This window comes from Cyanobium sp. BA5m-21, assembly GCF_024346235.1.
Lineage (GTDB): Bacteria > Cyanobacteriota > Cyanobacteriia > PCC-6307 > Cyanobiaceae > Cyanobium_A > Cyanobium_A usitatum.
The window spans coordinates 1-53526 of the sequence record NZ_JAGQCO010000009.1; the positions used below are offsets into that span (position 1 = coordinate 1).

Genomic DNA, 53526 nt, shown 5'->3' on the forward strand with positions numbered 1-53526 from the left:
AGCCAGCTAAGGGGCTGCCGAACTCCTTCATCAACCCGCCCAGCTCCTCCTGCTGCTTCTGGGGGTTGTTGGCGTATTTGGCCTTGATCTCGGCCTGCCGCTTCTGCATGGCGGGCTGGGCGATCCGCATGCGGCGGGCGTTGCGGATCGAGCCGGCGCTGAGCGGGAACAGGGCCAGCCGGATCACCACGGTGAGGGCGATGATTGCCAGGCCATAGCTGGGCACCAATCCGTAGAAGAAATCGAGGATTGGGAGCAGCAGGTTGTCGGAGATGTAGCCGATCACGGCAGAGGGGCTCTCGGGGTAGGGGGGCGCGTGGGCTCAGTGTGACTGATGGTCTAGGCGGCCATGCCCTTGGGTGTGGACCTTTTGGCTTGGCGGCGCTCCTCGATGTAGGCCTCGAGGTCCCGGAACCCAGGCACTGCGCGCATCTCGAGCTTGGAGCCGTCGTTGAGCACCAGCACCATGTCGCCCCAGAGGCCGAAGCCGCGGGGCACACTGCGCACCTCCCTGATTTGGCTGTACACAACCTGGGTGCGGTCGCGCCCCAGCCAGCCACCATTTACCTCGATGCGGCGACTGGTGATCCGGAAACGCAGCCAAAAAGCCCGCACGATCGCTCCAATGGCGAAAGGAATGCCGATGAGGGTGAGCCCGAGCACCAAATTGAAGATCAGGTCTCCCTTGGCGGGTCCACCTTCGTAGAAAACGCTTTCCTCAATGGAGGTGGCGGGGGCAGTGCTCATCGCGTCAGGCCTGCTTGGTGAAGAAGTTGACTGCATTCTCCCAGTAAGGACTGGGGGCATTGCTCAGCGCTACCGGGTTTGAGGCTGAGTAGCAGCCAGAGGCAGCGCTGGCCATCGCCGATTTGCTGGGCAAGTAGGTGCTCGTGCAGGAGCCGGCGCAGGCGATTGCGGCGCACGGATCGTTTGTGCACCTTGCTGCTGATCACAATTCCGCAGCGCCAAGTGCTGGACGGACTTGCTTGCTGCTTGGTAGGTAGGAGTTGGGGCAGGGCGTCCAAAACGCGGAGCAACAAAAAAGGGCCGTGCGTTTTGCGGCCCTTCTGATACAAACGGTCAAACACCCGTTGCCCCTTAAGCCGGTGGCACTGGGGCAGGGCCAAGGCTCTTAAACGGCGAGGCGGGCCCGGCCGCGGCGGCGGCGGGTGCGGATCACGCGGCGGCCTGTGTGGCTGCGCATGCGCACACGAAAACCAGATACGCGCTTGCGCTTACGACTCGTTCCTTCCAGGGTGCGCTTGGTCATGGCTGGCTCTTCGCTGCGCTTATTGCGTCGGTAATGGGCGTAAGGGCCAACCTATCAGGCGGGGTTGGCGCCGCTGGGGCTCAGTGTCTATGCCACTCAGTTGTTAGGCGGATCGATCTGAATCAGCCAGCTGCCCAGGTAGCCGGCCATTGGCACGTCGCCGGGGGCTTGGGCCAGGGCATTGAACTGATACATGCCGATGTTGAAGGGATTGAAGATGTTCATGTACACCCCGATGGTGCCGGTGTCTGGCACGGGGGTATCTGGGAAAATCTCTATGGCACCGCCATCGGCAGATACTTCGATCGTGGCTGGGATGGTCTCCTGGCACTTGGTGCGAGACATCATGCCGCCCTCACTCATCTTGCAGAGCTTGACTCGCTTGGGATCAATCTTGGTGTCAAAATAACTTGGGACGCTGATACTTAGTTTTAGAATTGCCGTCTTGCGATCTTTTGGTCTGAGTATCAAGTAGTACTCCGAGCGCTTGAGGCGCTGGGTTTCGGTCATAAAGAAGTAGAGCTTGCGGTAGTCCTTGGTGTTGTCCCAGCGGAACTCCATCAAGCTGGGCGTGCCCTGGGCCAGGCTCGGCTGGAGACTGGTGCTAAGCGCAACTGCTCCAGTGACGAGTGCGGCGCTGGCGGCCAGGGCCGGGAGGGCGAGTTGGTGGCGAAGGCGAGGGAAACCCATCAGGGCTGCACCAATAAGTGATTTGATTCTCAGCAGGGAGCTGCTGCCCCGGTGCCCGGGGTGGCCGGCCCCAAAGGTGGCGGCGGGCCTATGGCTGAGCCCGATCTGGTCGCAGGCCAGCTGCCTCGCGCAGGTAGGGGTGCATCGGGGTCTGCTGCGGTTGTAGCCAGGCATGGGCCAGCAGTCGGATGCAGCGAGGCAGATCGCCCGCTACTTCCATTTGCTGGCAATCGAGCAAAGCCACCTGGTCCCAGCCTGGCTGGCGCCTGGCGATGGCCGCCGGAAAACAGGCATCCAGATCCCGGGTTACGGAAAAGGTCACCGACACCAGCTGCTCTCCCTGGAGTCCATTGCGCTCCATCAGGGCATCCACAAGCTCCTTGACACAGGCCTGAATCGCCGCGGTGCTGTTCGCCTCGGCGGTGGTTGCCCCGCGTAGGGCCCGCAGCTCAAAACCAGCATTCATGGCCTGTAGAGCCACAGGGGTTGACCGTTCCAGGCCAGTTCCAAGCTGAAGCTCTCGATCAGCTGGCGCAGTTGGCTGCGGCCTGGCAGTACACCGCCAAAGCGTTTAGGCGGGCTGCCAAAGGTTGTTGGGCGGGTTTTCTCAGGGTCGAGGCCAGCCAGCTCAGCGGCCAGTCGTCTGGCCGTCTCCTCATCACCGAGCACATCTACTAAACCCAGCTCCAGGGCTTGGGCGCCGCTGAACACCCGGCCATCGGCGAAGCCGCGCACCGTTTCTTGGTTAAGCCCCCTTCCCGTTGCTACAGCCTCCACAAACTGGTGGTAGCTCGAATCAATCAGGCTCTGCAGCAGCTTGCGTTCACCTTCGCTGAGAGCGCGATCCGGCGAAAGAATGTCTTTGTAGAGGCCGCTCTTGACGGTTTCAAAGCTCACGCCCACCCGCTCCAGCAGTTTGGAGAGGTTGTTGCCCCGCAGAATCACGCCGATCGAGCCGGTGATCGTGCCTGGGTTGGACACAATTTTTTCGGCGGCAACTCCGATGTAGACCCCGCCTGAGGCGGAAATGTTGCCGAAGCTGGCCACCACCTTGCAGCCCTTTTCTCGCAGGCGCATTAGGGCGCTGTAGATCTCCTGGCTGTCGCCCACGGTGCCGCCGGGGCTATCGATGCGCAGCAGAAGAGCAGGGCACTCCCGTTGCTCCACCTGGCGCAGGGCCTTGAGCACCCGGCTGCGGGTGGGGCCGGCGATTGGTCCTTCGATGGCAATGCGCGCCAGGGTGCGACGGGTCTTGCGGCGCCAGGGCCAGGGCATTTGGGATAGGTGAAGTGGTTGGATCTTAAAAACAAAGCCTTCGCCGGCCAGGAAGCCCATGCCCCAGGCCCTGCGATGGCCCTTGATGTTGCTCCCTTTTGCGCTGTGGGGCACGGCGATGGCGGCGATGCGGCCCCTGCTGGAATCCGGCAGTCCCCTGCAGGTGGCAAGCCTGCGGCTGCTGCCAGCGGGGGTTCTGGTGCTGCTGGCCGCCCTGTTGCTGGGCCGCTCCCTGCGGGTCGCTGCCGTTGATTGGCCCTGGTTGCTGGCCTTTGCCCTGGTGGACGGCAGCCTCTTCCAGGGGCTACTGGCCCGGGGCCTGGGCCAGACCGGAGCGGGCCTGGGTTCGGTACTTATTGATTCCCAGCCCCTGCTGGTGGCCCTGCTGGCCCGCAGTCTGTTTGGGGAGGCGATCAATCCGGTGGGCTGGGTGGGCCTGCTGCTGGGGTTGCTCGGCATCCTTTGCCTGGGTTTGCCGGCACCGGTGCTGCGCCACTGGTGGCTCGATGGTCCCGTCGCCCTTGGCGAACAGGCCTGGAGCCATGGGGAGCTGTGGATGCTGGCGGCGGCGGCGGCGATGGCCATCGGCACGGTGCTTAGTCGCTACGCCAGCCGCCAGAGCGATCCGGTGGCAATTACCGGCTGGCACCTTCTGCTTGGTGGCCTGCCGCTGCTGGGCGGGGTCGCCTGGGAGGGGGCCTTACTGCCCAGCTGGAGCCTGGGAGAATGGGGATTGATGGCCTACGCCACCGTGCTCGGCAGCGCCCTGGCCTACGGCCTCTTCTTCTGGTTTGCCAACAGTGGTGACCTCACGGGTTTCACCGCTCTCACCTTCTTAACTCCCGTCTTCGCCCTGCTCTGCGGGGTTTTGCTGCTTGATGAGCAGTTGCAGCCGCTGCAGTGGCTCGGGGCCCTGCTGGCCTTGGTGTCGGTGCTGTTGATCAACCGGCGCAAGCAGCTCTGGCGCGGTACCTCCCTGCTGGAGCAGCCGTGATGCGGATCCTGGTGGTGAGTACTCCGGTGGGAGCCCTGGGCAGTGGCCGCGGCGGTGGGGTGGAGCTCACGGCCTGTGCCCTGGTAGCGGGGTTGTTGGCGCGGGGCCACCGGGTGACGGTGCTGGCGGCCGAGGAGTCGGTGTTGCCCACCTCCTGCCTCGCCGCCGAACTTTGGACCTGTAGCGGCAGCTCCCAGACCAGCGCCCAGCACCAGCAGCGCAGTGCTGCGATCACGATGCCGGCCGATGGCCTGCTGCAGGCCTTCTGGCGGCGGGCGCTGTTGGAGGGGCCTGGGGCCGGCTTTGAGGCGGTGATCAACCTGGCCTACGACTGGCTGCCTCTCTGGTTGACCCCCCTAGCGCCCCTGCCCCTGTTTCACCTGGTGAGCATGGGTTCGGTGAGTGAGGCCATGGATTTGGCGATTGCCGAGCTGGCGGCTTGGGATCAGCGGCGCCTCGCTTTTCATACCCGCGTGCAGGCGGAGGATTTTCGTTTGCCCCAGGCGCCGGTGGTGCTGGGCAATGGCTTTGACCTAGACGCCTACGGCTTCTGCGCCGAGCCTGAGCCGCTGCTCGGCTGGGCCGGCAGGGTGGCGCCGGAGAAGGGGCTGGAGGACGCGGCGGCGGCGGCGGCCCAGCTGGGGTTACCCCTAGCGGTGTGGGGTTTGGTGGAAGACCAGGTCTATGCGGCAGCTGTGGAGGCGTCGGTGCCGGCTGGCACCCTGCAGTGGCGGGGTTTCTTGCCCACCAATCAGCTGCAGCAGCAGCTCGGCCATTGCCAGGCCCTGCTGAATACCCCCAAGTGGAATGAGGCCTACGGCAACGTGGTGGTGGAGGCGCTGGCCTGCGGTGTGCCGGTGGTGGCCTATCGCCGCGGCGGCCCCGGCGAGCTGGTGCAGCACGGTCTCACTGGACTGCTGGTGGAGCCTGATGACGTGACGGCCCTGGCGGCGGCGGTGGCACAGGTGGGTGCGATCGAGCGACGCGCCTGCCGGGCCTGGGTGGAGGCCAACGCCACGCGGGCGGTGCTGGCGGAGCGGGTGGAGGCGTGGTTGCTGGCGGGGCTGAGCTGACTGAGATGGGGCATTCACGGCCATGCGGCAGGTGAACCGTTTGTGATCAGCTAGCCGCCGCCGAGATCGTCGATCTGTTTGATGGCGGTTGGTAGGAACTGCCAGGTCCGGCTTGCCACCAGCGGGCGCACGTCGCTTCAGTACGTTGAATGCTTCGGCAAAACGCCCTCTGCCACAGCGCTTAACGCCAGATCTGCTAAGCGCTGAGCCGCCACCGGCCACGCTGACCCGCCATCGCCTCGTCTTGCTCGGCACCCTGGCGATCGGCTTGCTGCTGTTCGTGTGGCAGCTCGGCAGCACGGGGCTAGTGGATGAAACACCGCCGCTGTTCGCCGCCTCCGCGCGGGCGATGGCTGAAACGGGCGACTGGCTGATTCCCCGGGTCAACGGCCTGCCCCGCTACGACAAGCCGCCGCTTGTTTATTGGCTGATGGGGGCCCTCTATGCCCTGCCGGGGCAGCAGGCCTGGAACCCCCTGGGCACCTGGGCGGCGCGGCTGCCCTCGGCCCTGGCCAGCGTGGCGCTGATGCTGGGCCTGGCCCACACGCTGCTGCGCTGGCCCCAGCGCTCCCGGGCCCCAGGGGCCACGGCGCTGGCGGCCGCCCTGGCCTATGGCCTTTCGCCCCTGGCGTTGGTGTGGGGCCGCATCGCCGTGAGTGATGCTCTACTGGCTGGGTGTCTGGGGTTCAGCCTGCTGCTGAGCTGGCGCTGCTACGCCGCAGGCGGGCGCCGCTGGTGGCAGGCCTGGCTGGTGCTGGGGCTGGCGGTGCTGGCCAAGGGGCCGGTGGCGGTGCTTTTGCTGGGGCTCACCCTCCTTTTATTTGGCTGGCTGCAGGCGGATCTGGGCGGGCTGTGGGCGCGGCTGCGGCCCCTGCCTGGACTGGCACTCACCGCCCTGGTGGCGCTGCCCTGGTATGGACTGGCGCTGCTGGTAGAGGGGGAGCCGTTCTGGAAGAGCTTTTTTGGTTATCACAATCTGCAGCGATTCACCGCGGTGGTGAACAACCACCAGGCTCCCTGGTGGTTCTTCGTGCCCGTGCTGGTGATCGCCAGCTTGCCGGTCACGCCCTTGTTGCTGCTGGGGCTGGCCCAGGGCCTGGGGCGCCTGCGCTGGCGCTGGCTGCCGGCGGAGCCGCTGGCGCCCGAGCTCTCCCTGCAGCGCTTCGCCGCCTGCTGGCTGCTGGCTGTGTTTCTGTTTTTCACTGCGGCCGCCACCAAGCTGCCCAGCTACTGGCTGCCGGCCACACCGGCGGCGGGCCTGCTGGTGGCCCTGGCTGCTCAGCGGGGCCGGCGCTGGGCCTGGTGGCTGAGCCTGCTGCTCACGGCGGTCGTGGCCGGGGGCTTCGCGGCAGGACCCCTTTGGCTGCCGCTGATTGAGGCCCCCGAGATGCCCAGCCTGGTGGCTGAGCTGTTGGCGGCGCCCTGGGTGCCCCTGGCCGCGGCCTTCTGGGCCCTAGCCCTGCTGCTGGGGGCCTGGGCAGGCTGGCGCAAGGACGCTCTGTCGGGCCTGCTGGCCCTGCAGCTGCCGCTTGCTGCATTTGTGCCGGCCGTGTTGCTGCCGCTGGTGGAGTTGGGGGATCGGCTGCGGGCCGCCCCAGTGAGGGAGCTCGCGGCTGAGGCCCGCTCAGCCCGGAGGCCCAGCGAGCCGCTGGCGATGCTCGGCATGCTCAAACCCTCGCTGCATTACTACAGCCGCCGGGTGGTGATCTTCGAGGGTGATGAGCCCCAGCACCTGTTGAACCTGGCCGATCGCCTCCGGCATGAGAGCCGCCCAGGCCAACCCGCCAGCACGTCGGCGCAGCAGCCAAGTGTGTTGGTGGTGATTGATTCCGGCACCGCCGCCCAGCCCCACTGGCAGGGACTTAAACCCCAGCTATTAAGTCGCCGCGGTATCTATGCCCTCTGGCGTCTGGAGCGCAGTCGCCTGGAGCAGCGGGCGGCTCAGCTGCAGCGGCAGGGGGTGGCCGCCGACTGGCGGCTGCAGCGCCCCGAGCGCTACTGAGGCTGCGCGCCTTCTAAAGACTGGGTCAGCTGCTTTTGCCGGCAGAAACTGCAATGGCCCCAGCGGGCCATCTCACCGGCGGGGGCCGGGCTGGTGCAGCGGGGACAGCTAGCCATCCCGTGGACGTCCACCCGGCTGGGATGGACGCTCCACACCTCTTCCTCCTGCTGGCGGCCGGGGGCTACGGCGGCGCTGGGGTGGTGCTGCTCCAGGCGTATGTCGCGCACGGTGAAGCCGTTGGCGCGTAGGGCCCCCAGCAGTTGGTGGCGGTTGTATTGGAGCGCCTGCAGCCAAGGGCCAGGGGCGGCGCCCACGGTGAGCAGGCCGCTGTGCAGCCGCAGGGGCCGGCAGTGGGGTGCCAGCTGGGCGCCGGCGATGCGGGGCCAGGCCTGCCATAGGGCTGCCAGGTGTCCGCCCTGCTGCCAGCGTTGCTCCAATTCCCTCAGGCAGCTGGCCAGGGCGCTGGCGGGCTGCCGGGGTGGCGGCATCAGCAGGCTCAGATTGCCGAGTTGGCGGGTTTGCTGTCGGGGGGCCTTGGCCATGGCTTGACCCTATCGGCGGTGCGGCAATCCCGCTGGTGAATCAAGCCAAACCCTGGCTAACCTCAAGCCTTGCCCCTGCAGCCTCCGATGGGCTTCTTTGACCGCCTCAGCCGCCTGATCCGCGCCAACGCCAATGCGGCGGTAGGCGCGATGGAGGACCCTTCCAAGATTTTGGATCAATCGGTGGCCGACATGCAGTCGGACCTGATCAAGCTTCGCCAGGCGGTGGCTACTGCTATCGCTAGCCAAAAGCGCATCCAGAACCAGGCCGAGCAGGCCGATTCCCAGGCTAAAACGTGGTACGAGCGCGCTGAACTGGCCCTCAAGAAGGGTGAGGAAGACCTGGCCCGCGAAGCCCTAGGGCGCCGCAAAACCTGCCAGGACACCGCCACTGCCCTCAACAACCAGCTGCAGAGCCAGGCGGGTCAGGTGGACCAGCTCAAAAAGAGCTTGGTGTCACTTGAGAGCAGGATCGCTGAGGCCAAAACTAAAAAGGACATGCTCAAGGCCCGGGCCCAGGCGGCCCAGGCCCAGGAGCAGCTGCAGAGCGCCGTGGGCAGCCTCGGCACCAACAGCTCCATGGCTGCCTTTGAGCGCATGGAGGAAAAGGTGCAGACCCTGGAGGCTCGCAGCCAAGCCGCCGCTGAGCTGGCTGGAGCAGATCTGGAGAGTCAGTTTGCGGCGCTTGAAGGGGCCCCCGAGGTTGACGATGAATTGGCGGCTTTGAAAAATCGCCTCGCAGGTGGGACACCGGTATCCCTGCCCCTGGGAAGCTCAGCTGCTCCCCAGCTCGAGCCGGTAAAGGTGAGCGAGGTAGACCCGGAGCTCGAGGAGCTCAAGCGTTCGATCGACAAACTTTGAGCGGCTTGGCAGTTCGTCTCCGGCCGGCTGCCCCGCTTCATACAATCGCCGTACGCATACGTTTTTAAGGGCTGTTGTTGTGTCTGTCGCTCATCTCACCGATGCCAATTTCCAAGCTGAGGTGACCGATTGTTCAACGCCCGTGCTGGTGGATGTGTGGGCCGAATGGTGCGGTCCCTGCCGGCTGATGGCTCCAATGATGGAGTGGATGGCTGCTGAATATGCGGGTCGCCTGGTGGTGGGCAAGCTCGAGGCAGACGCCAACCCAGAGATTCGCGATGGCTTGCAGATCCAGGGACTGCCCGCCCTGATCTTGTTCCGAGACGGCAAGGAACTGGCACGCCACGAGGGTGCCATGGCAAAACCGCAGCTACAGGCTTTTGTGGATGCCCATATCTGACCGCCTGTCGCGTCTTGGCAGCGGCGTTTTCGCCCGCAATGACCAGCGCAAATCGGCCTACGCATCTCGTGCCGCTATCCGGGGCCTATCCCCACTCCTCGATCTCTCACTCGGCTCCACCGATCTGCAACCCCCCGAGGCAGCCATCGAGGCGATCGCTGCCCAGCTTGGTCAGCCCGCCAGCGCCTCCTACTGCCTTCACGCAGCGACCCTGCCCTTTCGCTCGGCAGTGGCCGATTGGGCCCAGCGTCGCTTTGGGGTGAAGGTGGATCCGGAGACGGAGGTGCTTTTGCTGGTGGGTTCCCAGGAGGGCACGGCCCACCTGCCCCTGGCGGTGCTTAACCCGGGTGATCGGGCCCTGCTGCTCGACCCCTGCTACCCCTCCCACCTGGGTGGCTTACACCTGGCTTCCGCTGAGCCGGTGTTGTTGCCGCTAGATCCCGAGGCGGGCTGGCGACCGGATTTTGATGCCCTCAGCCCAGAGCAGTGGGACGACTTGAAGTTGATGGTGCTCGGCTACCCCCACAACCCCACTGCAACTACGGGTCAGCAGGTCTGGCTGGATGAAGCGGCGGAAAGGGCCTTTCGCCATGGGCTGGTGCTGGCCCACGACAACCCTTACGTGGATCTGGCCCTCGATGGCGAGGCGCCGGCCCTGTTGCGAGCACCCCATTGGCGCGACTGCGGGATTGAGTTTTTCTCCTTTTCCAAGGGCTGGTGTTTGGGGGGCTACCGGCTGGCTTTCGCCATCGGTGCCGAGTGGTTGATCAGCGCCTTGCGCCAGCTCAAGGGGGTGGTGGATTTCAATCAGTCCCTTGCCTTGCAGGCCGGGGCAATTGCGGCCCTTGAGCAGGCTCCGCATTGGCCTGGTCAGTTGCGGCAGGAATATCGGCAGCGACGCGATCGCATGGCTGACGCCCTTGAGGCGGTGGGCTGGCCGGTGCGGCGGCCCTCAATGGCGCTCTATTTGTGGTTGGAGTTGCCGCCCCAGGCGCGCCAGCGCAGCTGGGGCAGCGAGGATTTTTGTGCAGCCTTGCTCGAGGCCACCGGTGTGGCCCTGACGCCTGGCAATGGCTTTGGCCCCGGAGGCGAGGGCTGGCTGCGCCTTGCCCTGGTGCATCCGGTGGCTGACCTCGAGGCTGGTGCGGCCCGCATCGGTGCCTGGCTGGCCACCCTTTGAGCTGGCAGTTGCGCCGCCTGCCGGTGTGTGCCAGCACCGAGATCGAACTTGATCGCTGGCTGGAGCGACGCCAGGCCGCAGGCATGTCGTTGCAGCGGCTGGCGGTAACAGCTCGGCGCCAGCGTTTTGGCCACGGTCAGCAGGGGCGGCCCTGGTTGTCGCCGGCGGGCGGGATCTGGCTAAGTGCGGCCATTCCTTGGGCTGGGGCTTTGCCTGGAACGGCCTCCCTGGGCCTTGCGGTAGCGGTGGGGCTGGCCCAGCAGCTCGAGGCCCTGGGGCTTGCGGTGCAACTCAAGTGGCCCAACGATCTACTCGTGGGGGATCGCAAAATTGCGGGGTTGCTGCCCCGGATGCGCTTGCGGGGCCAGCGGATCCGCGCGGCCCAGGTTGGGGTTGGTCTTAATGGTTGCAACCGGGTGCCGCCTGGAGCCCTGTCGGTGGCAGAGGCCCTCGGCTGCCGCCAGGGCCACCCCCTGGCGCGGCCAGAGCGCTTGTTGCCCAGGGTGCTTGCCGGCCTGGAATGGGCTGCGGCCCATGCCCAGCAGCCTTGCCAGGTGCGCGCTGCCGCCGAGGCCCGGCTGTGGCGCCCTGGGGCGGGCTGGTTGCACGACGGTGAGCTTTGGCAGGTGCTGGGTCTGCATGCCGATGGCCGCCTGCGCCTCGGCCGGCAGGGGCGGGAGCTGGCCCTCCAGCGCCACTTCTGAGGCCGTTCCTCGGCAAGGGCGCGGTTAGGCAGGATTTTTACAATGGCGCCTATGCGCGATCGCCAGCCACCGGGGCAAGCCCCCCTAAATCCTGCTGCCCCAAGCCCCCTGCGCCGGGGCCGGGCCCTGGTGGGGATGCTGCCCTTTATGGCATCCCCCCTGCTGGGAGTGGGCCTGGCCTGGGGGCAAGACCAGCTCAGTCCTGGCCTTGCCCCTTCGCCTGCTGCCGCTGGAGCCAACCCCCAGCGGGCAATCGAGATGCCGCCAGCGCCACCGCCCGTGCCCCTGGCCCAGCCGCTGCGTCCCGATCCGGCTGCCCTGCCGAGCCGGCCGCCGGCCCGTTTTGATGCCTCCCTCGATGAGCTGGTGCGTGATGGGGTGGTTAGTCCGGTGGAGCGGGCCCGGATTCGTTCGGGCTCCGGCACGACCCCCTTCAACGTTCCTGCCCACCAGCAGGCCTGTCGCAGCGGCGCCCTTTCCCAGCAGGAGTGCAGCAGGGGCTTGGTGGTGCGCTGGCGCGGCCGTACCAACAACGGCGTAAGTGGCGGAGTAGCGGGCGCTGAATCTTTTGGCCGCTATGACGGCGAAGGTCGCTTGCTGCCGCCGCTCACGGTGCCGGTTTCGGCCCTGCTGGCCGGCGCTGGCGGTAGCTTTCGCCTTGCCGATGTCTTTGGGGTTACGCCCCGCCCGGCTCCGATCGGTGGCAACGGCAACCGCAAGCTGCTGTTTCCTCTTATTGGTTCGGCGGTCACCACCAGCAACTTCGGCTACCGGCTGCACCCGATCCTGGGCAGCTGGCTGATGCACGCGGGCCGCGATTTGGCGGCTCCAGAAGGCACGCCAGTGGTTTCAGCCCTGGGCGGCTTGGTGGTGAGCAGTGGCCTGGCGGGTGGCTATGGCCTGGCGGTTGAGGTCGAACACGACCGGCCGCGGCGCCGCACTCTCTACGGCCATCTCAGCGAGCTCTACGTCAAGGAGGGTGATCGGGTGCGCCAGGGCGAGGTAATCGGCCGGGTCGGCAGCACGGGCTTGAGCAGCGGACCCCATCTGCACTTCGAGTTGCGGCTGCCCGGCGACGGCGGCTGGGTGGCGGTTGATCCTGGTGATCTAGACCCGGGCAAGGGGGCCGCCGGCAGCGATGCCATCGCCCTGTTGATGGGGCAGCTATTGGAGAGATTGGAGCGGCCACGCACCCTTAGCTGAGGATCCGGCCGTCGCGGAAGTGCACGATTTTCTCGGCCCGGGCAGCCACGTCGTCTTCGTGGGTAACCATCACCACGGTCATGCCGCCGCGATGCAGGGCATCGAAGATGTCGAGTACTTCGGCGGTGGTTTGGGAATCCAGGGCCCCGGTCGGCTCGTCGGCCAGCAGCAGGGCGGGCTGGTTGATGATCGCCCTGGCTATGGCTACCCGCTGCTGCTGGCCGCCCGAGAGCTGATTGGGCTTGTTATTTAGCCGCTGACCCAGCCCCACCCGCTCGAGGGCCGCTTGGGCCCGTTGGCGCCGCTCAGCCGCAGGCACCCCCGCGTAAACCATCGGCAGGATCACATTGTCGAGGGCGCTCAACTGGGGCAGCAGATGGAACTGCTGAAACACAAAGCCCAGGTCTCGGTTGCGCAAATCAGCGAGCTGGTCATCGCTGAGGTCTTCCACCGGGGTGTTGTTGAGCCGGTAGCTGCCGCTGGAGGGGCGGTCGAGGCAGCCGAGAATATTCATGGCCGTGCTTTTGCCGGAGCCGGACGCTCCCATTACTGCTAAGTAATCCCCTCTATTGACGGTGAGATCCACACCATCGAGGGCCTTAACGGCCATCTCGCCGCTGCCATAAACCTTGTCTACGCCCTCAAGTTGGGCAACGGGATCCCCCATCAAATCGCGGCCCTGTTCTTAACAAATGACCCGTGTTCAACCAATGGCCTGAACGAGCATCGGCGTGCCGGTAACAGCCTGGCTGGCCCAGGTGAACAGAGGGTTGGAGAGAATGCCACCCACGGCGGTGACAATCACGCAGCCCACTAGGGCGGTGCGCAGGGCGGGCAGGCCAGCCACAGACCAATTGATCGCCGGGTAGGCCTTCACCACATCTGAAGCTTCCTGGGGCTCTTTTACCACCATCATCTTGATCACTGAGATGTAGTAGTAGATCGATACCACCGAGGTGACCAGACCCACCACCACCAGCAGGTATTGGTGATCGGCCCAGCCGGCAAAAAATAAATAAATCTTGCCGAAGAAGCCAAGCATCGGCGGTATGCCACCTAGGGAAAGCAGGCAGAGACTTAAGCCCAGGGTGATCAGCGGATCCTTCTGATAAAGGCCGGCGTAATCGGCGATGCGGTCGGAGCCGGTGCGCAACGAGAACAGGATGATGCAGGCGAAGGCGCCCAGATTCATGAACAGGTAGGCCGCCATATAGAGCACCATCGCGGCGAAGCCGTCTTCGGTGCCGCACACCAGGCCGATCATCACAAAGCCGGCCTGGCCGATGGAGCTGTAGGCCAGCATCCGTTTCATCGAGGTTTGGGCCAGGGCCACCACGTTGCCCAGCACCATGCTGAGCACCGCAAGCACGGTGAAAAGCAGCTTCCACTGGGCATCAAAGCTCTCGAAGCAGCCCACCAGGATGCGCAGGGCCAGGGCAAAGCCGGCGGCCTTGGAACCCACCGAAAGGAAGGCCACCACCGGCGTTGGCGAGCCCTCGTAGACGTCGGGGGTCCATTGGTGGAAGGGCACCGCTGCGATCTTGAAGGCCACCGTGGCCAGCACGAAAACCAGGGCCAAGGCTGTAACGGGCGAGGCGCTGGTGCGCAGGGCCAGGGCTACGGCATCAAGGCCGGTGGCACCGCCGGTGAGGCCGTAAAGCAGGGAGGCGCCGTAGAGGAATACAGCCGCGGCGGCCGAACCCACCAGCAAATATTTCAGTGCTGCCTCGGAGCTGCGGGCATCCCTCTTCATGTAGCCAGCCAGCAAATAGCTAGACACAGAGAGGGTTTCCAGCGACACGAAAATTGTCACTAGATCGGTGGCGCCACATAGGAACATGGCGCCGAGGGTGGCAGCCAGCAGGATGCCGGCGAATTCACCCACCGGCGTGCCGCTCTGCTCTACGTAGCGCCAGCTGAGCAGCAGTGAAATCAAGGTGGAGGCCGCCACCACGGATCGGAAGGCAATCGCCAGGTTGTCCGCCAGGAAGGAGCCCACGAAGGCGGGCTGCAGGTCGGGGGTGTTCCACTGCAGGGCAAGCAGCACTAGGGCGCTGCCCAGGCCTGCATAACAAATCGGTGGAACCCAGCGGCTGGCCGCCTTTTCGCCAGCGAGATCCACCAGCAGGCAGGTGAGCAGTGCGATCAGCACCGCCGCCTCCGGGGCGATGGCGCCAGCGTTGAGCTGGAGATTTAATCCTCCCGTTCCGGCACCACTGCCGATCGCATCGGCCACGGAGGAGAGGGCGCCCAGCAGGAACATCAGCGAGGGGACCGCGAGGTGGGAGCTGTGATGGGGTGACTGTAGCTGCGCCTGGCTGTCAACTTGGGCTCGATGCGATAAAGAGGTAGCGGTTCACCGCGTGCCTGTGGGTCACACCCTGGTCATTGTTGAAAGTCCGACGAAGGCCCGCACGATCCGGGGTTTTCTTCCCAAGGATTTCAAGGTGGAAGCCTCGATGGGGCATGTCCGCGACTTGCCCAATAACGCCAGCGAGATACCTGCGGCGCATAAGGGTGAGAAGTGGGCAAATCTGGGAGTGAACACCGCCGCCAACTTCGAGCCTCTGTACGTGGTGCCGAAGGACAAGAAGAAGGTGGTGAAGGAGCTGAAGGATGCTCTTAAGGGTGCGGACCAGCTGCTGCTGGCGACTGACGAAGACCGTGAGGGTGAATCGATCAGCTGGCACCTGCTGCAGCTGCTGAGCCCGAAGGTGCCTGTGAAGCGGATGGTGTTTCACGAGATCACGAAAGAGGCGATCAGCCGTGCTCTAGAGGAGACCCGCGAGCTGGATATGGAGCTGGTGCATGCGCAGGAAACGCGTCGGATCCTCGATCGGTTGGTGGGTTACACCCTTTCGCCACTGCTGTGGAAAAAGGTGGCGTGGGGTTTGAGCGCCGGCCGGGTTCAGTCGGTGGCAGTGCGCTTGCTTGTGCAGCGCGAGCGTGCGCGGCGTGCTTTCCGCAGCGGCAGCTACTGGGACCTCAAGGCCCGTCTGGAGCAGGGAGAAGGTGTATTTGAGGCCAAGCTCAGCCATTTGCGAGGGGAGCGTATTGCGGGAGGCTCCGACTTCGATGAGAGCACCGGCGGCCTGAAGGACGGCAGCAAGGTGAGGCTGCTGAGCGAGGGGGAGGCGCGGCAGCTCGAGGTGCAGGTGCAGGCGAATTCCTGGCAGGTGGGCTCGGTAGAGGAGAAGGCCACGGTGCGAAAGCCAGTGCCGCCATTCACCACCAGCACCTTGCAGCAGGAGTCCAACCGCAAGCTGCGGCTCTCGGCCCGGGAAACCATGCGCACGGCCCAGGGCCTCTACGAGCGCGGTTTCATCACTTATATGCGCACCGACTCGGTGCACCTCAGCGAGCAGGCGATCAACGCGGCGCGTAGCTGCGTCAGCGAGAAGTACGGGAAGGACTACCTCAGCCCCAGCCCGCGCCAGTTTTCCACCAAGGCTCGCAACGCGCAGGAGGCGCACGAGGCGATTCGCCCAGCGGGAGAGGCGTTCCGCACGCCAAACGCCACTGGACTTGATGGCAAGGATCTGGCCCTCTATGAGCTGATCTGGAAGCGCACGGTGGCCAGCCAGATGGCTGATGCCCGCCTGACGATGCTCGCGGTGGAACTGGAGGCCGATGGCGGCGGCCTGGGCCCAGCCCAGTTTCGGGCGTCGGGTAAGCGCATCGACTTCGCTGGTTTCTTTCGCGCCTACGTGGAGGGCAGCGACGATCCCGACGCGGCGCTTGAAGGACAGGAGCTGTTGCTGCCGGCCCTGAAGGTGGGCGACAGCCCGGCCTGCAAGTCGGTGGAGGCGCTCGGCCACCAAACCCAGCCCCCCGCTCGCTATAGCGAGGCGGCCCTGGTGAAGATGCTTGAGAAGGAGGGCATCGGCCGGCCTTCCACCTATGCCTCGATCATCGGCACGATCGTGGATCGCGGTTACGCGACGCTCGCGAACAACTCCCTCACGCCGAGTTTCACGGCTTTTGCCGTGACGGCCCTGCTGGAGGAGCACTTCCCGGATCTGGTGGACACCAGTTTCACGGCCCGGATGGAGAACACCCTCGATGAGATATCCCACGGTCAGGTGCAGTGGCTGCCTTACCTGGAGAGCTTTTTTAAGGGAGAAAAGGGCCTAGAAACCCAGGTGCAGCAGCGGGAGGGCGATATCGACCCCGGTGTGTCCCGGACCGTTGAGCTGGAGGGCCTGCCGTGCGTGGTGCGCATCGGCCGTTTTGGTGCCTACCTGGAAACGAAGCGCGTCGCTGAAGACGGCAGCGAGGAGCTGCTCAAGGCCACGCTGCCTCAGGAGATCACCCCTGCCGATCTCGATGCGGAAAAGGCGGAGTTGATCCTGAGGCAAAAGGCGGATGGTCCTGAGTCTCTTGGTGATGACCCAGAAAGCGGAGAGCAGGTGTACTTGCTGTTTGGCCAGTACGGGCCGTATGTGCAGCGGGGCCAGGTGAGTGACGAGAACCCGAAACCGAAGCGAGCATCTCTGCCCAAGGGCGCCAAGCCCGAGGAGCTGAGCCTGGAGGATGCCATCGCGCTGTTGCGTCTACCGCGCCAACTTGGCGACCACCCGGAGGGTGGTCGGGTGGAGGCGGGTCTTGGTCGCTTTGGCCCCTATGTGGTGCATCACAAGGGGAAGGGTGAGAAGGACTACCGATCTCTTAAGGCAGAGGACGACGTACTGGTGGTTGGCCTTGAGCGAGCGGTGGAGCTGTTCGCCATGCCCAAGAAGGGGCGCGGGGGCCGCACGGCCCTCAAGGAGATCGGAGTCCCGGAGGGAGCGGAGGAGGCGATCCAACTGTTTGACGGTCCCTACGGGCTGTATGTAAAGCAGGGCAAGGTGAATGCTTCTTTGCCGGAGGGCACGACAGCCGACACGATCACGCTGGAGCAGGCGGTTGAGCTGCTGGCCGCAAAGGCCTCTAGTGGCAAAGCTGGGGGGAGGAAGCCTGGAGCGAAAAAGCCAGCAGCGAAAAAACCGGCAGCCAAGGCTCCTGCGGCAAAGAAAGCTCCCGCCACTACCAAGACCGGCCGCTTGCGGGCCAGTGCGGTGCGTGTGATCAGGGCGGCGGACAGCTGATGGCAGGCGCCGGCCGCACCTTTGGGTCGCTGCTTTGCGCTCTAGCGCTGGCTGGCTGCAGTGGCACCCGCTTCGGCGACCAGCTGGCCCGCAGCTTCTCAGCGCCCCCGGCCCAGCCCGCTCAGCCGGTCTCTCCTGCCCCTAATCCAGCGACCGCCACTCCCGCCTCAAAAGCTGCTGCCCCACCTACTGCTGCCGCCACTGCTGCCTCCCCCAAAAAGCCTGAGCCCAAGCCCGTGGAAGCCAAGGCGGCAGCCGTCAATCGCAGTAAGCCAGCCCCCTATCGCATCACGATCCAGCTGCCCTCCGCCGATCCCGCTGCCCCGGCTGAAGCGGTCACAGAAGCCTTGCGGGCGGCGGGGGTCAGTTTTGAGGTGGAGATGATTGAGCGGGTCGGAGCTGCTGCCACGCCGGCGGCTGCCCCCACGGTCACACCGGCGCCGGCACCGCGCTGATGTCGTCCCGGCGCCAACTCAACCGCGGCCAGGCCCGCCAGTTGATGGATACGGCCTATCTCGCCGCCGCCACCGCCCTGCTGTGGGTGGCGCTCTACTACCTGCCGGTAGGCAGCCCCCTATTTCGGCTGGCCCTGCCCCTGCCCCTGGCCCTGTTGCAGTTGCGTCATGGCTGGCGCTGTGCCGTGGAGGGACTGGTTGTGACCGCCCTATTGCTGGTCGCCCTGATGGGTCCGATCCGGGGGCCGTTGGTGGTTTTCCCCTATGGCTTGCTGGCGCTGTGGCTGGGCTGGTGCTGGCGGGCCAGGGCCGGTTGGCGTTCCAGTTGGTGGCTGAGCTGGGGCGTTGGCAGCCTGATCAGTGCAGCTGGCTTCCTGGTGAGGGTGGCGGTGCTCTCGGTTTTGGTGGGCGAGAACCTTTGGGTGCTGATCACCACTGCGGCTGCTGGTTTATTGGAGAAGTTGGCTGGCTGGCTTGGCTTGGCGGCATCGATCGAGCTGGCCCAGGTGCAGCTGGCTGCGCTGGCGTTGGTGTGGGTGCAGAACGTGATCGTGGTGCTGGCCCTGCATGCGGTGGCCTACTGGATCTTTCCGCGCCTGCATTCCCCTATCCCAGAGCCCCCAGATTCCCTTCGGGCCCTAGTGGCCCTCGACCCCCTCTGATGCCACCCTCTAAGCGGCCTGATGGCCCTTGATTCCTGGACCCAGGCTCTGGAGCAGGGCTGGCGCCACAGCCGCACTCTGCTGCTGCTCGCCGCCACCGATACGGCTGCGGTACCTGGGATTTCCGCTGCTGGGGCCTCGCCTCAGGCCCGGCTGGGTACGGCGGCCGCCGATGCCGAATTGCTGCTGTTGGGACCCGGTGGTACCCGCTGCCATGCCCTGCCGCCCCTGCCGGCGGGGGTCAGCCCGGCCCTGATCAGCCATGTGGTGTTGAGTCAGCTGGGGCTGCTGGAGCGCACCCGGGTGCTCGATCTGGGCTGTGCGATCGCGGCGGCGGTGCCGCACCTGCGCCTGCCGGGGCTGGAGAGTGCCGGCCCGGCCCGCTGCCTCAGCACGGGCCAGGCCCTTGTCCCAGCCAGGGTGGAGGCCCTGGTGCAGCGCGGCAGCGCCTGGGGCAGGCGCTGGGATCCGGCCGAGCCGTTGCTGCTGGCCGAATGTGTGCCCGGAGGCACCACCACGGCCATGGCGGTGCTCGAGGGCCTGGGGGTGGCAGCGGCGGGTTTAGTGAGCGGCAGCTTGCGCCAACCGGTCCACGGGCTGAAGGCGGACCTCGTGGCTCAGGGTTTGGCTGCAGCGAGTTTTGAGGCGGCAGATCTGACGGGAGTTGCGCACCCCCTAGCATTTGCGGATCCTCTAAACGTATTGGCGGCGTTGGGGGATCCAATGCAGGCCTTCGCTGCTGGGCTGGTGGGGGCGGCGGCGGCCCGCGGTACGCCGGTGCTGCTGGCCGGTGGCAGCCAGATGGCGGCGGTGCTGGCCCTGGCCCTAGCCCTGGCTGAGCCAGGCCAGCGGCCAGCCCTGGCGGAGCGCTTGGTGGTGGCCACCACCGCCTGGGTGGCCGAGGAAGCTGGCAGCAACCTGGCCCTGCTGCTGGAGCGCATAGGTGCCCGCTGGCAGGTGCGGCCGAGGCTGGAGGTGGCGGCCCTGCGCTTCCATGGCTGCAGCAGCTCCGCCCTACGCGACTACGAGCGCGGCTACGTCAAGGAGGGGGTGGGGGCCGGCGGCCTGGCCCTGCTCTGGCAGCTGGCGGGCCGGCAGCCAGGGGCCCTGGCTGAGGCCTGCGACGCAGCCTGCCGGCTGGAGCTCGGTGCCTAGGGTCGCTGCCATGGCATTTACTCCCGCTGTGCTCTCCCGTCGCCGGCTGCTGCAGCTAGGGGTGGGAGCTGGCGCTGGCCTGCTGGCCGCCTGCCGCTCCGCCCCTGGCCCCGAGCTGCTGCTGGCAGAAGCAGACCTGCCAGCCGCCTGGCTGAAGCAACTGCCCGCCCCCTGGCGGACACGCCAAGTGGCTGATGCCGCTGCTGTGCAAAAAGTCGTGCGTGAGCTGGGCCAAAGGCCGGCCCCCGGTTTGGTGACCCCTGGCTTGGTTGCTCTCAGTGACGGCTGGGCCAGTGGCCTGAGCCGGCAGCAACTTCAGTCCTTTGAGGCGCCGCGGCTCTGGGCTCGCCTGGCCGCCTTCAGTGCCCCGGTGGCCCGTCTTTATGGTCCGGTGGGTGAGGCGCAGCTGGCCTTCCCCTGGGCCTACAGCCCCTGGGTGATCGCCCTGCGCAGCCGCCCCGACCTGGCCGCCCGTCGCCAGGAGGGCTGGCAGTTGCTGCTTGATCCCAGCCTGCGCGGCCGGTTGGTGTTGCCCTCCAGCCCTCGCATCAGCCTGGAGATCATGGGCGGCGATTTTGAGCGGCTGGAGCGGTTGCGGGCCCAAGCCCTCGCCTACGACGACCGTGACGGCCTCAATCTGCTGCTCAGCGGTGATGCTGAGGCGGCGGTGCTGCCCCTGCAGCGCCTGATTCCCCTGCTGCGCCGCGACCAGCGCCTGGCGGTGATCTGGCCCGACAGCGGCGCGCCCCTCAGCTGGCAACTGCTGCTGCGACCTGCCGGTGCTGCACAGTCAGCGCCACCACCGCTGGAGTGGCTCGGTGCAGTGCTGGAGCAGCCCCAGCTGGAGCAACTGCTGGCCCGGGGCTTGGTGCCGCCCCTGCCCCAGGCCGATCTGGCGCCGGTGGCGCGGCGCTTTCCCGAGTCGATAGCAGCCCTGCTGCTGCCGGGAGATGGCCTGCTGCAGCGCTGCTGGAGCCTGCCACCCCTTTCCGTGCCCCAGCAGCTGGCCCAGCAGAACCTCTGGGATGCGGCCGCTCCCAGGCCCTAGCCCCAAAGGCGGCGGCGGGGGGAGGCGCTCAGGCGCCGGTGGGTGTCGGCTAGCAGCTCGGGGATGGGTAGCTCGTGGGGGCAGCGCGGCAGGCAGGCCCCGCAGGCGCGGCAGGCCTCGGCGTTGAGCTCCTCCCACCAGTGGCCGGCACGGCCGATCAGGTTGTAGCGCTCCTGGGCAAAGGCCTCCATGCCGTGGCCCACGGCCAGGTTGCGCAGGCGCAGGAGTTCGGGGATCGGCACGCCGTTGGGGCAGGGCAAGCAGGCGCGGCACTGGCCGCAGCGCTCCGCCCCCAGGCGCTCGCGGCCGGCGACGTCCAGGCGCTGCAGGGCTGAGCGTTGCGCGGCACTCAGCCAGGGCGAGGGCCCGCCGATGGCAGCGGCCCAGGCCAGGTCTTCCGGCTGCTCAGCCCCCAGGCTCAAGGTGGAGATCCCCTGATCGAGCAGGAAGCGATAGGCCAGCTCCAGGGGGTGAAACGGGGCGCAGTCGGCGAGCAGCTCCGCTGGTGGGTCGTAGAGGCGACCGCCCTTGTCGGCCGGGGAGATGGCAAGCACGCCGATTCCCTGGGCCAGGGCGGCGCGGGCGATGGGCAGGAGGGTCTGGTCAAACAGGTGCACATGCAGGCTGCAGAACGTGAAGCTCCCCGAGCTCAGGGCGGCTTCGATCAGCTCGGGCGTGCCGTGGCTGCTGAAGCCCACCTGACCCACCAGTCCTTCATCTTTGGCCCAGGTCAGCAGGTCGGCGCCGGGCCCCTTAAGCGCCCACTCCAGGTGCTCGGGGCGGTTGAGGCCATGCACGGCCAGGTTGGTGAGCTGGGCCACGCCAAGGCGCGCCAGGATTGAGCGCAGTTGCCCCTGGCCGGTGGCCAGGTCGGGGCCGGGTAGCAGTTTGCTGGTGATGAGCCAGCCGTCTGAGGGGCCCAGGTTGTCCCGTTGCAGGGCCGCTAGAGCCTGGCCCAGGAAGGTTTCGGCGGGCCCGTAGGCAGGGGCTGTTTCCAGGTGGTTGATGCCGGCGGCCAGGGCTGCCCTAAGCACCGCTTCCATCTGGGCGGGGCTGCCCAGGGCCCGCATCGTGCCCAAGCTGAAGGCCGACACCGCCGGCCCGGAGCCGTAGGGGCGCCGCAGCCGGTTTTCAGGCTGTTGGTTCATCCCCAGGTTGGTCGGCTTTGGGGTGGGCCTGTTTGAGGTGGCGCACCAGGTCGGCAGGGCTGGTGCTGTCCAGGAAGCGGCGGAAATTGTCCTGCTCCTGGGCGTCGGCCTCCGCATCCACCGGGATGGAGGCATCAGCCACGACCTCTTCAAGCATCCAGATGCTGCTGCCGGTGCGCAGGGCGAGGGCGATGGCATCGCTAGGCCTGGCGTCTATCTCGATGCTTGAGGCAGCTGTTTGGTCGCCAGGCGCCCCAGCTTCCCCATCGCTAGCGGGGCTGAGTTTCAGCACGGCGCGGAAGGTGCTGTCTTCGATCGTGTGAATTACAACCCGGTCGAGCTGCAAACCCCCAGCGTCGATCAGGTCGGCCATCAGGTCGTGGCTGAGGGGTCGGGTCGGTGGTTCTTCGCTGAGTCCCGCCAAAATGTTTTGGGCTTGGGCCTGGTCGATCCAGATCGGCACCTGGCGCCGGCCCGATGGATCGCGTAGCAAAACGATCGGGCTGCGACTGGCCGCATCGAGGGCAATTCCGGCAACGCGCATTTCAACCATGGCTCAGCGCTGCCTTTTAGCCGATTATGGCGAGGATTATCGCCCTGGGCTGGAAAGCAGATGTTTACCGGGCTGGTGCAGGCCACAGGCGTGATCCGCCGCTCTCCCCACGGGGTTCAACTGCAGTGGGCTGCTGCCCCTGGGGCTACTTGGACCCCTGCCAGCCTGGCCCTGGGCGACAGCGTGGCGGTGGATGGGGTTTGTCTCACCGTGGCTGGGCGGCTGGCCGATGGCTTTCGCGCCGATGTCAGCGAGGAAACCTTGGGCCGCACCACCTTGGCCGCCAAGGCAGACCGGGGCGGCAGGGTGAATCTCGAGCCGGCCCTGCGCCTGGCCGACCGGCTTGGCGGCCACCTGGTGAGCGGCCATGTGGATGGGCTGGGGGTGGTGCGTGCCATTGCCCGCCAGGCCGCCTCCTGGCGCCTGGAGCTGGCCTGGCAGAACCCCGCCTACGGCCGCTATGTCTGCGAAAAGGCCAGCGTGGCGGTGGATGGCATCAGCCTGACAGTGGCCGGCTGCGACCCCGATGGTGTTGGTTTCTGGATTGCCGTGATTCCCCACACCTGGGCCAGCACCACCCTGGCGCAGCTGGCGGTGGGGGATGGGGTCAACCTGGAGGCCGACCTACTGGCCAAATACACCGAGCGTTTGCTGGCTGCCACCGGCCCCAGCGGCGTGGCCGAGCCGATCAATGCCCCCTGGCTGGCTGATCACGGCTGGATCTGACGTCTGCGCTTGGCGTGACTACCGTCCAGGTGATGTTGCTGCCATAGCGATGGGCTCAGGTCTGTTTTCGGCCAAAGGCGAGGGATTGAAGGCCTTCACCCTGTTTGAAGGGGTGTTGATGCTGGTACTTGGGGTGCTGGCCCTGATCTTCCCGGTGCTGGCTTCCGCCTGGATCACGGTGATCGTGGCGGTGGGCTTTCTGGTGGGCGGCATCGTGGGTTGGGTAAGCAACCTGGCCCGCTCCCGCCAGTTGGGACGCTGGTATTGCTTTTCGCGGCTGGTGATTTCCACCCTCTTCATCGTGGTGGGGGCCTGGATGATTCAGCAGTTCCGCGGCGGTCCGCTCGAGGACGGCCTGGTGGTGGCCAGTCTGGCCTTTGCCATCGGCATCGTTTTCATCCTCGAAGGCGTGGTTTCGACGCTTGTGGCCCTCGGTCACACACGGGTGAGTGGCTGGGGTTGGGGCTTGCTTAACGGCATCGTCACCCTGATCCTCGGCGTGCTGATCGTGACCATGCAGGCCTGGGGGCTGCTCTGGGTGATTGGGGTGCTGGTGGGAATCAGCTTCCTGTTCAGCGGTATCGACCTGCTCGCCTTCAGCGCCAGCTTCCACGGCGACGACTGAGCAGGAGCGCCAGGGGAGAGGGGCCTAGGGATTTTCTGGTTCGAGCGGTAGCAGGCTGATCGAGCCGTTGTCTGGGTTGATCTCGATCCGAAATTCCTGGCCCGGCTCCAAACCCAGCCTGCGGGTGTAGGCGTGGCCGATCAGCAGGTTGCCGTTGCCATGCACCCGGGTGCGGAAATCAGCTTGCCGTCCCTTGCCTTGGCCGCTGCTGGCGGTTCGGCTAACGCTGTTTGGTACCGGGTAGCCCTTGGCAGCCACCAAAGCTCGATAAAAACTTTTTTTCAGCACCCGTCCGCTCGGACCCACGTAGCCGCAGCCCCGGGCGATTTCGTCCTCTGGGCGGTTGCTCAGGGCGCGGGCCCGATCAAGAAGGGCCTTGCCTTCCAGCATGTCCGCGGGGCTGTCGCCGTTCCTGGCCGCCATGTAAAAGGCCTGCGCTGGGCAGATATATCAACTAATTGTGCCCGGTACGCAAGGAAATCGCCATCCGTGCCAGCGGTTGACGACTTGGCGCCTCAGAGCAGATACAGGATTCCGTAGAGCACAACCCAGATGCCATCAACGAAATGCCAGTAGAGCTCAGCTGCTTCAAGGCCGAAATGGTCGCTGGCGCTGATGCGTCCTCCCTGGCGAGTTTGCAGAGCAACGATGGCGATACAGATCACACCAAGAGTCACGTGTAGGCCGTGAAAGCCAGTGAGGGCGTAGAAGGTGCTGGCAAAAAGGTTGTCGGTGAGGCTGAAGGGCAGGTTGAAATACTCGACCATCTGACCCGCCAGGAAAATCGCGCCCAGGCCGCCAGTGATTGCCAGCCAGAGGCGGCTGGCCCCCAGCTGTCCGGCCCTGCATTCCTTGCCGGCGCGGTGAAAGGTGAAGCTGCTGATGATCAAAACCACCGTGTTGATGGTGGGTAGCAGCAATTCGAGCTCATAGATCCCCCCTTCCGGCAGCGGATTCACGGCCCGGAAAGTGAGATAGGCGGCAAAAAAACCGGCGAAGGTCATGCCATCTGCCACTAAGAAGGTGGCTAGGCCAAATAGGCGGAAATCTCCGTGGCCCTCACCAGCTGGGCTGTGGCCAGCCTCAATGGCGACTGAATCCTGTAGGGGTGTGGTGCTGGTCACGCTTTTGTCTCCGGGTGCTGGCCGTAGCCGTAGGGCTCGGTAACTAGTGGTGCCTCGCCGTGCCAGTTTTCAACCGGTGGCGGCGAACTGGTGAGCCACTCAGATGTAAGGGCATTCCAAGGGTTGTCACCAGCCTCTTTGCCGTTTATCGCCGTAACCACCACGTTGATAAGCAGTGGCAGGGTGCTGATGGCCATCAACAGGGCGCCCACGCTGCTCACCTGGTTAAGGGTGGTGAAGGCGGGGTCGTATTCGGCAACCCGACGAGGCATGCCATTTAAGCCGAGCCAGTGCTGGGGGGCGAAGCAGAGATTGAAACCAACAAAAGTGAGCAGGAAGTGGAGCCTCCCCAAGTCCTCGTTAAGCAGGCGACCGGTAAATTTCGGATACCAGTGATACAAAGATCCGAAAATAACAAATACCGTGCCCCCGTAAACAATGTAGTGGAAGTGGCCCACCACGAAGTAGGTGTCATGAACGTGAATATCAAAAGGCACCTGGGCCAGGGCTACGCCAGTGATGCCGCCGAATACAAAATTAACGATGAAGGCGCATGAAAACAACATCGCCGAATTGAGGGCAATCTTGCCTCCCCATAAAGTTGCCAACCAGTTGAAGAATTTGATCCCGGTTGGGACGGCGATAAAGGAGGTGGCAATCGTGAAAAACAGGCGCATCCAGGGCGGTGTGCCGCTGGTGAACATGTGGTGAGCCCAAACAATTAGGCCAAGGAAAACGATCGCCATGATCGAATACACCATCGTGGTGTAACCAAACAGAGGTTTGCGGGCGTGGATAGGCAGTATTTCGCTGACGAGCCCGAAGGCTGGCAGCACCATGATATATACAGCCGGGTGGGAATAGAACCAAAAAAGGTGTTGATAAACCACTACGTTTCCACCCATCGTTGGGTTGAAAAATCCGGTGTGGGCAATGATGTCGAAACTGAGCAGAATTAGGGTGCCTGCCAGTACTGGCGTCGACAGCACAACTAAAACACTGGTGCCCAGCATCGCCCAGCAATACATGGGCAGCATCATCAGCTTCAGTCCAGGACGCCGCAGCTTCAGAATGGTGGCAATGAAGTTGATGCCGCCAAAAATCGAGCTGCCACCAAGCAGAAGCACGCTCAATATCCATACCACTTGGCCTGCTGCTGGGGTGGTGAGGCTTAGGGGTGGATAGGCGGTCCAGCCGGATTGGGCAGCCGCTCCGGCAATAAAATAACTACTGATAAGCAGAATACCCGCAGGTGGAATCAGCCAGAAGGCCACAGCGTTGAGACGGGGGAAAGCCATGTCTCTGGCGCCCACATAAAAGGGAATCAGATAATTGCCGAAGGCGCCATTCACTACTGGCACGATCCAAAGAAAGATCATCACCGTGCCATGCAGGGTGAGCACCTCGTTGTAGGTCTCACGGCTGACGAAATCGGAGATTGGACTGATCAGTTCCGTGCGAATAACCCCAGCTAGGGCGCCGCCGATCAAATAGAAGATGAAGCCACAAACCAAATATTGCAGCCCAATCACCTTGTGATCGAGGCTGAAACTGAAGTAGCGCAGCCAGCCTTGGGGTTGCAGGTTGCCGTCGAAATCGCTTGGGTTGGCGAGAGTCATGGCGGGTCGTCAGGTGGTGGTGCGGTTGGGAGTGTTCTGCTGCAACCAGTTGTCGTAGGCATCGGGCTCGTGCACTACCACGTTGGAGCGCATGCCTCCGTGGTATGGCCCGCAGAGCTCGGCGCAGATGATCGGATAGGTGCCAGCCCGAGTGGCGGTAAAGGAGAGCACGGTTGGCTGGCCTGGAATTACGTCCTGCTTGAGACGGAACTGGGGCACCCAGAAGGCATGGATTACGTCACGGGCTTCCATGCGCAACTCAACTTGTTGACCGGTGGGCACATGCAGTTCGCCGCTGGTTATATCTGAGCCTGGATAGTGAAAAATGAAGGCAAATTGCATAGCGGTTACCTCAACAGGTAAAACCGGACCAGAAGGCGCTGCGTCCATGCCGGCTACGCCGATACCACCCCAAACCCGGCCAGCCGTATCCCCTTCATTAACACTGACCTGCTGCATTGCCCCGTGATCCATGGCCATGTGATCGTTGAGCGTCGCCATACCGCCCATCCGCTCATAAATGTCGTAGCTGTATAGACCGACAAACAAAACAACCACTGCGGGGATTGCTGTCCAAACAATCTCAAGGGGCAGATTTCCCTCTATTGCCAGCCCATCACTGACATCGCCGCTGCGGCGCCTAAATCGAAACAAGCTGTAAACCAGCAGGATCACGATGCCGAGAAACAGCACGGTACCAATGCTGAATAAAACCTTAAATAGATCGTCGTAGGTGGATGCATTGCTGCTGGCGCCAAGCGGCAGCATGTTGACGTTGTAGCCAACCCAAAGCCCTGTCAGCACAAGGGCTGTGGTGGCCGTGAGCACAGCTAGGGCGGTGCGAATTGGCACGGTGCTGTTTGAGCTTCCAGCCAGCCTATGGCCGCTGGCTGCGATGTGCGGGTCGATCTTTGCCTTGGTTGGCAAATCAACGCCTCAGCCTCTGGCAAGCAGGGCTGATGTTTTCACTTCGTGATCTGGGCAATTAAGAGTCCCTCGTTTTGATCAACTTGGTTAGCTTCTTTGGACTCCGGGATGGTCGTTTCCGTGACGACAGATCTCCAATCACCCCTAAACCCAAGCATTCGCAGCAGGCCGGACCCTGTTTTGACCCAGAGGCTTGCCTTACTTGCTTCCCATCTAGTGGTGGCCTTGGTGGCCTTGGTTGGCATCGGCGGTGCCACCAGGGTTATGGAGGCGGGTCTGGCCTGTCCTGACTGGCCCCTTTGCTACGGCCGCCTCCTGCCAGGTCGTCAGATGAATCTCCAGGTGTTTTTGGAGTGGTTTCACCGCCTTGATGCCTTCGTAGTGGGAGTGGCCCTGCTGGTTCTTACGGCAGCGAGTTTTTTCTGGCGGCGACGCCTGCCCGCTTGGTTGCCCTGGCTGGCTGCTGGAACGCTATTTCTGGTGTTGGTTCAAGGGGGCCTGGGGGCTCTCACCGTCACCCAGCTACTGGCAGCGCCTTTAGTTACTGCCCATCTCGCCACGGCCTTGCTGCTGGTTGCGCTCACAAGTGGCCTTTACCAGCGCCTGGCAATGGCGGATAGGGCCTCGATCAGTCCTCCGCTTTGGTGGCAGCTGCTGGCGAGCTTGGCTCTGGTGCTGGTGTTCGCCCAGTGCCTGCTGGGTGGAACCATGGCCAGCCAATGGGCGGCAGATCGGTGTTTTAGTGCCGGCAATGGCTGCCGCTGGCTGCTTGCTCACCGCCAGCTCGCCATGCCAGCAGCTCTCGCCGTGCTGGCCCTAGCTGCAGCAACCCTGCTGTTGCCCCCAGGTCAGGGTCAACTGCCCGGCCTCGCCCAGGGAGCGGCCGTTTTGGTGCTGGCCCAGGTGAGCCTGGGCATTTGGACCTTGAAGCTCCAGCTGCAGGCGCCGCTGGTGACGATCGGCCACCAACTGCTGGCAGCGCTGCTGGTCGCTCTGCTTGCAGCGGTGCTCGCCCGTTCCCTTGGCAACTCAGGCCAGACCTTGCCCATGTCTCAAACGTCTTCCGAGGTGGCTCATGGTTAGTGCAACGATCACAGCTCCAATCGCCGTTGCCCCGGCGATCCGCCCCTCGGTGAAATTGCCGGCCTGGCTTGAAGTTGCCAAGCCCCGGCTCATACCGCTGCTGCTCGCCACCACCCTCGGTGGCATGGCACTCAGCAGTGGCGATGCACCCGCCGCCAGCACGATCATCTGCACCCTGGTGGGGGGCAGCCTGGCTTCGGCTGCGGCCGGAGTGCTCAATTGCCTTTGGGAACAGGATCTCGATGGGCGCATGCAGCGCACTAGTCGCCGGGCCCTGCCCTCTGGTCGTCTGGCCCAGCGCCAGGCCTTTGCCCTAGCCATTGGCCTCACCATCCTGTCGGTGGCAGTTCTGGTTATGGGCGTTAATCCCCTGGCTGCCAGCCTTTCCCTGTTGGGGCTCTGCAGCTATGTGCTGCTTTACACGGCCCTGCTCAAGCCGCGCACCAGTCAGAACATCGTGGTCGGCGGGGTGGCCGGGGCTATTCCGCCCTTGGTGGGAGCTGCCGCTGCCACCGGCTCCCTTGGCTGGGCTTCCTGGTGGTTGTTTTCCCTGGTGATGTTGTGGACGCCAGCCCACTTCTGGGCCCTTTCCCTGCTGCTCAAGGACGATTACCGCTCCGTGGGCATCCCGATGCTTCCGGTGGTCAAGGGCGTGGCGGTTACGACTCGGGCCATCAGCCATTACGCCTGGGCCACTGTTGGCTTGAGCCTGCTTGGGATCGTGGCGCTGCCAACGGGTGGCTTGCTTTATGGCTTGATGGTGCTGCCCTTCAACGCCCGCCTGCTGCAGCTGAGCTCCCAGTTACGCAGCCAGCCTGACGAACCCCAACGGGCCAAGGCCATGTTCCGCTGGTCGATTTTCTATTTATTCGGCATCTGTGCGTTGCTTTTGTTGGCCCGCCTACCGCAGGCAGCCCTGCTGGGCCCCCAACTGTTCAACGTCCCCTTTGCTGCCTTGCCTACATTGGTCGGCTGATTGGAGCGGCTTGAGTCGGTGATCGAACTGCAGCAGCTCTGCAAACGCTACGGGGGCAAAAAGGCGGCAACTGCCGTCATTGCCCTCGACAACCTTTCCCTGCAAGTACCGGCCGGCAGCCTCTATGGCCTGCTTGGTCCTAACGGTGCTGGTAAGACGACCGCCTTGCGCATCCTTTGCACCCTGCTGGCCCCTGACAGCGGCAGCGTTCGGGTAGGCGGCGTTGATGCCCTGGCCGAGCCCCGGGCGGTGCGTCGCTTGTTGGGCTACGTGGCCCAGGAGGTAGCAATCGACAAGATCCTCACCGGCCGCGAACTGCTGCAGCTGCAGGGTGATCTTTATCACCTGACCCCAGCTGCCCGGAACCGGCGCATGGACGAGCTGATCGAGCTGCTCGGCATGGCCGACTGGATTGATCGGCGTTGCGGTAGCTACTCGGGCGGAATGCGGCGCCGGCTCGATCTGGCCGCTGGCCTGCTGCACAGCCCCAAGGTGCTGGTGCTCGATGAGCCCACCGTCGGCCTTGATATCGAGAGTCGCGCTGCGATCTGGTCCGTCTTGCGTCAGCTTCGCGATGGCGGCACAACTGTGCTGCTTAGCAGCCACTACTTAGAGGAGGTTGATGCCCTGGCTGACCATCTGGCGATCATCGAGGCTGGCAAGGTCATCGCCGAGGGCGCTCCTGCTGTGCTCAAGGCCGCCTTGGGTGGTGATCGAGTGACCTTAAGGGTGCGTGAATTCAGTGATGCCGACGAAGCTGAGCGGGTGCGCAGCCTGCTGCACGATTGCGCCGGGGTACGCCAGGTGGTGGTGAACCGGGCCCAGGGCTACTCCCTGAATCTGGTGATTGAGCACGATGGCGTTGTTGAGCAGCTGCGCCGCCAATTGGCGGCAGCCGACCTGCCGGTTTTCGCCCTCGCCCAGAGCCGCCCCAGCCTCGATGATGTCTATCTCCAGGCCACCGGCCGCACCCTGATGGACGCGGAGCTGGCGGTGGCCGGCAGCCGTGATCCCAAGGCTGAACGCAAAGCGAGCATGTGATGACCACAACCCTTCCAGGCCCCCAACCCGAGGCATCCGCCTTGGCCGAGATCAGTCAAGAAACCCTGGCCCTCACCCGTCGTTTGTTCGTACAGCTGCAGCGTCGGCCTTCCACCTTGGTGGCGGGGGTGCTGCAGCCCCTGATCTGGCTGGTGTTGTTTGGCGCCCTGTTTGCCAAGGCTCCGGCGGGCCTGCTGCCTGGCGGCATCAGCTATGGGCGCTTCCTTGGCGCAGGTGTGATCGTGTTCACGGCCTTCAGTGCGGCCCTGAACGCCGGCCTGCCATTGATGTTTGACCGCGAATTTGGCTTCCTCAACCGGCTGCTGGTGGCGCCGCTGCGCTCGCGCAGCTCGATCGTGTTCGCCTCGGTGCTCTACATCACCACCCTGAGCTTGGTGCAGAGCCTGGCGATCATGGGCACTGCCGCATTGCTGGGTTACGGCTGGCCTGGTGGTGCTGGGCTGCTGCTGGTATTGGTCACCTTGCTGTTGTTGGTTTTTGCAGTCACGGCCCTGAGCTTGGGGCTCGCTTTTGCGCTGCCAGGCCACATCGAGCTGATTGCGGTGATCTTTGTGGCCAACCTGCCACTGCTGTTTGCCAGCACCGCTTTGGCTCCGTTGTCGTTCATGCCTGCCTGGCTGGGCTGGCTAGCGGCCCTTAATCCCCTTACCTTCGCGATAGAACCGATTCGTGCCGCCTATGCGGGACAGGTCTCTCTCACCGCAGTGGTGCTGGAGGCCCCCTACGGCCAGCTCAGCAGCGCCACCTGCCTAGGGGTGCTCGCCATACTGGCCGCCGGGTTGTTCCTGCTGATTCGGCCGCTTTTGGATCGCAAGCTCACCTAGCAGGTCCTTTCGTGACGCAGCCCTCCAGATTCCCCCCGTCCGACCGTCCCGACTTAGGGGACCGTTTGCTGGCGGCGGTTGCAGAACGGGATCAGGCCATGGCCCAGCGTCTGGTTCAGCAGTGGGCGCACCGCAGGGGGCTGGCGGCCCTCGAAGCCCTGATCTCCGGACCACTGTGCGTGGGCCAAGGAGTAGGGGCGGCTGAGTGGCTGCGCTCCCAGGCTGGCCTGGAGACCAACCCTGAGCCCAGCGTGCAACGAGTTGAGCAACCAGTTGAGCAACGGCCTGTGCTGGCCCTTGTGCAGGATGCCCTAGCTCCGGCAGCGCACAATGCCGCTCCTGCGCCCTTTGCCCATGCTTCCCTGCGGGCCTGGCTGCCAGATGCTGAAGAGCTCGATGACTTTCACCTTCCCCTGGCCAGCTGAGTGAAACCCTCCGGTTTGATTGTGTCGGTGCAGGCCCCCGAGGGATCTCCGATGCGCGATCCCGATGTCATCGCCGCCATGGCAGATGCCAGCTTGCGCAATGGCGCCTCTGGGGTGCGTCTGGAAAGCCCAGAGCACATCGGCGCTGTTCGTCGGCGCTGCCCAACGGCCCTGATCGTGGGCCTATGGAAGCGCAGCTACCCAGACAGCTCGGTGTACATCACCCCGGGGTGGGAGGAGATTCGTGCTGTTTGGGCTGCTGGTGCCGATGTGGTGGCGATTGATGCCACCGAGCGCTATCGCCCCGGGGGTGAAAATTTGGAGGGTCTGATCGCCCGCGCCCAGCGGGAGCTTGGTGCTGTGCTGATGGCCGATGTGGACAGCGTTGCCAATGGTCTGCGTGCCGCCGAGCTGGGTTGCAGCTGGGTCGGCACGACCCTTTATGGCTACACGGAGTCAACCTCAGGCCAGAAGCCACCAGCCTGGGATCTATTGCCCCTGCTGCGGCAGCAATTACCCAACGAGGTGAGTCTGATCTGCGAAGGCGGCATATCAAGCCCCCAGCAGGCCCGCCAAGCCCTCGACCTCGGCGCTGATGCCGTGGTTGTGGGCACGGCAATCACCGGGGTCGATTTGCAGGTTGCTGCCTATGTACGGGATGTGCTGGCCGGCTGAGCAGCCTGGGATCACATCATCCCGGGCATGCCCATTCCACCCATACCACCCATTCCGCCCATACCTCCCATACCTCCCATGTCGCCGCCGGGGGCTGCTTCGGGTTCGGGCTTATCGGCGATCACAACCTCGGTGGTGATCAGCATGGAGGCGATCGAGACCGCGTCTTGAAGGGCTAGGCGCACCACCTTGGCCGCATCGAGAATGCCAGCGGCCAGGAGGTCTTCGTAGACGCCGCTTAGGGCGTTGTAGCCCTTGCCCAGCCGCAGGATCTCAGCTGCCACCACTGCGCCATCGGCGCCCGAGTTGTGGGCGATCTGGCGCACGGGCTCGGCTAAGGCCCGCTTGACGATCTCGACGCCGGTGCGCTCATCGCCCTGGCAGCTAGCCGCCAGGCTGCTGAGCCCTTCGGCCAGCTCCAACAGGGTGCAGCCGCCACCAGCAATGATTCCCTCCTCCACCGCAGCGCGGGTGGCGTTGAGGGCGTCTTCGATGCGCAGCTTGCGGTTCTTGAGCTCGGTTTCGGTGGGAGCACCCACCTTGATCACGGCCACCCCTCCGGCCAGTTTGGCGATCCGCTCCTGGAGCTTTTCGCGGTCATAATCGGAGTCGGTGTTGTCGAGCTCTCGCTTGATTGAGGCCACCCGATCAGCAACGACTGCCTGGTGCTCACCGCTGGCCACGATCGTGGTGCTGTCCTTGGTGATGGTGATGCGGCGGGCCTGACCGAGCTCGGCTAGGCCGGTCTTGTCCAGGGTCATGGCCTGGTCTTCGCTAACGACCGTGGCGCCGGTGAGTACGGCGATGTCGCCAAGCATGGCCTTGCGGCGGTCCCCGAAGCCAGGGGCCCGCACTGCTGCAACCTGCAATACGCCGCGGTTTTTGTTAACCACCAGGGTGGCGAGAGCTTCGCCCTCCACCTCTTCCGCCAGGATCAGCAGGGGCCTGCCGCCCTTGGAAACCGCCTCCAGCACGGGCACCAGGTCGGTGATGGTGCTGATTTTGCGGTCGGTGATCAGGATCAGGGCATTTTCAAAGACGCATTCGCGCCTCTCCTGGTCGGTGACGAAGTAGGGGGAGCTGTAGCCACGGTCGAAGGCCATGCCCTCGGTGATCTCCAGTTCGGTGGCCAAGGAGGTGGACTCCTCAACGGTGATGACGCCGTCAGCGCTCACCTTGTCCATGGCCTCGGCGATCATCCGGCCGATCTCTTCGTCGTTGCCGGAGCTCACCTCGGCTACCTGGCGAATCGCTTCACCGGCGACGGGTTGGGCCCTCTCGGCGATGCCCGCCACGATCTGGGCTGTGGCCTTTTCCATGCCGCGGCGTAACACGACCGGGCTGGCGCCGGCAGCTACGTTTCTGAGGCCTTCGCGGACCAGTGCCTGGGCCAGCAGGGTGGCAGTGGTGGTGCCGTCGCCGGCGGAGTCCTTGGTCTTGCTGGCCACCTGCTGCATCAGCTTGGCGCCAACGTTTTCGAAGGGATCTTCGAGTTCGATCTCCCGGGCGATGGTGACGCCGTCATTAACGATCTCGGGCGCGCCGAATTTCTTTTCGAGCACCACGTTGCGGCCGCGGGGTCCGATGGTGACCTTCACCGCGTTGGCCAGGGCATTGACACCACGCTCAAGGGCACTACGGGAGGCATCTGAAAAGCTGATCAGCTTGGCCATGAAAACGCTGGAGACTCAGTGGAGTCAGGGTCCCACAGCGGACCACCGCCGGGCCAACGGAGCGGGGTGGGGAAAGCCGAATCTCCTGTTCAGGGAAGACGGCAGGCTCTCGCTGCAGGAGGTACCTTCGAACCATGGAAGAACTGCTGCAGCAGACCCTCGAAAGCGCCGTCACTGAATCGGCCCTCGACCCAAGCACCACCGCCGATGGCATGGTGTTCCTCCTGATCGCCGCCCTCGGCCTGTTGATGGCCTTGGTTTACGTGCCGATCCGCCTGTTCCTCACCCTCACCGCCCGCAGTCGCCGCCTGCGCCTGCTGCAGCGGATTCGCCGGCTGCGCGAGGAGTTGGCTCAGCCGCTCACAAGCTCTTAACGCATCACCATGCCGCCATCCACCTGCAGCACCTGGCCGGTGATGTAGGCGGCAGCCGGGTCGGCGGCCAGAAAGCGCACTGCACCTGCCACCTCGGCGGCGCTGCCCATCCTCCCCAGGGGAATCGCCGCGAGGATCGGCTCCTTGTCGAGTTCGGCGGTCATGTCGCTCTCGATGAAGCCCGGGGCAACGGCATTGACGGTCACACCCCGGGCTGCAAATTCAGCCGCATTGCTGCGGGTGAGGCCGATCACCCCGGCCTTGGCGGCGCTGTAGTTGGCCTGGCCTGGATTGCCCATCAGGGCCACCACTGAGGTGATGTTGATGATGCGGCCGCCTCGGGCCTTGAGCATGGCCCGGCTCACAGCGCGGGTGCAAAGAAACACGCCGGTGAGATTGAGGTTGATCACGCTCTGCCAGTCGGCGGTTTTCATCCGCATCAGCAGGCCGTCGCGGGTGATGCCGGCGTTGTTAACCAACACGTCGAGCCGGCCGCCCCTAGCGAGCACCGCTTTGACCATGGCGTCGACCTGCTCTTCATCGGCTACATCAGCCCGATGGCTCCAGGCTTCGCCCCCGGCAGCAGTGATCTCAGCCACGACCGCTTCGGCTGCATCCGGGGAGCTGGCGTAATTCACCACTACTTGGGCGCCGGCCGCTGCCAGCTCAAGGGCTATGGCGCGACCGATACCCCGGCTGGCACCTGTAACCAGCGCCACTTGGCCGGCCAGGGGGGCTGGGCTGGACATCACGGCACTCGACATCGCGGCACTGGGGTTTGTGGCGCTGATCGTATGGCCTGACTATCCCCCGAACCCCAATTATCCCAGTCCCAGGGCGGCGAGCACCTCGGCGTGGCCAAGTTGGCTGAGGTTGGCGGCGCTGCCGAGCCCCTGCACCCCAGCACGGCTGGGCAGACTGCCGGGATCCCGGCCCAAGGCCACCAGCGGCAGGCCGAGCAGCAGGGCCAATTCGATGGCTACGGGGTCGCTGGCTAGCACCACATCGGCACTGGCGATCTGGGCGGCGCGCTTACGCATATCTCCAGTCCCAGTGCCAGCTAGTGCTGGCACGGTCCGCAGGTTGGGCAGCTTGCTGCGGATCTGGGCGGGTAGGTCTTGCCATTGCTGGGCTGGCCAGTCGCCGCCAGCAGCGGAGGGGGCCAGCAGCAGGGCCGGTCCATCGCCACTGGGTAGGGCCGCGCTGGCGGCCTCCAGATCGGCCGGGGCGATCGGCAACCGGAAAGAATCAGCCTCGAGCCGCACCCCGATGGGCCGCAGTAAGGCTTCAAAGGCCTGGTTGGCCCAGCCGCCCTCGATGGGGGTGATCCGCTCGGTGGCGGAAAAGCCACTGCTGGCCACCCGGGTGGGGATGTGGCTCATCGACAGCATCAGATCCATCTGGCGGCTGGGCGCCAGGTTGAGGCTCACCTGAAAATCAGGCTCCCGCACCGAGCCCATCAAGTTGGCCCAATCGGCAAGGGTTGCCTGCTCGTAGGTGAAGGGCATGGCCCGTTCCACGGCTGGATGCAGGGACCAAAGGGGAACCGCCGCCAACGGACAGACCACCTGAACGTCGGCATGGAGTTGGTCGGCGACGGCAGCAACGGCTGCAAAACTCTGCAGCTGCTGGCTGCTGCCGCCCGGAATCAGAAACAGGGCGCGCATCGCAAACGACACAGGTTCGGCGGCCTGATTGTATGGATCAGATTCGGATTGACCCGTCTCGCGGGAGTCGCTTGTGCATTTGCTGATCGCCGCAGCCGGCAGTGGACGCCGCATGGGGGCCACCGGCAACAAGCTGCTGTTGCCAGTGGCGGGGCGGTCGGTGCTGGCCTGGACCCTCGATGCGGCCCTCGCCTGCCCCGCCATTAGCTGGATCGGCATCGTGGGCCAGCCCGTTGATGCAGCCGCGATAGCGGCGATCGTGGCTGAAGCTCAGCCTGACCTGCCGGTGCAGTGGATTGAGGGTGGTGACACCCGTCAGGAGTCGGTGAGCCGGGGGCTGGCGGCCCTGCCGGCAGCTGCTGGTGGTGTGCTGATCCACGACGGGGCTCGCTGTCTTGTCGAGCCAGAACTGCTGGCCCGCTGTGCCGCTGCGGTGCAGCAAGGCGCAGCGGTGATCGCCGCCACCCCCGTAACCGACACGATCAAGCAGGTGGATGGAGCTGGCACCATCACGGCCACCCCAGATCGCAGCTGGTTGTGGGCAGCCCAAACTCCCCAGGGTTTTCCTGTTCAGCAGCTGCGGGCTGCCCATGCAACCGCCACGGAGCAGGGCTGGAGCGTCACCGACGATGCGGCCCTGTTTGAGCGGCTGGGTTTGGCGGTGCAGGTGTTGGAGGCGCCTGCCTCCAACATCAAGCTCACCACCCCCTTCGATCTCACCGTGGCAGCGGCGGTGCTTGCTTCGCGCTGCTGATCCGCAGCTGGCCGCTGCTGCCATCGAGCTCGGCCCAGGCACCTAGGGGTAGGGCCGCATTGCCGGCCACATGACCAACGGGCAGGTTGCTCACCACGGGGATGCCTAGATCGCTTGTGCGCTCGCGTAGCACCTGCTCGAGGCTGAAACGATCTGCTTCGGCTGGGTTTTCATCGCAGTCTGTGAACTGCCCCAGGCCGATGCCGGCCAGCTGCTGCAGCCCACCGCAAAGCCGCCAGTGGGTGAGCATGCGCTCGATTCGGTATGGCGCTTCGCTTACGTCTTCGAGCACCAAAATGGCGCCGCGCAGATCCGGCAGATACGGCGTACCCAGCAGGTGGGTGGCCACGGTGAGGTTGGCGGCTAGCAGGGGGCCTGCGGCGCTGCCGCCACACCAGCCCTCACCCTGGAGGTCGCCCAGGGGTTCGCCAAACAACAGGCACCGCAGCCGCTCCTGGCTCCAGGCGGGTTCGGCGGGCAGGGTGGTGAGCAGCGGCCCGTGGATGGCACCTCCCTGCCCCTGGGCTAGTTGGGCCCAGAGCAGGGAGGTGACGTCGGAGAAACCAAGCAGCCAGCGAGCTGGCTGGGCCAGGGGTGCTTCCAATAACCGGGCCGCTCCCCAGCCGCCCCGCACACAGGCCAGCAGTTCGGCGCCCCGCCTGGCGGCCGCTTCCAGGTCGCCGCGTCGCTGTTGGTCTCGGCCGGCCAGATAGCCCCACTGGCGCCCGTGCAGGGGCGTGCGCTCCACCTCCAGCCCCCAGCCCTCGAGCAGGGCAATGCCCGCCTCCAGGCGCGCCAAGGCGTCTTCGCCCAGCAGGGCTGAGCTTGCCGCCACCAGCTGCACCCGATCCCCTGGCCGCAGCGGTGAGGGCTGACGTATGACCTGGCTCATGGCAGCTGCCCCAGCACCAGGGCAAGCAGCAGCAGCCCTCCCAGCTGCACCTGGCGGCTGAAGTGGCGGCCGTAGGCGGACCTTGGCAGGTTGGGGCGGCGCAGCAGGGCGGCTTCGCGCTGCATGCCGGCTGCTGCCAGCAGACCCAATGGCCAGCTGATCCAGCCGCATCCCTGCAGGCCGGCGGCTAGCCCCAGGGCCAGGGCGGCGAGGCCGTAGCTGATCGCCACCGCCAGGGGGGCCCGGCTGCCCAGGCTGAGGGCACTGCTGCGCACGCCGATGGCCCGGTCGTCATCCCGGTCGGCCATGGCGTAAACCGTGTCGAAGCCGAAGGTCCAAAGCAAGGTGGCCAGCCATACCAGGGCCAGGGGCCAGCCGCCGGCCAGGGAGCCGGTGGCAGCGGACCAGGGGATCAGCACCGCAAAACCCCAGCAGAGGGCCAGTACCAGTTGGGGGTAACCAAACCAGCGTTTAGCAGAGGGGTAGAGCAGCACTGGCGGCAGGGCCGCGATTGCTAGCAGCAGGCAGAGGTTGCGACTGGCGGCGGGCAACCCCCACATCAGCACCAGCAGCACTGCCAAGGCGACGACAAGGCTGAGCAGCAGCAGGCCTATCGCCTCGCCAACGCCAACGCGGCCATCGGCCAGGGGACGACTGCGGGTGCGCTCCACTAAGGGGTCGATGCGGCGGTCCCAGAGGTCGTTGGCGATGCAGCCGGCCGCGCTCACCGCCAGTCCTCCCAGCACGATCAATCCCACCAACAGCGGCGCCGGTGGGGCGTTTGGGGTGAGCCAGAGGCTCCAGCCAGCTGGAATCAGCAGGATCAGGCGGCCACTGGGCTTGTGCCAGCGCACCAGCTCCAGCCAGGCCCCCAGACGGTTGCCGCGCGTCAAGTTGGCCATGCCCCCTTTTCGTCGTGCCGCACCCTAGGTGTGCCGGTGGGACGGGCCGTGGGTGGCAAAGTAGCGCCCCCAGTGGCAGTTGCTGAGCTAGATGGTTCAGGCCCCCAACCTTCAGCAGTCCGGTCGCCGCCGGGTGGCCGCTATTGACATCGGCACCAACTCGATTCACCTGCTGGTGGCAGAGGTGGATCCGGAGCTGAGCAGTTTCAGTGTGGTGCTGGCTGAGAAGGCCACCACCCGTCTTGGCGAAAGGGATCCCCATAGCGGTGACCTCAGTGCCGAGGCGATCGAGCGGGCTTTTCGCACCCTGCGCCACGATCGCGATCTGGCCCTTAGCCATGGGGTGGAGCAGATCGTCACGGCGGCCACCAGTGCCGTGCGGGAGGCCCCCAATGGCAGGGATTTCCTGGTGGCGCTGCAGGAGCAACTGGGCCTGGAGGTGGATCTGGTAAGCGGGCCCGAGGAGGCGCGATTGATCTACTTGGGTGTGCTTTCGGGCATGGCTTTCGGCGACCAGCCCCACTTGATAATTGATATCGGTGGAGGCTCCACCGAATTGGTGCTGGCCGATGGCCGCGACGGCCGCTCCTTCAGCAGCACCCGCATCGGCGCGGTGCGCCTGCAGCGGGAGTTTTGTCAGCAGGACCCCCTTCCGGTTGAACGTCGCTCCTTCCTGCAGGCCTATATCCAGGGCGCCCTCGACCCTGCCGTAGCTGAGGTGAAGGCGGCGCTGCGCCGGGGCGAACAGCCGCTGATGGTGGGCACCAGCGGCACAGCCATGGCCCTAGCGGCGCTGGCGGCTGCTGAAGATCCCAAGCCGCCGCTGAAGCTGCAGGGTTACAGGCTCAGCCGCGAGCGCATCGACCAGCTCACCGCCCGGCTCCTGGCTATGACGCCGGAGCAGCGCCGTGCCTTGCCCGCCATAAACGACCGTCGGGCCGAGATCATCGTGCCAGGCGCCCTGATTTTGCAGACGGCGATGGCGATGCTCGGTGTGCGGGAGCTGGTGGTTTGTGATCGGGCCCTGCGGGAGGGCCTAATCGTGGACTGGATGCTGCGCAACGGCCTGCTGGGAGATCGCTTCGCCTTCCAGAGCACTATTCGCCAGCGCACCGTGCTGCACCTGGCCCAGCGCTTTGGTGTCGATCGGGCCCGGGCCGATCGGGTGGCCGCCCATGCCCTCAGCCTCTACGACCAGTCGCGGGGGCTGCTGCACCACGACGAGGGGCCGGGTCGGGAGCTGCTCTGGGCCGCCGCCCAATTGCATACCTGTGGCAAGAGCATCAATATCTCCGCTTATCACAAGCACAGCTGGTATTTGATCCGCCACGGCGAGCTGCTGGGCTACTCCGAATCCGAGCACCTGATGGTGGCGGCGATTGGCCGCTATCACCGCCGCAGCCTGCCGAAGAAGCGCCATGAGTCGTGGCAGCTGATCGAAGACCGCGACCAGCGCCGCACCGTTACGTCGATGGCCTTGCTGTTGCGGTTGGCGGCGGCCCTAGATCGCCGGCCCGCTGCGGTGATTGCGACCCTGCAGGTGAGATCAAGGCAAAATGATGTTTGCGTTGACCTGGAGCCCCTGGCGGCCGCCCCTGGTGAGCCAGCTCCGGATCTCAGCTTGGAGCGCTGGAGCCTGCGATCCTGCGCTGAAGTGGTGCAGGAATCCTGCGGCCTTGGTCTCAGGGTGCCGGAGCCCTGAAGCTGCGCCAACGCACCTGATCAATGGGTCCCAGGGGTTGAGGAGCACCGCCTCCTATTCGGGTGCGAACCAGGTCGGGACGGCCTGCCAGCACCTCAAGCCCTTGGCCCAGGGGGAAGCTCCGCTCACCTGTGAAGGTGCCACGGAAGAGAGTGGTGCCGGTTTTTGTTTTTATTTCGAGCCAACTGGGCTGGCTGCTCGTCAGTTGCAGCTGATCGGGATTGAGGCTGCCGCTTTCCCTATCCCTGCTCCTATGTACTGGGGAAATCTCGGTCAGCAGCTGGGGCTGCGTTTGCTGCTGGGTTGGGCGGGCCTGGTGACGCTGCCACTGCTGCCAGCCCACGGCGCCGGCGCCACTGAGGGCGACCAGGATTGCTGCTGTGATGGCCAGTCGGCCGCTGGTTTGTGCCGGTCTGGTTGGGGCGCGCTGGGTGAGTTCGGCCACCTTGATCGGCTTGGTTTGAAACTGGCCGCTATCTCGCAGGGTTTTCAGGGGGCCATCGATGTTGATGGCCAGGCTGCTGGCGATTCTGCGGGCCTGGGCGATCACAAATACCGGTTCCGGCAATCGACCGGCGTCGGCTTCTTCCAGGGCCTGAAGTTGTTCGACTCCCATGTTTAGACGGGCTGCCAGCACGGCCAGTTCGAGACCTTGGACCTCTCGGCCCTGCCGCAGCGTCTGCCCCAGGCAGCGCAGGGCGGATAAGGTCTCGGGATTGGGAGAATCTGACACCACAACAGCGAGCTCAGCAGATTTAGACATTCTGCAGGCAAATTTGATGCGGTCCAGTCGTTGAAATGGGCGATACTGGATTCGAACCAGTGACCCCTTCCGTGTGAAGGAAGTGCGCTACCGCTGTGCTAATCGCCCGCACCTCCACAGCTTAAAACACCACAGGCAGTCGATCGGTCACCATGGGCTAAGAGCCAGTCGCATTGCGTGAGCGCCAACCCCGAAGGAGCCGATCCCAAGCCAGCAACGGCCCCTGTGGACTTGAGCCAGCCAGTGGATGTTGATCAGCCAGTGGATGTTGATCAGACAGTGGACGTATTGGTCGTGGGAGGCGGGGTGTGCGGTACGGCCCTGCTGTTCGAACTGGCTCGCTACACCGATTTGGGCCGCATCCTGCTGGTGGAGCGCTACGACGCCCTGGCCAGGGTGAACTCCAAGGCCACCAACAACAGCCAGACGATTCACTGCGGCGACATCGAGACCAACTACACGCTCGAGAAGGCGGTGCGGGTGAAGCGCACCGCCGAGATGATCGTGAACTACGCCGAGCTGCTTGATCCAGCCAGCCGCGAGCTCTGTGTGTTTCGCACTCCAAAAATGGTGCTGGGGGTGGGCGAGCACGAGTGCACCTTCCTGCGGGAGCGCTTTGCTCGCTTCTCACCCCACTTCCCGGCAATGGAGCTGCTCGAGAAGCCGCAGATCGCCGAGTGGGAGCCCCAGGTGGGACTGGTGCAGGGGGAGTTGCGCCCGGAGGAGCTGGTGGCGATCGGCATCCGCCGCACCTACACCGCCGTGGACTACGAGGAGCTATCGGCCTCGTTCGTGGCCCAGGCGGCGGCGGCGGTGGCTGGAACGCCGCGCCAGCTCACGGTGCAGCTAGGCACCAGCGTGGTCGCGATTACGCCTGAGGGCGACGGCTACCGGGTGGAACTGGCCCCCACCCCCGGCTGCTCCAGCGCCGCCAGGGAGGCTCCGCGCTCGGTGCGGGCCCGGCACGTGGTGGTGAATGCCGGAGCCCACAGCCTGCTGATGGCCCAGCGCATGGGCTACGGACTGGAGTATTCCTGCCTGCCCGTGGCCGGCAGCTTTTACTTCACGCCGGATTTGCTCCGGGGCAAGGTTTACACGGTGCAGAACGACAAGCTGCCCTTTGCCGCCATCCACGGCGACCCCGACGTGCGAGCCCCTGGCAAAACCCGTTTTGGCCCTACCGCCCTGCTGCTGCCTCTGCTGGAGCGCTACAGACCAGCCTCGTTTTGGGAGTTTCTGAAGGTGCTGCGGCTCGATTGGGCAGTGCTCGCCGTGTTCTGGCAGCTCTTTCGCATCGCCGATATCCGCAATTACATCTTTAAAAATCTGCTGTTCGAGGTGCCCTGGCTGAGGCGGCGATTGTTTTTGGCAGATGCTCGCAAGATCGTGCCCGACATGCGCTTCGAGGATCTCAACTTCGCTGAGGGCTATGGCGGCGTGCGACCCCAGCTAATCGATAAGGCCAACCGCAAGCTGATGCTCGGCGAGGCCAGCATCGCGGCCCGGCCCGGCCTTGTGTTCAACGTCACCCCTTCCCCTGGGGGCACCTGCTGCCTGGGTAATGCCGCCCGCGACCTGGAGGCGATCGTCGAGCGGCTGGGCTGTGGCTTCGATCGGCAGCGCTTGGCCAGGGAGCTTTATGGCGAGGCGGACTGAACGTTTTCAGCTAGCGCCGCCGCGGAAGAGGTGATTGTGGCTAGCTGAGTAGAGGCGAGAACGGGCCTCCGCCGGCGCCGCCAGCGCCGGGCTCACCACGTAGAGGGTGGTGCGGATCAACTGCCGTTCCTGGCTCACCCGGGCCATGTCGGCCAGGGGAACCACCTTGATCCACTCATCAGGCCAGCTCACCCGGTAGCCAATGGCTACGGGAGTGTCGGCGGGGTAGTGGCGCAGCAGCTCGGTTTGCACCTCTTCGACGTGGCGAGCACTGAGGTAGAGGCATAGGGAAGCGCGCAGGGCGGCAAGCCGCTCCAGGGCCTCCCGCTCCGGCACGCCGGTGCGTCCGCCAGCGCGGCTCAGCACGATCGTCTGCACCAGGCCAGGGATGGTGAGCTCGCTCTGCAGGGCCGATGCGGTGGCCTGGTAAGCACTCAAGCCGGGCACCACCTCCACGCCGATACCGGCATCGGCCAGGCGGCAAATTTGCTCGGCGATGGCGCCATAGAGGCAGGGATCACCGTCGTGGAGCCGCACCACGGTTTTGCCGGCCCGGGCCCGATCCAGCACCACCTCCATCACCTGCTCCAGCGTGAGGGTGCTGGTGCGCACCTGCTCACAGCCCTCGGGTGCCAAGGCTGCGATCTGGGGATTGATTAGGGAATCGGTCCACACCAACACCTCTGCCTGCTCCACAAGGCGGGCGGCGCGCAGGGTGAGCAAGTCGGGTGCGCCGGGACCGGCACCAACTATCCAGACAGGCTTGTTATTCAAGTGGCTACTCCACTGGGGTCGGGCAGGGGGCGGTGGCGGCGGTAGAGCCACCAGAGGCCAACGCCGCCAAGGGAAATCAAAAGCAGGCTGACCAGCTGGGCCATGCGCAGGCCGCCATCACAGAAGGGCGGCTCGGAGAGCAGGCAGAGGGGGTCGAGGCGCAGCCCTTCAATCCACACTCGCCCGCTGCTGTAGGCCATCAGATATACGCAGCTGAGTGCTCCTGGCAGCAGCTGAATGCGGCCGCGACTGGCGGCCCGAAATAGCGCCAGCAGGAGGGCGCACACCCCCAGATTCCAAAGGGATTCGTAGAGGAAGGTGGGGTGAAAGTAGAGCTGCTCAAAAAATTCAGCTGGGCGGCTGGCCGCGGGGATCTGCAGTTTCCAGGGAAGATCCGTAGGCAAGCCGAAGGCCTCGGAATTAAAGAAATTTCCCCAGCGGCCGATCGCCTGGCCGAGGGCCACGGAGGGCATCAGCACATCGAGCAGTTGCCAGAAGGGCTGCCGGCGCCAGCGGCAGAACAGCATCGTGGCCAGGGAGCCGCCCAGCAGGGCGCCGTGGATGGCGATGCCTCCGCGCCATATCGCGATCGCATCAAGCCAGTTGCTGGAATACTGGCGCCACTCGAGGGCGACGTAGTAAATGCGTGCTCCGATCACGGCTCCCAGCACCATCAGGGGCAGGAGATCGGCAATCAGGGATGGCTCAATGCCTCGAGCCCGGCCGAGCCGGGTGGCCAGGCTGAGGCCCAGCAACACGGCCACGGCGATGAGCAGACCGTACCAGCGCAAGGAAAAGGGGCCCAGCTGGAAAACCAGGGGCCCCGGGGAGGTGAAGGTGGCAAGCACGCTGCTCAGATCAAGCCTTCAGCAGCCTGAACCTTTTCAACCTGGCGCTTTTTGAGCACCAGCAAGATCTGGGCCAGGGCGATTGCGGCAAAGAATGCCAGCAAACCGTAGATGCGCACAGGGTTTTGCAGCACAACCTCGGCATCAATCTGTCCGAAGCCACCCACGTTGGGGTCGTTGGTGATCGGTGAACCGGCAACTACTGCATCACCAACCGCCGCCACGATGGTGGGGCCAGCCGGCACGGTTTCAGTGGCCGTAGTGCCATCTGCGGCGGTGATCTCCACCAGGGAAGCGCCGTTATCACCGGCAGTGATTGCTGACACCGTGCCAGTTACGGAGGCGTTGAACACGCCGTTGTTGCTCTTTTCGCCGGTGGGATACACCTGGCCGCGGCCACGGTTGCCGCCCACATGCAGCTGGTATTTGCCGAAGTGGATGCTGCTGTCGGTGGCGGGATCAGGAGAGAGAATCGGGAAAACGATCTCTTGGTGCTCATCACCGGAGATCGGGCCCACCAACAGGATGTTGGGTTGGTCGTCGGAATACTGGGTGTAATAAATGCCGGCAGTTTCCTCCTTCAGCTCCTCGCTGAGCCGGTCTTGCGGGGCAAGGGTGAAGCCATCTGGAAGCATCACCACAGCGCCGACATTTAGACCGGTGCGGCTGCCATCGCCGGCCACCTGCTGAACGCTTGCGTCGTAGGGGATTTCCACCACGGCCTTGAACACCGTGTCAGGGAAGATGGCCTGGGGCACTTCCACCCTGGTGGCCTTCTTGGCCAGGTGGCAGTTGGCGCAGACGATCTTGCCGGTGGCCTCCCGGGGGCTGGCGTAGTTCTGCTGGGCCCAGAAGGGATAGGCCCAGCTGGGGCTGGCGCCGGTCAAAAGCACGGCGAAGGCGATCAGGGAGCCGAGCAGCAGGGAAAGGGAACGACGCATCACGAGATCAGGCGACAGACAGGGAGAAGAAAAGCTGGATCGGGGTAATCAGGCCCACCAGGGCTTGTCGCCGGTGCGGAAGTCGGTTTCGCTCCACTGGCTAAGGAAAACGTTGTCGTTGTCTACAGAAACGTGAGCCAGGGCCAAGGAGAGGGGCGCTGGACCGCGCACCACTTTGCCGGTGGCGTCGTACTGGGAGCCGTGGCAGGGGCACATGAACTTATTGGCACCGCTGTTCCAGGGCACTACGCAGCCAAGGTGAGTGCAGATGGCATTGATGCCGTAGCTGCCGATGGCATCATTGCCCTCAACGAGCAAGTAGGTCGGATCTCCCTTGAGGCCCTGCACCAGGCTGAGATCGCCCTCCTTGTGGCTGCTGAGCCAGCCGCTGGCAGTGACGCTGTTGCCGAGTTCGTCTTTAGCGGTGGTGCCGCCGCCGCCGCCTGCCGCCTTGGGGGGGATGAAATAACGAGCCACTGGATAGAGGGCACCCAGGGCCACACCGGTCACAGACCCGAAGGTCAGCAGGTTCATGAACTGCCGGCGGCCCATTCCGGGCACATCACCGTTGGAGGCGCTATTTGAAGCGCTCGCTGGCATCTGGGTCATGAAGACGCGCCGGGACAATGTGGCGCTCATTATGAACCTTGCCTGTGCGGCTCCGGGGCGGTGCAGCCGGCTGGCCCCTGGGCCTGCAACATGCTGTTGTGCAATCCGTCGCGTGAGCTTGGGCGTGTCCCTGCCCTCCAGTGCCCTCCCCCCACCCCCTGAGCCAGGTTCGCCCCTGTCTGCGCAAGAGGTTTGGGATCTGCTGCAAACCCGTTGGCAGGTTTCCTACGACCTGCAGCTGGTGCAGCGTCGCGGCCGGCTCTATCTACAGGTGATGTGGGCCTACTTAGAGCAGCAATCCTTTCCGCTCACGGAGGATGGCTACCGCAGCAAGCTCGAGGAACTGGTGGGTTTGCTCAATGGCCTAGGCGTAGCCGAGCAGGTGCGCAGCTGGCTCGGCACCACCTCCGATAAGCCGAGACAGGGCAAGGCCATGGGTCTGGCGTTGGAGATCCCGGCCGGCCGGGCCAGCGAATTTTTGCTCTAGGCAGGCCGCAGCCGTTCGGTGCAGGCCACCAGGCCAACGCCGATTAGGTAGAGGGCCGTGATCGCCCCGGAGAGCAGCAGCATCGTTACGGGGTCGGTGGAGGGGGTCAACACGGCCCCCGCCAGGGCACTTGCCAACACCACCCAGCGCCAACCCGCCAGCATGGGCTGGGCCTTCACCAGGCCAAGGGCGCCGAGCAACAACTGCAGCACTGGCAGTTGAAATGCCAGCGCGGTGGCCACCATCAGCAGCAGCACGAAATCGAGGTAGCGCTCGATCGACCAACTCGGTTCGACCACGTCGGCGCCGTAGCTCACCAGGAAGCGCAGGGCTGCGGGCACCAGGGCCCACCAGGCGAAGGCCAGCCCCGCCGCAAACAGCACCGCCGAGCCAGCTACCGCCGGGGCCACCAGCCGCCGCTCCCGCCGGGTAAGTCCCGGAAGCACGAACCCCAGACCCTCGTAGAGCACGTAGGGCAGGGCCAAGGTGAGCCCGGCGTAGCCCGCCACTTTGAACGACACAAACAAAAATTCGCCCGGGGCCAGCTGCAGAAAGCGGATGCCCTCCGCTGGCACTTCCAGCAGCCGCACCAATGGTTTAACGGCGACAAGGCAGGCTGCTGCCGCCACCACTACCGCCAGCAGGCTGCGCAGCACGCGGCGGCGTAGCTCCTCGAGATGGTCCACCAGGCTCATCTCCACCTCGGCTGGAAATTCTCCAGGCTCCGAGTCGGGCGCGGCGCGGCGCTTGGCTGAAATTTCGGGTTCGGCGCTCATCGTTTCTGCTCCATCAGCAGGCTAAGAGCCCGCTGAGGTTCTCCCCACAGCACGGAGCCGCCACGATGGCGCACGGTACCGGGGGCTGCACCAGGAATGCGTTGTAACTCCTCGGTGGGCACCATCACCACCGGCACCCGCCTGTTGCCCCGGCCCCTGCTGTAGTGAGAGGCCAGATCGGCTGCTGCCTGCAGATCCGCATCGCTGGCCAGTCGCTCCGAGCTTTTCAGCACCACATGGCTGCCCGGCAGCTCCTGGGCGTGGAACCAGAGATCGCCGCGGCGCGCCTGGCGAAAGGCGATCCATTCGTTTTGGCGGTGGTTGCGGCCAATTTGTATGGACAAACCGGAAGGTGTGTGCAGCTCCAGGGGTTGGGGCACCCCCTCGATCGCCCCAGCCCGACGCCTCTGGCGACTCCCCGCCGGTTTGCGCTGGCCGCGCTCAGCCAGTAGGGCTTCGAGCTCGCCAACCAGGCTGCCCACCTGCTCGAGGCTGTCGGCCTGCTCCAGGTAGGTGAGGCTGGCTTCGAGGCTTGCTAAGCGCTGCCTGTGCTGCTCCAGCCTGGGGGTGATCGCCGCCACCGAGCGCCGCCGCTTGCGGGCGGTTTTGTAGAGCTTCTGGGCCTCTTCAATGCACTGGCGGCTCGGCTGTAGCTGGCTGAGCAGGGCATCGGCGCGGCGCTGCAGAGCTTCCCCTTCAGGCACCGCATCCAGCAGGGCTTGCTGCTCGCTGGCCTGGCGGCTTTCGCGCTCGAGTGTGGCCTGCAAGCGGTGCTGCAGCTGCTGGCGCTGCTGCACAAGCAGCTGGGCGCCGAGGTGCTCGCTGAAATAGGCGGCCATGCCTTGATTTATTGCCAGGGCTGGATTTGCGGCAGGGGTATCGCCGCTGGATCCAGCCCAGCAGCGGTAGCCGGCCGGTTCGAGCTGCCAGCTGAATCGCCCCATCTGCACGGCTTCAAGCCACTGGCGCCAGCCTTGCCACAACTGCTGCCATTGCTCCGGACTGATGCTGTCCACGCTCAGTTCGCCCCAGCCGCAGGGCAGTAGCTGGCGCAGTAAGGCCGGACTCATGCCCTGGTAGGCATCGCGCAGGGCCTGCTGCAGGGGCAGGGGCACTAGGCGCAGACGGCGCTGCCAGCTGCCAAAGCTCTCCTCCAGCCGCGGCGGCTCGCCCGCCAGGGGCGGGGGCGGTTGGTAAGGGTCGCCGGTGCCGATTGGCCGTAGGCGTGATTGCTGGGGTTTCACCTGGCGGGCCAGGGCCACTACCTGGCGGTCGGCGTCGAGCAGCAGCAGGTTGCTGTGGCGGCCCATCAGCTCCACCACCAGCCAGCGCAGCACGGGCTCACCGGGACGCCTGGCGAAGCCGAGCTCCACCACCCGCTCCCAGCCCTGCTGTTGGATTTCGATGAGGGCCAGACCCTTGAGGCCGTGCTGCAGCTGCTGGGCCAGGGTGCTGCCATCCCCTTGGCGGGGTGGCGGCAGGATCGTGTGCAGCCGAGCCGCTTCCGCCTGCCAGCTGAGCTCGAGCCAGTGGCTACCGCTGAGGCTGCGCAGGCCGATCTGCAGGGCCTGGGGGCTGGCCTGCTGGGCCTTCTCGAAGCGACTTGGCAGCAGTAGCGGCCGCCACTCGGCCAGCACCGCCCGCAGGGTCGTGACGTCTACTGCCTGAAGGCGGGAGGGTGCCTGAAGGCGGGAGGGAGACACGGCTTGGCAGGGCAACACGGCTTGGCAGTGCAACACGGACGCTGGCTTCTACTCTGCAGGCCAGAGCTGTCGCCCGCCATGAGCGCCTTGCCCGGCCGTCTCACCTTGATCACCGGCCCTAGTGGAGTCGGCAAGGGCACCTTGGTGCAGCGACTGCTGCTACTTCATCCGGAGATCTGGCTATCGATCTCAGCCACCACCCGTGCCCCCCGCACCGGTGAGCTAAATGGTCAGCACTACTTTTTCCTGACTCGCGACGCCTTTGAAGGCCAGGTGGCTGAGGGCGGGTTTTTGGAGTGGGCTGAATTTGCCGGCAACCTTTACGGCACCCCCCGCCAACCGGTGCAGGCCCAGCTAGCTGCAGGCAGGCCCGTGCTGCTTGAGATCGAGCTGGAGGGGGCACGCCAGGTGCGCCAAAGCTTTGCCGAGGCTTTCCAGATTTTTGTCGAACCCCCCAGTTTTGAGGAGCTTGAGCGGCGTATCCGCGGCCGCGGCACCGATAGCGAGGAGGCGATTGGTCGGCGGCTGGAGCGGGCCAAGGTGGAGCTGGCTGCGGCGCCGGAATTTGACGCGGTGCTTGTCAACGGCGAACTGGAGCTGGCCCTGGCCGAGCTGGAGCAGCTGCTGGGCTAGGGCGGCTAGGCACGGGCAAAAAAAAGCGGCCCCCGGGGCCGCGTCTGATCAGAATTGACTGATCAGAGGGGTCTGATCAGTCAATTCTGATCAGAGGGGAAGGAACAGCAAGTCGGGGAAGAAATGGTTGAATTCGATAATTATTACAGCGGTAAGGCCAAACCAGATGGCAGCAAATACCGGAGCGGTGGTGAGGAACTTTTTCATGGTGAAAAATTAGAGATGCATCTAGGACTTGCAGGGCTAAGCAACCCTTAGCGGGGCGAAACCGCTCAGCGAGGGGAAACCGTGACCTTGTCGTCGGATTCGAGCAGCTTGCCGCTGGTGAGCTCGCCGAAGGCGGCCAGGGGCCAGGTGGCTGCTGCCAGGGTGCTCTTAAAAGCCAAAGGCAGATCGATCTGGATCTCCTTCATGGTGGCGTCTTTATCGCCGCGGATGGCGCGCAGGTAGTTGCGACCAGCCCAGCCAATGCAGCCAGCGATGTAGAGGAAGGCGATACCGGGGAGCATGAAATCACCGGCATGGTTCCAGCGACCATCCACGATCAGGTGGGGCAGGCCATCGGCACCGCATACGGACTGGCTGTACATCGCGAAGCGAGCCTTGGCCTGATCGGTTTTGGCGGTAGCAGCGCGCTGCTGGAAGCGGGCGCTCTCGGAGCAGGGGGTCAGCCCTGCCACGTCAGCCTTGGCCGTAGGGGCGAAGCCGAGCAACAAGAAGGCGGAGAGCAGAACCGCGAAAAGTCGGCGGGAGAAAAGACGGCGCATCGGACGCAAGGCCGCGGGGCAGGATGACACTTCTGGACAGTACGGGAGCTGTAGAAGTCCAATGCCACTGGTTCTGGCCCTCGAAACAAGTTGTGACGAGTCGGCGGCAGCGATTGTGCGTGATCAGACGGTGCTCGCCAGTGCCGTCGCCTCCCAGGTGGAGGAGCACGCCCGCTGGGGTGGCGTGGTGCCGGAAATCGCCTCGCGGCGCCACGTCGAGGCCCTGCCCCAGCTGATTGAGCAGGTGTGCCGCGACAGCGGCGTGACCATGGCCGAGCTCGATGGCATCGCCGCCACCGCCGCGCCGGGCCTGGTGGGGGCCCTGCTGGTGGCCTCGGTCACGGGCCGCACCCTGGCGAGGCTGCATGGCAAGCCCTTTGTGGCTGTTCATCACCTGGAAGGTCATCTCTGCTCGGTGCAGCTGGGCGAGCCCCTGCCCCCCGGTCCCTACCTGGTGCTGCTGGTCAGCGGCGGCCACACCGAGTTGTTGCGGGTTGACGGGCCTGGCCGCTATCTCCGCTTGGGCCGCAGCCACGACGATGCCGCCGGCGAAGCTTTCGACAAGGTCTCCCGCCTGCTCGGGCTCGGATACCCGGGTGGTCCGGCGATTGAGGCGGCTGGGCAAAACGGCGACCCCCTTCGCTTTGCCTTGCCCAAGGGCCGGGTGTCGCGGCCGGAGGGCGGCTTTTATCCCTACGACTTCAGTTTCAGCGGCCTCAAGACGGCGATGCTGCGCCAGGTGCGTGCTTTGGAGGCTGAGCACCAGGCGGGCGGCGAGCCGTTGCCGCTGGCTGATCTAGCGGCCAGCTTTGAGCAGGTGGTGGCCCAAGTGTTGGTGGAGCGCAGTTGCCGTTGCGCCCGGGAGCAGGGATTGGGCACGCTGGTGCTGGTGGGTGGCGTGGCCGCCAATCGGCGGCTGCGGCAGCTGTTGGAGCAGCGCTGCGGGCTCGATGGCCTGGCTTGGCGGGTGGCTCCGCTGGCCTACTGCACCGATAACGCCGCCATGATCGGTGTGGCTGGGGCCCAGCGCCTGGCTGGCGGCCAGAGCAGCTGCTTTGACCTGGGCGTGGCTGCCCGGCTGCCCCTGGAGCAAGCCGGCTTGCTTTACGAATCACAACCGTGCTTTTAATTGTCGTAAACTAAAATTCATACGGTATTGGTGCGGCCCGATGATCACCCTCAACCGCGAGCCCGAGCTGCAAGCCACCGTCGATATCGATCAAGTGCCCGACGGGTTTGAGCCAGTGAGTGCCACTGAGCTCAACGCCTGGCGCCGAGGAATTACCCCCCAAGCCGAGATCTGGAACGGCCGGCTGGCAATGGTGGGTCTGTCGGTTGGCTTATCGGTGCTGCTGGTGGCCCGCCTAGCGAGCCACTAGCAAACTTTTGCAGCTTCTCTGTGGTGTCTAGGTGCGACCGCGAAGCGCTTGAGCAAGCTCGTTGGGCTTGAGGCTTTGGGCTAAGGCTTCCTCGGGGGTAACCCGGTGGGCTTCTACCAACTGCTGCAACGACTGATTTGCGGTTTGCATGCCATCGAAAGCGCTGCGCTTCATGATCTCCTCGATCTCGTCGAGTTCGCCTCGCTGGATGTAGTCCTTGCAGGCGTCGGTGTTGATCAAAATGTCGTGATAAGCGGCCCGTTTGCCGTCGGTTGTTTTAAGCAGTCCCTGGGCTATCACGCCGAGCAGTGATTCTGAAACCGCACGCCGGACACTGTCCTGTTCACTGGGGGGATACATGCCTAGCACCCGTTCTACGGTTTTGACGGCGGAGTTTGTGTGCAAGGTGCCAAATACCAAGTGGCCTGTCTGGGAGGCCTCGATGGCTGTGGCCAGGGTCTCTTGATCGCGTATTTCCCCAATCAGGATTACATCGGGATCCTCCCGAAGGGCTGCCCGCAGGGCGTTGTGGAACACCTTGGTGTGCTGACCAACCTCCCGGTGTCGAATCAAAGATTGGCGACTTTCATGTACGAATTCGACCGGATCTTCGATGGTGAGAATATGGCGGCACATGTTGCGATTGATCCAGTCGATCATCGCGGCAAGGGTGGTGCTCTTGCCGGAGCCGGTGGGGCCCGTAACCAGGATCATTCCCTTGGGCCGGGCCGCCAGCTCCTTGAGCACTGGCGGCAGGTTGAGATCTTCCATGGTGGCGATCTTCTGGGGGATTAGCCGCAGCACCATCGCCGGGCCCCGCAACGAATCCAACAGGTTGATGCGCACTCGCACAAAGGAAAAGGCGTGGGAGCCGTCGAATTCCTTCTCGCGTTGGAAGGCGTCGATTTCGACGGGGCTGAGCATCTCTTTCATCCAGCCGCTGAAGGTGGCCGCATCAGTCACTGGCCATCCGGTGCCAGCCATCTCCCCCCGGGCCCGGAAGCGGGGTTGCTCGCCAACTCCCAGGTGCACGTCGGAGTAGCCCCTTTCGTTGGCGATGCGCACGATGCCTTCGAGGCTGTCGGGCTGGCTGCCGTTATCTACCCGGCTGGGGGCAGTTCCAATGTCTGGGGTGGGGGCAGGGGGCGCCGCTGCTGGGGGGAAAGGTGACGGGGGAAGGGGAGAGGGAGGAAAGGGTGAAGTCGTCATCTGCGGTCACCGGTATTTGCCCAGCTTCGCTGCTGCTGCGGCTTCTGTCAGCACCAGCCCCTTTGCTGACGACCTTCGTAGGATCAATTGGTCTGCAACGCTTCGGTGTCCAAGCCCCTTGTCACGATCGTGCTGGGCACCCGTCCGGAGGCCATCAAGCTGGCTCCGGTGATCCGGGCCTTTCAGCAGGCCGACGATTTCCGCACTCGGGTTGTGCTCACCGGCCAGCACCGCGAGATGGTGAGCCAGGTGATGGGTCTTTTTGGCCTGACGGCTGACCACGACCTGGCTCTGATGGCCCCCAAGCAGACCCTCACCCACATCACCTGCGGCGCGCTGCAGGGGCTGAAGCAGGAATTTGGCGAGCATCGTCCCGATCTAGTGCTGGTGCAGGGCGACACCACCACCGCCTTTGCCTCGGCCCTGGCGGCCTTCTACGAGCAGATCCCGGTGGGCCATGTGGAGGCCGGGCTGCGCACCGACAACCTGCTCGATCCCTTCCCGGAGGAGGCCAACCGGCGCCTGATCTCCCAGCTGGCCCAGCTGCACTTCGCCCCCACGGCCCTCTCGGCTGCTAATTGCCGGGCCTCAGGGGTGGTGGGCACGGTGCTGACCACCGGCAACACGGTGATCGACGCCCTGCTGTTGA

At 64.9% G+C, this 53526-nt stretch carries 61 protein-coding genes and 1 tRNA gene (1 of these 62 only partly in view); 30 read left to right on the plus strand and 32 right to left on the minus strand.

Annotated features, from left to right (window positions below):
* The 7 genes from KBY72_RS04360 to sppA form a co-directional block, all read right to left on the minus strand.
* Positions 1 to 286: YidC/Oxa1 family membrane protein insertase (locus tag KBY72_RS04360; RefSeq protein ID WP_254993138.1), on the minus strand; the 286-nt coding region annotated here is incomplete at its 3' end.
* 53 nt (positions 287 to 339) lie between these two features.
* Positions 340 to 747, minus strand: coding sequence for a PH domain-containing protein (locus tag KBY72_RS04365; RefSeq protein WP_106501423.1), 408 nt, complete (start codon positions 745 to 747; stop codon positions 340 to 342).
* Entirely contained in the window at positions 744 to 1127 is a 384-nt protein-coding gene (gene rnpA, locus KBY72_RS04370) for a ribonuclease P protein component (RefSeq protein ID WP_254960871.1), read from the minus strand. The genes KBY72_RS04365 and rnpA overlap by 4 nt, the downstream gene beginning before the upstream one ends.
* A 5-nt stretch (positions 1128 to 1132) precedes the next feature.
* Positions 1133 to 1270, minus strand: coding sequence for a 50S ribosomal protein L34 (gene rpmH, locus KBY72_RS04375; protein WP_006170261.1), 138 nt, complete (start codon positions 1268 to 1270; stop codon positions 1133 to 1135).
* A 96-nt stretch (positions 1271 to 1366) separates the two neighbouring features.
* On the minus strand, positions 1367 to 1960 hold the full coding sequence (locus KBY72_RS04380; RefSeq protein ID WP_254960870.1) for a DUF2808 domain-containing protein: 594 nt from the start codon (positions 1958 to 1960) through the stop codon (positions 1367 to 1369).
* A gap of 88 nt (positions 1961 to 2048) precedes the next feature.
* Positions 2049 to 2426: a chorismate mutase gene (gene aroH / locus KBY72_RS04385; RefSeq protein ID WP_254960869.1), complete on the minus strand. Its 378-nt coding sequence runs from the start codon at positions 2424 to 2426 to the stop codon at positions 2049 to 2051.
* The gene (gene sppA, locus KBY72_RS04390) at positions 2423 to 3235 is read right to left on the minus strand and encodes a signal peptide peptidase SppA (protein WP_254993139.1); all 813 of its coding nucleotides are present in this window, start codon (positions 3233 to 3235) and stop codon (positions 2423 to 2425) included. The genes aroH and sppA overlap by 4 nt, the downstream gene beginning before the upstream one ends.
* A 58-nt stretch (positions 3236 to 3293) precedes the next feature.
* Between sppA and KBY72_RS04395 the strand changes: the two genes are divergently transcribed.
* From KBY72_RS04395 to KBY72_RS04405, 3 genes are all read left to right on the plus strand, one after another.
* Positions 3294 to 4229, plus strand: coding sequence for a DMT family transporter (locus tag KBY72_RS04395; protein ID WP_254960867.1), 936 nt, complete (start codon positions 3294 to 3296; stop codon positions 4227 to 4229).
* A complete protein-coding gene (locus tag KBY72_RS04400) occupies positions 4229 to 5302 on the plus strand; it encodes a glycosyltransferase (RefSeq protein ID WP_254960866.1) in 1074 nt (357 codons plus the stop codon). Before KBY72_RS04395 ends, KBY72_RS04400 begins: the two co-directional genes overlap by 1 nt.
* A 244-nt stretch (positions 5303 to 5546) precedes the next feature.
* On the plus strand, positions 5547 to 7304 hold the full coding sequence (locus KBY72_RS04405; RefSeq protein WP_254993140.1) for an ArnT family glycosyltransferase: 1758 nt from the start codon (positions 5547 to 5549) through the stop codon (positions 7302 to 7304).
* Here the strand turns inward: KBY72_RS04405 and KBY72_RS04410 are convergent.
* On the minus strand, positions 7298 to 7846 hold the full coding sequence (locus tag KBY72_RS04410; RefSeq protein ID WP_254960864.1) for a DUF721 domain-containing protein: 549 nt from the start codon (positions 7844 to 7846) through the stop codon (positions 7298 to 7300). The genes KBY72_RS04405 and KBY72_RS04410 overlap by 7 nt on opposite strands.
* A gap of 87 nt (positions 7847 to 7933) precedes the next feature.
* On the opposite strand from KBY72_RS04410, the gene KBY72_RS04415 reads away from it, so the two are divergent.
* The 5 genes from KBY72_RS04415 to KBY72_RS04435 all read left to right on the plus strand — a co-directional run bounded on the left by KBY72_RS04415 (position 7934) and on the right by KBY72_RS04435 (position 12194).
* Positions 7934 to 8707: a PspA/IM30 family protein gene (locus KBY72_RS04415; RefSeq protein WP_254993154.1), complete on the plus strand. Its 774-nt coding sequence runs from the start codon at positions 7934 to 7936 to the stop codon at positions 8705 to 8707.
* A gap of 79 nt (positions 8708 to 8786) precedes the next feature.
* Positions 8787 to 9107 carry a thioredoxin gene (gene trxA, locus KBY72_RS04420; RefSeq protein ID WP_254960863.1) on the plus strand — a complete coding sequence of 107 codons (321 nt, stop codon included), beginning with the start codon at positions 8787 to 8789 and terminating at the stop codon, positions 9105 to 9107.
* Positions 9094 to 10287, plus strand: a complete 1194-nt coding sequence (locus KBY72_RS04425; protein WP_254960862.1) for an aminotransferase class I/II-fold pyridoxal phosphate-dependent enzyme — start codon at positions 9094 to 9096, stop codon at positions 10285 to 10287. Before trxA ends, KBY72_RS04425 begins: the two co-directional genes overlap by 14 nt.
* Positions 10288 to 10295: 8 nt before the next feature.
* Positions 10296 to 10991 carry a biotin--[acetyl-CoA-carboxylase] ligase gene (locus KBY72_RS04430; RefSeq protein WP_254993141.1) on the plus strand — a complete coding sequence of 232 codons (696 nt, stop codon included), beginning with the start codon at positions 10296 to 10298 and terminating at the stop codon, positions 10989 to 10991.
* 42 nt (positions 10992 to 11033) lie between these two features.
* On the plus strand, positions 11034 to 12194 hold the full coding sequence (locus tag KBY72_RS04435; RefSeq protein WP_254960860.1) for a M23 family metallopeptidase: 1161 nt from the start codon (positions 11034 to 11036) through the stop codon (positions 12192 to 12194).
* Here KBY72_RS04435 and KBY72_RS04440 read toward each other — a convergent pair.
* Positions 12187 to 12861, minus strand: a complete 675-nt coding sequence (locus KBY72_RS04440) for an ABC transporter ATP-binding protein (RefSeq protein ID WP_254960859.1) — start codon at positions 12859 to 12861, stop codon at positions 12187 to 12189. The genes KBY72_RS04435 and KBY72_RS04440 overlap by 8 nt on opposite strands.
* A 36-nt stretch (positions 12862 to 12897) precedes the next feature.
* Positions 12898 to 14457 (minus strand): NAD(P)H-quinone oxidoreductase subunit N, encoded by a 1560-nt coding sequence (locus KBY72_RS04445; protein ID WP_254960858.1) that lies wholly within the window; start codon positions 14455 to 14457, stop codon positions 12898 to 12900.
* Between the two features lie 106 nt (positions 14458 to 14563).
* Here KBY72_RS04445 and topA point away from each other — a divergent pair, with 106 nt between their 5' ends.
* From topA to KBY72_RS04470, 5 genes are read left to right on the plus strand one after another with little or no spacing between them, the layout of a single operon-like run.
* The gene (gene topA / locus KBY72_RS04450; RefSeq protein WP_254993156.1) at positions 14564 to 17281 is read left to right on the plus strand and encodes a type I DNA topoisomerase; all 2718 of its coding nucleotides are present in this window, start codon (positions 14564 to 14566) and stop codon (positions 17279 to 17281) included.
* A complete protein-coding gene (locus KBY72_RS04455) occupies positions 17281 to 17736 on the plus strand; it encodes a hypothetical protein (RefSeq protein ID WP_254960144.1) in 456 nt (151 codons plus the stop codon). The genes topA and KBY72_RS04455 overlap by 1 nt, the downstream gene beginning before the upstream one ends.
* On the plus strand, positions 17736 to 18398 hold the full coding sequence (locus tag KBY72_RS04460) for a DUF2232 domain-containing protein (RefSeq protein WP_254960145.1): 663 nt from the start codon (positions 17736 to 17738) through the stop codon (positions 18396 to 18398). Before KBY72_RS04455 ends, KBY72_RS04460 begins: the two co-directional genes overlap by 1 nt.
* 21 nt (positions 18399 to 18419) lie before the next feature.
* The gene (locus KBY72_RS04465; protein ID WP_254960146.1) at positions 18420 to 19553 is read left to right on the plus strand and encodes a nicotinate-nucleotide--dimethylbenzimidazole phosphoribosyltransferase; all 1134 of its coding nucleotides are present in this window, start codon (positions 18420 to 18422) and stop codon (positions 19551 to 19553) included.
* A 10-nt stretch (positions 19554 to 19563) separates the two neighbouring features.
* The gene (locus tag KBY72_RS04470) at positions 19564 to 20601 is read left to right on the plus strand and encodes a twin-arginine translocation pathway signal (RefSeq protein WP_254960147.1); all 1038 of its coding nucleotides are present in this window, start codon (positions 19564 to 19566) and stop codon (positions 20599 to 20601) included.
* Here the strand turns inward: KBY72_RS04470 and KBY72_RS04475 are convergent.
* Positions 20598 to 21671: an aldo/keto reductase gene (locus KBY72_RS04475; RefSeq protein WP_254960260.1), complete on the minus strand. Its 1074-nt coding sequence runs from the start codon at positions 21669 to 21671 to the stop codon at positions 20598 to 20600. The two genes, KBY72_RS04470 and KBY72_RS04475, sit on opposite strands and share 4 nt — an antisense overlap.
* Before the next feature lie 61 nt (positions 21672 to 21732).
* Positions 21733 to 22302: a bifunctional nuclease family protein gene (locus KBY72_RS04480; RefSeq protein ID WP_106501439.1), complete on the minus strand. Its 570-nt coding sequence runs from the start codon at positions 22300 to 22302 to the stop codon at positions 21733 to 21735.
* A gap of 60 nt (positions 22303 to 22362) precedes the next feature.
* On the opposite strand from KBY72_RS04480, the gene KBY72_RS04485 reads away from it, so the two are divergent.
* Positions 22363 to 23028 carry a riboflavin synthase gene (locus tag KBY72_RS04485; protein ID WP_254960148.1) on the plus strand — a complete coding sequence of 222 codons (666 nt, stop codon included), beginning with the start codon at positions 22363 to 22365 and terminating at the stop codon, positions 23026 to 23028.
* 49 nt (positions 23029 to 23077) lie between these two features.
* Positions 23078 to 23653: an HdeD family acid-resistance protein gene (locus KBY72_RS04490; RefSeq protein WP_254960261.1), complete on the plus strand. Its 576-nt coding sequence runs from the start codon at positions 23078 to 23080 to the stop codon at positions 23651 to 23653.
* A gap of 24 nt (positions 23654 to 23677) precedes the next feature.
* Here the strand turns inward: KBY72_RS04490 and KBY72_RS04495 are convergent, their stop codons facing one another.
* The 4 genes from KBY72_RS04495 to KBY72_RS04510 all read right to left on the minus strand — a co-directional run bounded on the left by KBY72_RS04495 (position 23678) and on the right by KBY72_RS04510 (position 27248).
* Positions 23678 to 24043: an AbrB family transcriptional regulator gene (locus KBY72_RS04495; RefSeq protein WP_254960263.1), complete on the minus strand. Its 366-nt coding sequence runs from the start codon at positions 24041 to 24043 to the stop codon at positions 23678 to 23680.
* A 125-nt stretch (positions 24044 to 24168) separates the two neighbouring features.
* A complete protein-coding gene (locus KBY72_RS04500) occupies positions 24169 to 24777 on the minus strand; it encodes a heme-copper oxidase subunit III (protein WP_396123064.1) in 609 nt (202 codons plus the stop codon).
* Positions 24774 to 26396: a cytochrome c oxidase subunit I gene (gene ctaD, locus KBY72_RS04505; RefSeq protein ID WP_254941300.1), complete on the minus strand. Its 1623-nt coding sequence runs from the start codon at positions 26394 to 26396 to the stop codon at positions 24774 to 24776. The genes KBY72_RS04500 and ctaD overlap by 4 nt, the downstream gene beginning before the upstream one ends.
* Positions 26397 to 26405: 9 nt before the next feature.
* Complete coding sequence (locus KBY72_RS04510) at positions 26406 to 27248, minus strand: cytochrome c oxidase subunit II (protein WP_396121810.1); 843 nt, start codon at positions 27246 to 27248, stop codon at positions 26406 to 26408.
* A gap of 255 nt (positions 27249 to 27503) precedes the next feature.
* Here KBY72_RS04510 and KBY72_RS04515 point away from each other — a divergent pair, with 255 nt between their 5' ends.
* The 6 genes from KBY72_RS04515 (at position 27504) to KBY72_RS04540 (ending at position 32368) form a co-directional block, all read left to right on the plus strand.
* Entirely contained in the window at positions 27504 to 28406 is a 903-nt protein-coding gene (locus KBY72_RS04515) for a COX15/CtaA family protein (protein ID WP_254960149.1), read from the plus strand.
* Positions 28399 to 29382 (plus strand): heme o synthase, encoded by a 984-nt coding sequence (locus KBY72_RS04520; protein ID WP_254960150.1) that lies wholly within the window; start codon positions 28399 to 28401, stop codon positions 29380 to 29382. The genes KBY72_RS04515 and KBY72_RS04520 overlap by 8 nt, the downstream gene beginning before the upstream one ends.
* Before the next feature lie 18 nt (positions 29383 to 29400).
* Complete coding sequence (locus KBY72_RS04525; protein ID WP_396121812.1) at positions 29401 to 30423, plus strand: ATP-binding cassette domain-containing protein; 1023 nt, start codon at positions 29401 to 29403, stop codon at positions 30421 to 30423.
* Positions 30423 to 31268, plus strand: coding sequence for an ABC transporter permease (locus tag KBY72_RS04530; RefSeq protein WP_254960151.1), 846 nt, complete (start codon positions 30423 to 30425; stop codon positions 31266 to 31268). The genes KBY72_RS04525 and KBY72_RS04530 overlap by 1 nt, the downstream gene beginning before the upstream one ends.
* Positions 31269 to 31366: 98 nt before the next feature.
* Entirely contained in the window at positions 31367 to 31693 is a 327-nt protein-coding gene (locus tag KBY72_RS04535; RefSeq protein ID WP_254960152.1) for a hypothetical protein, read from the plus strand.
* Positions 31694 to 32368, plus strand: coding sequence for an N-acetylmannosamine-6-phosphate 2-epimerase (locus tag KBY72_RS04540; protein WP_254960153.1), 675 nt, complete (start codon positions 31694 to 31696; stop codon positions 32366 to 32368).
* A gap of 11 nt (positions 32369 to 32379) precedes the next feature.
* Here the strand turns inward: KBY72_RS04540 and groL are convergent, their stop codons facing one another.
* Positions 32380 to 34041 (minus strand): chaperonin GroEL, encoded by a 1662-nt coding sequence (groL, locus tag KBY72_RS04545; protein WP_254993143.1) that lies wholly within the window; start codon positions 34039 to 34041, stop codon positions 32380 to 32382.
* Positions 34042 to 34175: 134 nt separating this feature from the next.
* On the opposite strand from groL, the gene KBY72_RS04550 reads away from it, so the two are divergent.
* On the plus strand, positions 34176 to 34415 hold the full coding sequence (locus KBY72_RS04550; RefSeq protein ID WP_254960271.1) for a hypothetical protein: 240 nt from the start codon (positions 34176 to 34178) through the stop codon (positions 34413 to 34415).
* On the opposite strand, the gene fabG is transcribed toward KBY72_RS04550, so the two are convergent.
* Both fabG and KBY72_RS04560 read right to left on the minus strand, forming a co-directional pair.
* On the minus strand, positions 34412 to 35164 hold the full coding sequence (gene fabG, locus KBY72_RS04555) for a 3-oxoacyl-[acyl-carrier-protein] reductase (RefSeq protein WP_254960155.1): 753 nt from the start codon (positions 35162 to 35164) through the stop codon (positions 34412 to 34414). The genes KBY72_RS04550 and fabG overlap by 4 nt on opposite strands.
* A 72-nt stretch (positions 35165 to 35236) precedes the next feature.
* Positions 35237 to 36082 (minus strand): lipopolysaccharide heptosyltransferase family protein, encoded by an 846-nt coding sequence (locus KBY72_RS04560; RefSeq protein WP_254993144.1) that lies wholly within the window; start codon positions 36080 to 36082, stop codon positions 35237 to 35239.
* 73 nt (positions 36083 to 36155) lie between these two features.
* Between KBY72_RS04560 and ispD the strand changes: the two genes are divergently transcribed.
* Positions 36156 to 36836 carry a 2-C-methyl-D-erythritol 4-phosphate cytidylyltransferase gene (ispD, locus tag KBY72_RS04565; protein ID WP_254960157.1) on the plus strand — a complete coding sequence of 227 codons (681 nt, stop codon included), beginning with the start codon at positions 36156 to 36158 and terminating at the stop codon, positions 36834 to 36836.
* Here the strand turns inward: ispD and KBY72_RS04570 are convergent.
* Positions 36799 to 37728 (minus strand): LD-carboxypeptidase, encoded by a 930-nt coding sequence (locus KBY72_RS04570; RefSeq protein WP_254960158.1) that lies wholly within the window; start codon positions 37726 to 37728, stop codon positions 36799 to 36801. The genes ispD and KBY72_RS04570 overlap by 38 nt on opposite strands.
* Positions 37725 to 38630 carry a 4-hydroxybenzoate polyprenyltransferase gene (locus KBY72_RS04575; protein WP_254960159.1) on the minus strand — a complete coding sequence of 302 codons (906 nt, stop codon included), beginning with the start codon at positions 38628 to 38630 and terminating at the stop codon, positions 37725 to 37727. The genes KBY72_RS04570 and KBY72_RS04575 overlap by 4 nt, the downstream gene beginning before the upstream one ends.
* A gap of 91 nt (positions 38631 to 38721) precedes the next feature.
* On the opposite strand from KBY72_RS04575, the gene KBY72_RS04580 reads away from it, so the two are divergent.
* On the plus strand, positions 38722 to 40332 hold the full coding sequence (locus tag KBY72_RS04580) for a Ppx/GppA phosphatase family protein (protein ID WP_254960160.1): 1611 nt from the start codon (positions 38722 to 38724) through the stop codon (positions 40330 to 40332).
* Here the strand turns inward: KBY72_RS04580 and KBY72_RS04585 are convergent.
* Positions 40313 to 41065, minus strand: coding sequence for a helix-turn-helix domain-containing protein (locus KBY72_RS04585; protein WP_254960161.1), 753 nt, complete (start codon positions 41063 to 41065; stop codon positions 40313 to 40315). The two genes, KBY72_RS04580 and KBY72_RS04585, sit on opposite strands and share 20 nt — an antisense overlap.
* Positions 41066 to 41131: 66 nt before the next feature.
* Positions 41132 to 41203 (minus strand) — tRNA-Val (locus KBY72_RS04590).
* A gap of 69 nt (positions 41204 to 41272) precedes the next feature.
* On the opposite strand from KBY72_RS04590, the gene KBY72_RS04595 reads away from it, so the two are divergent.
* On the plus strand, positions 41273 to 42751 hold the full coding sequence (locus tag KBY72_RS04595) for an FAD-dependent oxidoreductase (protein WP_254960163.1): 1479 nt from the start codon (positions 41273 to 41275) through the stop codon (positions 42749 to 42751).
* A gap of 6 nt (positions 42752 to 42757) precedes the next feature.
* Here the strand turns inward: KBY72_RS04595 and cobM are convergent, their stop codons facing one another.
* The 4 genes from cobM to petC are packed head-to-tail and all read right to left on the minus strand — an operon-like array spanning position 42758 to position 45923.
* Positions 42758 to 43525 carry a precorrin-4 C(11)-methyltransferase gene (cobM, locus tag KBY72_RS04600; protein ID WP_254960164.1) on the minus strand — a complete coding sequence of 256 codons (768 nt, stop codon included), beginning with the start codon at positions 43523 to 43525 and terminating at the stop codon, positions 42758 to 42760.
* Entirely contained in the window at positions 43522 to 44382 is an 861-nt protein-coding gene (gene lgt, locus KBY72_RS04605) for a prolipoprotein diacylglyceryl transferase (RefSeq protein WP_254960267.1), read from the minus strand. The genes cobM and lgt overlap by 4 nt, the downstream gene beginning before the upstream one ends.
* Positions 44379 to 45314, minus strand: a complete 936-nt coding sequence (gene petA, locus KBY72_RS04610) for a cytochrome f (protein ID WP_254960165.1) — start codon at positions 45312 to 45314, stop codon at positions 44379 to 44381. The genes lgt and petA overlap by 4 nt, the downstream gene beginning before the upstream one ends.
* 48 nt (positions 45315 to 45362) lie before the next feature.
* Entirely contained in the window at positions 45363 to 45923 is a 561-nt protein-coding gene (gene petC / locus KBY72_RS04615; protein ID WP_254993145.1) for a cytochrome b6-f complex iron-sulfur subunit, read from the minus strand.
* Positions 45924 to 46053: 130 nt separating this feature from the next.
* On the opposite strand from petC, the gene KBY72_RS04620 reads away from it, so the two are divergent.
* Positions 46054 to 46410 carry a DUF3067 family protein gene (locus KBY72_RS04620; protein ID WP_261359466.1) on the plus strand — a complete coding sequence of 119 codons (357 nt, stop codon included), beginning with the start codon at positions 46054 to 46056 and terminating at the stop codon, positions 46408 to 46410.
* Here the strand turns inward: KBY72_RS04620 and tatC are convergent.
* Positions 46407 to 47186, minus strand: coding sequence for a twin-arginine translocase subunit TatC (gene tatC / locus KBY72_RS04625; protein WP_254960170.1), 780 nt, complete (start codon positions 47184 to 47186; stop codon positions 46407 to 46409). The two genes, KBY72_RS04620 and tatC, sit on opposite strands and share 4 nt — an antisense overlap.
* The gene (locus KBY72_RS04630; protein WP_254960173.1) at positions 47183 to 48889 is read right to left on the minus strand and encodes an NFACT family protein; all 1707 of its coding nucleotides are present in this window, start codon (positions 48887 to 48889) and stop codon (positions 47183 to 47185) included. The genes tatC and KBY72_RS04630 overlap by 4 nt, the downstream gene beginning before the upstream one ends.
* Before the next feature lie 78 nt (positions 48890 to 48967).
* Here KBY72_RS04630 and gmk point away from each other — a divergent pair, with 78 nt between their 5' ends.
* Positions 48968 to 49522, plus strand: a complete 555-nt coding sequence (gene gmk, locus KBY72_RS04635) for a guanylate kinase (protein WP_254960175.1) — start codon at positions 48968 to 48970, stop codon at positions 49520 to 49522.
* Between the two features lie 90 nt (positions 49523 to 49612).
* Here gmk and KBY72_RS04640 read toward each other — a convergent pair whose 3' ends face one another.
* Both KBY72_RS04640 and KBY72_RS04645 read right to left on the minus strand, forming a co-directional pair.
* Positions 49613 to 49729: a Photosystem I reaction center subunit IX gene (locus KBY72_RS04640; protein ID WP_106501463.1), complete on the minus strand. Its 117-nt coding sequence runs from the start codon at positions 49727 to 49729 to the stop codon at positions 49613 to 49615.
* A 65-nt stretch (positions 49730 to 49794) separates the two neighbouring features.
* Positions 49795 to 50289, minus strand: coding sequence for a Photosystem I reaction center subunit III (locus KBY72_RS04645; RefSeq protein WP_254960268.1), 495 nt, complete (start codon positions 50287 to 50289; stop codon positions 49795 to 49797).
* Positions 50290 to 50350: 61 nt separating this feature from the next.
* Here KBY72_RS04645 and tsaD point away from each other — a divergent pair, with 61 nt between their 5' ends.
* Positions 50351 to 51418, plus strand: a complete 1068-nt coding sequence (gene tsaD / locus KBY72_RS04650) for a tRNA (adenosine(37)-N6)-threonylcarbamoyltransferase complex transferase subunit TsaD (RefSeq protein WP_254960176.1) — start codon at positions 50351 to 50353, stop codon at positions 51416 to 51418.
* Positions 51419 to 51458: 40 nt separating this feature from the next.
* Entirely contained in the window at positions 51459 to 51668 is a 210-nt protein-coding gene (locus KBY72_RS04655; RefSeq protein ID WP_254960177.1) for a chlorophyll a/b-binding protein, read from the plus strand.
* A 27-nt stretch (positions 51669 to 51695) separates the two neighbouring features.
* Here KBY72_RS04655 and KBY72_RS04660 read toward each other — a convergent pair whose 3' ends face one another.
* Positions 51696 to 52877, minus strand: coding sequence for a type IV pilus twitching motility protein PilT (locus KBY72_RS04660; RefSeq protein ID WP_254960178.1), 1182 nt, complete (start codon positions 52875 to 52877; stop codon positions 51696 to 51698).
* A gap of 105 nt (positions 52878 to 52982) precedes the next feature.
* On the opposite strand from KBY72_RS04660, the gene wecB reads away from it, so the two are divergent.
* On the plus strand, positions 52983 to 53526 hold the start of the coding sequence (wecB, locus tag KBY72_RS04665; RefSeq protein ID WP_254960180.1) for a non-hydrolyzing UDP-N-acetylglucosamine 2-epimerase. It continues 566 nt past the right edge of the window; only the first 544 of its 1110 coding nucleotides appear in the window; it begins with the start codon at positions 52983 to 52985; the stop codon falls past the right edge of the window.

Excerpts from the sequence above, each read along its gene's own strand:
- rpmH (WP_006170261.1), bottom strand. The coding sequence starts at position 1,270 with ATGACCAAGCGCACCCTGGAAGGAACGAGTCGTAAGCGCAAGCGCGTA.
- KBY72_RS04445 (WP_254960858.1), bottom strand. The coding sequence starts at position 14,457 with ATGTTCCTGCTGGGCGCCCTCTCCTCCGTGGCCGATGCGATCGGCAGT.
- petC (WP_254993145.1), bottom strand. The coding sequence starts at position 45,923 with ATGACCCAGATGCCAGCGAGCGCTTCAAATAGCGCCTCCAACGGTGAT.
- KBY72_RS04575 (WP_254960159.1), bottom strand. The coding sequence starts at position 38,630 with ATGGCCAACTTGACGCGCGGCAACCGTCTGGGGGCCTGGCTGGAGCTG.
- fabG (WP_254960155.1), bottom strand. The coding sequence starts at position 35,164 with ATGTCCAGCCCAGCCCCCCTGGCCGGCCAAGTGGCGCTGGTTACAGGT.
- KBY72_RS04395 (WP_254960867.1), top strand. The coding sequence starts at position 3,294 with ATGCCCCAGGCCCTGCGATGGCCCTTGATGTTGCTCCCTTTTGCGCTG.
- KBY72_RS04415 (WP_254993154.1), top strand. The coding sequence starts at position 7,934 with ATGGGCTTCTTTGACCGCCTCAGCCGCCTGATCCGCGCCAACGCCAAT.
- tsaD (WP_254960176.1), top strand. The coding sequence starts at position 50,351 with ATGCCACTGGTTCTGGCCCTCGAAACAAGTTGTGACGAGTCGGCGGCA.
- KBY72_RS04640 (WP_106501463.1), bottom strand. The coding sequence starts at position 49,729 with ATGAAAAAGTTCCTCACCACCGCTCCGGTATTTGCTGCCATCTGGTTT.
- ctaD (WP_254941300.1), bottom strand. The coding sequence starts at position 26,396 with ATGACTCTCGCCAACCCAAGCGATTTCGACGGCAACCTGCAACCCCAA.
- KBY72_RS04645 (WP_254960268.1), bottom strand. The coding sequence starts at position 50,289 with ATGCGCCGTCTTTTCTCCCGCCGACTTTTCGCGGTTCTGCTCTCCGCC.
- aroH (WP_254960869.1), bottom strand. The coding sequence starts at position 2,426 with ATGAATGCTGGTTTTGAGCTGCGGGCCCTACGCGGGGCAACCACCGCC.
- KBY72_RS04365 (WP_106501423.1), bottom strand. The coding sequence starts at position 747 with ATGAGCACTGCCCCCGCCACCTCCATTGAGGAAAGCGTTTTCTACGAA.
- KBY72_RS04655 (WP_254960177.1), top strand. The coding sequence starts at position 51,459 with ATGATCACCCTCAACCGCGAGCCCGAGCTGCAAGCCACCGTCGATATC.
- KBY72_RS04570 (WP_254960158.1), bottom strand. The coding sequence starts at position 37,728 with ATGAGCCAGGTCATACGTCAGCCCTCACCGCTGCGGCCAGGGGATCGG.
- KBY72_RS04410 (WP_254960864.1), bottom strand. The coding sequence starts at position 7,846 with ATGGCCAAGGCCCCCCGACAGCAAACCCGCCAACTCGGCAATCTGAGC.
- KBY72_RS04530 (WP_254960151.1), top strand. The coding sequence starts at position 30,423 with ATGACCACAACCCTTCCAGGCCCCCAACCCGAGGCATCCGCCTTGGCC.
- KBY72_RS04495 (WP_254960263.1), bottom strand. The coding sequence starts at position 24,043 with ATGCTGGAAGGCAAGGCCCTTCTTGATCGGGCCCGCGCCCTGAGCAAC.
- KBY72_RS04535 (WP_254960152.1), top strand. The coding sequence starts at position 31,367 with ATGGCCCAGCGTCTGGTTCAGCAGTGGGCGCACCGCAGGGGGCTGGCG.
- sppA (WP_254993139.1), bottom strand. The coding sequence starts at position 3,235 with ATGCCCTGGCCCTGGCGCCGCAAGACCCGTCGCACCCTGGCGCGCATT.
- KBY72_RS04475 (WP_254960260.1), bottom strand. The coding sequence starts at position 21,671 with ATGCGGGCCCTGGGCAGCCCCGCCCAGATGGAAGCGGTGCTTAGGGCA.
- KBY72_RS04470 (WP_254960147.1), top strand. The coding sequence starts at position 19,564 with ATGGCATTTACTCCCGCTGTGCTCTCCCGTCGCCGGCTGCTGCAGCTA.
- KBY72_RS04380 (WP_254960870.1), bottom strand. The coding sequence starts at position 1,960 with ATGGGTTTCCCTCGCCTTCGCCACCAACTCGCCCTCCCGGCCCTGGCC.
- KBY72_RS04490 (WP_254960261.1), top strand. The coding sequence starts at position 23,078 with ATGGGCTCAGGTCTGTTTTCGGCCAAAGGCGAGGGATTGAAGGCCTTC.
- petA (WP_254960165.1), bottom strand. The coding sequence starts at position 45,314 with ATGCGTCGTTCCCTTTCCCTGCTGCTCGGCTCCCTGATCGCCTTCGCC.
- KBY72_RS04460 (WP_254960145.1), top strand. The coding sequence starts at position 17,736 with ATGTCGTCCCGGCGCCAACTCAACCGCGGCCAGGCCCGCCAGTTGATG.
- KBY72_RS04480 (WP_106501439.1), bottom strand. The coding sequence starts at position 22,302 with ATGGTTGAAATGCGCGTTGCCGGAATTGCCCTCGATGCGGCCAGTCGC.
- KBY72_RS04455 (WP_254960144.1), top strand. The coding sequence starts at position 17,281 with ATGGCAGGCGCCGGCCGCACCTTTGGGTCGCTGCTTTGCGCTCTAGCG.
- KBY72_RS04660 (WP_254960178.1), bottom strand. The coding sequence starts at position 52,877 with ATGACGACTTCACCCTTTCCTCCCTCTCCCCTTCCCCCGTCACCTTTC.
- KBY72_RS04560 (WP_254993144.1), bottom strand. The coding sequence starts at position 36,082 with ATGCGCGCCCTGTTTCTGATTCCGGGCGGCAGCAGCCAGCAGCTGCAG.
- KBY72_RS04465 (WP_254960146.1), top strand. The coding sequence starts at position 18,420 with ATGGCCCTTGATTCCTGGACCCAGGCTCTGGAGCAGGGCTGGCGCCAC.
- groL (WP_254993143.1), bottom strand. The coding sequence starts at position 34,041 with ATGGCCAAGCTGATCAGCTTTTCAGATGCCTCCCGTAGTGCCCTTGAG.
- KBY72_RS04435 (WP_254960860.1), top strand. The coding sequence starts at position 11,034 with ATGGCGCCTATGCGCGATCGCCAGCCACCGGGGCAAGCCCCCCTAAAT.
- gmk (WP_254960175.1), top strand. The coding sequence starts at position 48,968 with ATGAGCGCCTTGCCCGGCCGTCTCACCTTGATCACCGGCCCTAGTGGA.
- KBY72_RS04400 (WP_254960866.1), top strand. The coding sequence starts at position 4,229 with ATGCGGATCCTGGTGGTGAGTACTCCGGTGGGAGCCCTGGGCAGTGGC.
- KBY72_RS04425 (WP_254960862.1), top strand. The coding sequence starts at position 9,094 with ATGCCCATATCTGACCGCCTGTCGCGTCTTGGCAGCGGCGTTTTCGCC.
- KBY72_RS04485 (WP_254960148.1), top strand. The coding sequence starts at position 22,363 with ATGTTTACCGGGCTGGTGCAGGCCACAGGCGTGATCCGCCGCTCTCCC.
- KBY72_RS04580 (WP_254960160.1), top strand. The coding sequence starts at position 38,722 with ATGGTTCAGGCCCCCAACCTTCAGCAGTCCGGTCGCCGCCGGGTGGCC.
- KBY72_RS04520 (WP_254960150.1), top strand. The coding sequence starts at position 28,399 with ATGGTTAGTGCAACGATCACAGCTCCAATCGCCGTTGCCCCGGCGATC.
- tatC (WP_254960170.1), bottom strand. The coding sequence starts at position 47,186 with ATGAGCGCCGAACCCGAAATTTCAGCCAAGCGCCGCGCCGCGCCCGAC.
- KBY72_RS04550 (WP_254960271.1), top strand. The coding sequence starts at position 34,176 with ATGGAAGAACTGCTGCAGCAGACCCTCGAAAGCGCCGTCACTGAATCG.
- KBY72_RS04440 (WP_254960859.1), bottom strand. The coding sequence starts at position 12,861 with ATGGGGGATCCCGTTGCCCAACTTGAGGGCGTAGACAAGGTTTATGGC.